Raw genomic sequence first — 57,671 nt, 5'->3', positions numbered from 1 at the left:
CCGCGTGCTGATGGTCGCCGCCAAACACGACGAAGTCATCCCCCCCAAATGTGCGGACCTGTTGCATCAAGCGATCGGCTCGCATGCGGAACTCGTGTGGCTGGAGTCGGGACACATCTCAGCCGCTCTCTTCCTCTACAGCGAACTTGAGCGTCTAGTGAATTTCTTTAACGCCGACAAACAAGTCGAGCGATGAACCAGAGCAAGTCATCATGAGTAGTATTCGAGATTTTGGTGCTGTCGGTGATGGAAATGCCGACGATACAGAGGCCATTCAGCACGCCCTTCAAGCTGGTGACGGCGTACTGGAATTTCCTCCCGGTATCTATACCATCAGCCGCTCCATCGAAGTTCCGCTCGCGAAACAGGGATCGCTGGGAATCGTAGGAGTCGGCGGCACCGCCAAAGTTCGAATGACTGGCCCCGGACCGGCCTTTCGGATCGTCGGCACGCATGGTGGAACCGGTGACCCGAAGAGTGTGAAGCCAGAGATCACTCGGTCACAGCGAACACCGACTATTAGTGGGATCGAGATTGAAGGCGCTCACGAGGAAGCCGACGGCATCCAGTTGATTGGCACCTTTCAGCCAATCATTGATGGCGTCTTGATCCAAGGTGTTCGTCACGGCATTCACTTGTACCGTCGCAACCGCAACGTCCGGATCTCCGGCTGCAACATCTACCATAATACCGGAGTGGGGATTTACCTCGATCAGCTCAATCTGCACCAAATTAACATTGTGGGCAACCACATCAGTTACAATCGGCTTGGTGGAATCCGAATTGAGAAATCCGAGATTCGCAACCTCCAAATCACCGGCAACGACATCGAATACAACAACCACCGCGTGTTCAACACTGCACCGGAACCGACAGCAGAAATCTACGTCGACACAACCGCCGAAGGAGCAAGTGTCGCGGAAGTCACCGTTTGCTCCAACACCATTCAAGCAACCAATTCCGAAGGGGGATGTAACATCCGCATTCTCGGCGATCCAGAACAAAAGCATCGACCCGGCATTTGGGCGATCAGTGGCAACATCATCGGTAGCCAAGAAAACAATGTGCACATTACTGGCGGGCATGGTATCTCGTTGAGTGGGAATGTCATTTATTCCGCGACCAATCGCAATTTGCTGGTCGAGCAGTCTCAGCAAATCCAATCGACGGGCAACACATTTCGTCGTCACACCCCCTCGTATGGAATGGGGGTTCGGTTCGTTGACTCCACCGATTGCGTGTTGAGCGGTTGCAACCTGCGAGACGAAAGCGACACCGGCCAAGTGAGCGGGGCGTCACTGTTGGAATTGGTGCGGTGCCAGCGAATTGATGTCAACGGCTGCCAACTGCTTGATGGCGTACCGCTGGGAGTGGATGCAGTAGACTGCCAACAAATCAGCATTCTGAACTGCACGATTGCCGATACGCGGGCGGAAGTTCTTTCCAACCATGCGGTTCGGTTTCGAGGTGAAGGTCGAAACAACAGGATTTCCGGTTGTCGGGTGCACTCGCGGGAGCAAGAAATTGTCGCCGATAAGCAAGCAGGCTTGACGACCGGCGATAATTGGACTGAACAGTAACTTTTCTTTTCGGTCTTGCTTCGGTCCCGAGATGGACACGTCTTCCACGACACAGCCCCGCCGTACCGCCAGTGGTTTCGCGGTCCGCTTGTTCCAGACGATTGTGGTCGTCTACCTCCTCGTTTTTTCGTTGACTTGGGGTTTGACAAAAATCTTCCCCATTGATGCGAAGACCGTTGTCAACGCCGACCAAAGAATCCATCTACCACTGGCGTTCTGGATTAGCACCGCACTGCTAGTTTGGACGAGTGTGCTGCTCATCCAGGCGCAAGGGTTCGTGCAGCGAGAGAAACAACGTCCCTTTCGCAAACGAATGCTCGGCGCGGTCTGTGCCGGTGCACTTTTCGTAAGCATCCAGAGCTATGCGTTATGGTGGCTGTTGGCACAACAGGAGCGGACCGCCGAAGCCGTCACAACGGGCTCCCGAGCGTTCGTGTTCGTGCTAGCATTCCTGCACGCGATGCACGTGAGCGTCGCGCTTTTGTTCCTACTCTATGTCACTCTCAAGAGCTTGGACGATCGTTACGACCACGAATACTATTGGGGCGTAACGGCGTGTGGCGGATTTTGGCACGTTTTGGGAGCCGCTTGGATGGCAATCCTTATGGTGTTCTTGATCGCACTCTGATCACTTCAATAAACCGGCGAGCAGTCAACGTTGCAAGCGGACCAGTCCGGGAGTGACGTCAACATCGAGTGGTGCAAACCGACCGGCTTCAAAGAGTTCCCAAGCGATCGCTCCCATCGCCGCGTTATCCGTGCACAAATTGAGCGGGGCAAAGAATACCTCGCTCCCCAAGTCCTCGGCCATTCGAGTCGATTTCTCACGCAACGCACGATTGGCAGCGACACCGCCGCCGATACATAACTTGCGATGGCCGGTCTTTTGCAGGGCAAGTTTACATTTGGCAACCAACACGTCGACCACAGCCGCTTGAAACGATGCCGCCATATCGGCGACTCGTTGCGGAGTCATCGGCGGCGGTGGCGGTTGACGGGAGCCGGGAACACCAGTCACTTGGTATCGGACAGCCGTTTTGATGCCACTGAAGCTGAACTCCAAGCGGTCGTTCGCGATGAACGTCCGTGGAAAGTCAAAAGCTGTTTCGTCACCGTCGCGAGAAGCTGCTTCGATCGACGGTCCGCCGGGATAGGATAGTCCGAGCTGAATTGCCACCTTGTCGAACGCTTCACCAGCGGCATCGTCGATGGTGGAACCAAGCAGTTGGAACTCCAAGGCGGATCGGCAATCGTAAAGGTTCGTATGCCCACCGCTGACGACCAAGCCAACCGCCGGAAACACCTCGCGATTGGCAGCCATTCGGCATGCATACAGATGTGCCTCGATATGATTGACCGCCACCAATGGAACTCGCAGCACCGACGATAGCGTTTTTGCCGCTGTGAGTCCCACAAGCAAGGAACCAACCAGTCCCGGTTCTGTCGTGACCGCGATCGCAGCGAGATCGGTCAATGCAATTCCGGCTGACTTCACGGCTTCATCAATGACCGGCAAGATTCGCTGGACATGAGCCCGCGATGCAATTTCCGGGACAACACCGCCGTACCGCTCATGGAGTTCGGCTTGCGACGCGACGATGCTGGACAACACACGGCGATCTCGCGCAATCACCGCAGCGGCGGTTTCATCGCACGAGGTTTCCAACGCAAGCAAGTATTCCATGCCGAGACCAGAACAGAGGTTTCACGAACCAACCCACATCCAAAACGAAGCAAATCGCGGAGAATCATTTTAGAGTGTCCGGACTGTGGCATCGAGAGTCGGTGACGGTTATGTTCGTTGCGTGACCAAATTGGTCATTCTGGGAGTTTCACTATCAATCGAGGAGAGCAATGTCATGCTGAATCTGAGGAGTATTTTCGGTGTTGTTGTGGGAATGGGACTGCTAAACATGACGGGATTCGCCGCTGATTTTCCGGAAGTTGGGGACAACGAGCGAATCGTGTTCCTGGGGGATTCGATCACCCAAGCGGGGGCCGGGCCGAACGGATATGTCACGCTGGTTCGCAAAGCGATTCAAAAACACCGTCCGAACGCAAATATCGAAGTGATCGGTGCTGGGATTAGTGGAAATCGTGTCCCTGATTTGCAAGCCCGCCTCAAACGAGACGTTCTCGATCGAAAACCGACGTTGGTCGTGATCTACATCGGTATCAACGATGTCTGGCATTCGATTCGCAATCGTGGCACGAGCCAGGAAGACTTTCGTGCCGGTCTTGAAGACATCATCTCACAGATTCAGGATGCCGGTGCGAAAGTGATCCTGAGTTCTCCCAGCGTCATCGGCGAGCGTGTGAAGGGCGAAAACCCACTCAAGCTAGACAAAATGCTGGACGAGTATCGAAAAATCGGCCAGGAAGTCGCCAAGAAAAATGACGTCGCGTATCTGGATCTGCGAGGCGAATTCCAAGAGAAACTCAAGGAAATCAACGCTGAGGATGCCGAAAAGAATGTTCTCACAACCGATGGCGTACACCTCAACGCTGCTGGCAACGAATTCGTCGCCAATGTGATGCTAAACGCGTTGGGAGTGAATTCGGATTCCAAGTCTGGCAAACTGCTTCGTCATTTCGTGCTGTTCCAATTCAAGGACGAATCCAGCGAAGAAGAGATTCAAGAAGTTGTTGACGCATTCGCCGCCCTGCCGAAGAAGATCAAGACAATCAAAGATTTCGAGATGGGGACGAACATCAGCCCTGAAAACAAGGCTGCGGGCTTCACCCATGGTTTCCTGGTGACTTTCGAGAGTGAATCCGACCGAGACGGCTATCTGCCCCACCCGGCTCACCAGGATTTCGTGAAAGTTCTTCGACCGCACCTCAAAGAAGTGCTCGTTTTCGATTATTGGGCGGAAAAATAGGGCGGGTTGCGGGCAGTCCGGTTTGCGTGAAGCATCCGAATCGGTTATAGTTCAGTATCGCGGATACGGATTGGCCCGTATTTTGCTCTCTTGAATTTGATATCAAAACGGTCGAAAGGAGCTTGTGAGTGGTTAAGTTGCGTCTACGTGAGAATGAGTCGGTTCAAGACGCCGTGAAACGATTCCGGAAGCTTGTTGAGCACGCTGGAGTCAAAAAAGAAATGCGTCGACGTGAATACTACGAGAAGCCGAGCGATCAAAAACGCCGCGCTCGCCGCCGAGCCGAACGGCGTGCTCGTATCAACCGCTTGCAAGGTATTTCCTAAACCCTGACCGGGTTTGGCGTGTCGTGACAGAGCACGAGAGGTTGCACTCATCAACATCTCGGCTTTTTGGATACGCAGCGGAAGCCGTTAGCTGCTATTGATTTAGCTACGATCAAAGCCCGGAGATTTTCTTCTCCGGGCTTTTTGTTTTGCCAGTTGGCAGCGGTATGACAACCGTTCGTCGACTTCCAATGAAAATGGTTCCTGTCACGTAGCAACAGGAACCAGAGCACTTATCACGTCCACCGCAATGGTCAAAGACTGTGTTCCAGTCTAGTCGTCGTCATCAGAGTCGTCGATGTCGTCATCGTCATCCTCTGGAATTTCGTCGACGGCATCCTCATCTTCGACGTCGTCATCGTCGTCCAGATCGTCTTGCGTAGCATCGTCCTCAACTGGAGCGACTTCGTCCTCGACGACGGTCGGCTCAGTTTCCGGTGTTGCGGCGACAGCGGCGTCTGACAGTGGTTCTTTGACCGGCTGAAGGAAATACAGCTTCTTGGTGGCTTTGGCTCGCAGTTGATCCAGTTTTTCCTCGGCTGCTTCCTTCTGGTCATAAGGAAACCGAGCTTCTTCTTTCATGCTACCGTTGAAAACACACCAAACGATGCGACGTCGGGCTGGTGTTTTGTCTTTCGTCCGCCGCGTGGTGGTCGATTTGGCTCGTTTGGTCTTGGCTTTCGACTTCCGGGTCGCTCGTTTTCGTTCTGGGGCATCGACTTCGATGCGCTCCGCCGCTTCGGCAATCCGGCGTTGTTCGAGACGTCTCTTACTCATGAAATTGCGGGTCCTGGGTAATCGGCACCGTTGTTTTTGATCTCACAATCGGCATTCTCGTCAAGCCACCTAAGATAGCAATTCCGATTCCGGTTGGCTAGCATCACCAACGATTTCGACCCAGCAATTCGACATTCGACTCTGGACGATGCAGCTGCAATGACCTACGTTTGTCCCAGAAAAGTCGTGTTCCACCCTGATCACTAGATCGCAACAACAGGTGTTGATATGAAAATCGCGGGTGTTCAGACCGATGTATTGTTCGGCGATGTCTCCGGTAATTTGGATCGGGTGGACTCAAAAACACGTGAAGCTCGCCGAAACGGAGCGGAGCTGGTCATCTTTCCTGAGTGTTCACTCACCGGATACTGCTACGAATCGCTCGAAGAAGCCGAGGAAATTGCCCAGACGGTACCTGGTCCGGCGACGGAAACCCTGGCATCGCTGTGTCGGGAGTTGGGGTGCTCAGTGATTGTCGGTTTGATTGAGCGGGCCCCACAAGGCGTGTGGAATACGGCCGTGTTGATCGGCCCGGATGGCCAGATCGTTTCGTATCGAAAAACGCATCTTCCGTTCATCGGTGTGGACAAAGTCGCGAATTATGGCGACGAATTGGTCAAGATTGGGACGGTTGGTGATTTTCGCGTCGGTTTGAATATCTGTTACGACGCCACACTCCCAGAACCTCCACGTTGCTTGGCGTTGGCGGGAGCCGACCTGATCGCCTTGCCGACGAATTGGCCGCAGGGGGCGGAATGTTTGCCCGCTCATGTCGCAAATATCCGCGCGATGGAAAACGGTGTGTATTTCGCTGCTGTGAACCGGGTCGGCGTGGAACGCGGATGCCCCTTCATCGGCGGTAGCCGAATTTGCAATCCTTATGGCAAGACATTGGCATCAGCGGACGAAACAGAAGAGACGATCCTGTATGCGGATATCGATTTGGATTTGGCTCGTCGTAAAACCGCTTCACGGGAACCAGGTGTGATTTCACTTCATCGGAAAGCGGATCGCCGTCCGGAACTCTACGACGCTCTCACTCTGCCGCACGGCATGACGCCTCCCGGACGAACCGCGAACAACTAGACAGCACCCATACGAGCAATCCTTTCACGGTCGACTGCCCCACCTCAAGGCAGATCGTCCAGGAAGCCGTTGAGTGCGTCGATGTGTTTTCGCCCGGCTGCCGACAGAATGTCATTGTGTCCGACGCCCTCGAGTGTCAAGAATCGTTTTTTGAATCCCGAGGTCGATTGCTCAGGCGCGGCGGCAAAAAGTTTCTGCCCGAGCCGATAGGAAATCGTTCGGTCTTGATCACCGTGGATCATGAAGATTGGACACGTGACGTCTGCAATATAGGTGTCGGACGGAAATCGGTCTCTGAGGAGCATTCTCACTGGCAGCCAGGGAAAACGTTCGCCGGCTGCATCTGCGATTGACGAAAACGCACTCCGCAGGATGAGGCCCCCGGGTTCTTGATTGTCTTGACAACACTCGGCTGCCAGTCGAGTGGCGACTCCGGTTCCCAGTGACTCACCAAAGATCAAAATTCGATCAGGTGGCATTTCCCGTGTGTCCGTGAGATATTTCCACGCCGCCTTGGCGTCCATCGCCAAGCCTTCGGCCGTCGGTTGTCCAGGATTGTCACCGTAGCCACGGTAGTCGATGAGTAGGACATCCAAACCATGTTCCCGAAAATTGCGGACATCGCTCAGCCGATGCCGCCGATCGCCTGCGTTGCCGTGAAAGAAAATGATGACACGATTCGGCGATTCGTCAGCGGCTTCGGAACTCGTCTTTTTGACCACAGCCTTGAAATACCAACCGCGAATCATCAAACCATCGGATGTGGCAACCTCGATGTCCTCAACAAACTCCGGGTCAATTTGAGCATCTTTCGCTGTTATGCGATCGACGCGGCTGGGGTGAAAGATCATTTGTCGTTGAATCAGAAAGACGACAAGACAAACTCCGAGATAGATCACGGCCCCGCGGGACAGGGCAAAATACATCACTCGTCGCCAAATGGGTTTCGGATCTGTCGGTGAATCCGATCCTGAATCGTGCGTCTGATTCGAATCATCCATTCTTCCGAGTACTCCTAATGCAAATACTGCCGGTTCTCGATCTGCTTCGTGGTCAAGTTGTGCGGGGGATCGCCGGACAACGGCAGGAATACCGGCCGATCCGAAGCCAACTTACCAACTCATCCGTTCCAATCGACGTTGCGAAGGCGTTTCGCGATACCTTCGGGCTAAACCGATTGTACGTTGCTGACCTGGATGCAATCGAGGGTCATTCGCCCCAGATTTCGATTTGGAGCGAGTTGGCCGCAAATGGATTTGACGTGGAGATCGATGCCGGTCTGCGATCGGTTGACGATCTCAACACAGCGATGGAGTCTGGAGCAGATTCGGTGATTTTAGGTAGCGAGTCACTGCCATCGGCGGATCTTCTTGCGGACTCGCTCGACGTTCTGAAGGCCGAGCGACTTGTCTTTAGTTTGGATTTGATCGCTGGTGAACCCCGGACCGTCGTAGACGACTGGGCGGGACTTTCGCCAATCGAGATCGTGGACTGCGTGGTTTCGATGGGCGTGGTCCGGTTGATCGTCCTTGATGTGCGTCGAGTGGGGATGGGGAGCGGAACCGGGACCGATACGCTCTGCCAATCAATTCGTAAACGTTTCCCTCGTATCGAGTTAACCACCGGTGGCGGCGTTAAAAGCAATGCAGACATCCGTCAGCAAGCGGCGATCGGAATCGATCGGTTACTGGTCGCATCAGCCTTGCACGACGGAAGTTTTACCAAGGGGGAAGAATTTGGTTCTCGGAGCGGAAATTGGGAGAATCCCGGTGCCTACTGAGAGGCTAGGTAAGATGTTCTAGCATGTTGCGTTTGAGAAACAGGATTCTCCGTTGAAGTGGGGTGAGTTCGTCTTGTCATTGGTCTGAAGTCGGGGCAGCATAGTGTGGGTGGAATGATTGAACGATCGCACAGACACTGACTCAACAATCAACTATGCTTCACATCGCCTCTGATATTCTCCCGCCAACGCGTTTGAGCTACACGGCGTTTCGCATTGCCTTTTGCGAAACGTGGGAACGGCTCACGTTGTCCGAGCAACTCTCTGATGATCCGCAGGCCGACGAGTCTTTCGGGTTCCTCACGGAAGTTCCGTTTCTGAAAGCCGTACCGGCGTGGGTTCAACTCGATTTGCTCGCAGAAACTTGGCAAAAACACCTGATGGATGGACCGATCCGGGCATCTCTCGTGGATGAAAGTATTTTGTATTCGGCTTGCGAAACAACGGCCCGACTCGTCGATGAACAACCGGAAATCGCGGCGGAATTTCTTCGCCAAGGTCCTGAAGAGATCGATCTGCCGATCGATCACGATTTGGCGACGGAACTGCGGTCCTTACACCTCAGTTTGCCGAATCACGGTGAATTCCTGATGATTAGTCACTTCGAAGACTTGCACCCCGATCAGGCGAACCAGCTCAAGCAAGACTTTGGCTTGGACAACAATCGACTTGATGAGTTGTTCCACATTCTCGGTCTTTGGCACACATCGCCAGGCTTTCTGGAGAATCTCGAAGGACTGCTGACTCCCAAAGAAATGCAGCGAATGCAATCGCATCGGCGTTTCAACTAGATGCTATTCGGTTGGACCATTCAATCAGATTCTCTTTCGGGAATTTTCAGCCAACTGGCCCAACTCGACCAACTGACTTCGTCGTCACCAAAATACTCACGCACTGAACGCCGCGTCAGAAAATAGAGAATCCCGGCGGCGATCAACGCGTCAATGGTTAGCTTGGCCGGCGAACCCAAACTCATGGGACTCACAAACGACACGAGTGCCATGAGGATTGGGGTCACATATGTGATTAGAGCAATCCGCCGAGCCCACCATTGGTGTGTGAATAGACCGTAACAGACAGCCGCTTGAAAGACGATCAGCGGGACCGTCAACGCTGCAAGAACGCTGGCGAACCAGCCGACTCCATTCGACAACGACGTGGCGATTTGCGGTGTTGAAGTCCCTGGGGATGGCAGGCCCGCTTCGCTCATTGCGTTGCCAAACAACCCGCCCAACATACCCGTGACAGAGCCCAATTGGGACCCAAGATCGGCTGTCGAACTCGTTTGACTCGATTGAAGCAAAGTCACCGCCGCCGTGACCCCGGCGTGTAAGCCGATCAACAGAATTGGAAGCGGAACCCCTGCAGGCTGTGATTGCGAGTGATCGGCATGCTGATCAGCGGAATTCATCTCCCCGTGAGACGGTGTTTCCGCGGAATCTGTAGTTGACGGAGTTCCCGTAGCCGGTTCGGTTTCCGACGGCCTACGTTTCTTTTTGCTTCGATCGCGATGGGACGACTGCGGCTGAAATAGTCCGCGAACCTTTCTGGCGGGAATCCAATCTTCGGTTCCTTTTCTCCAGACCAGGTCCTCTGGGGTGATCACGCCCGCGTCGGCCAACTCACGGAGTTGATCACGAGACACCGGCCCTTCAGCTTCGTCATCAAGTAGATAGTGCCAGACGTCAGCCACTAAGGTCCCCGCAATTGTGAGTCGATCTTGCAAGCGTTGGACGAGATCGTCGCGATTGATGTTCAGTCCACTGATTCTGGTCTCTGACTGGCATGAACGCAAGCTGTGACAACTGTGCACGTTTGGTCAACTGTTTGATTGGTGAACATCTTGCGATTCTCCGAGTGATTGTAGGGACAATCGTTAGCATAGGTACCAGCACTATGAACGGCCCGAACGAATTCGGTTTCTGAGTGGTCCTCTCCAGTGCCGGGCTGTTATTGACCTACATTCGTACTAGGTCTTCGTTGCCATTCTCGGTTCAACGAGCATGAAGGGGCTTCTATGCAATCCAATCGTCTCAACATCGCCAACAATCCTTTTCCTGAGAATTCGCTCGGAGTTGCTCTCGACTCTGGAAGATCAGCAGGGAGCCTCTCTGATGCTTCCAACGGGGCTACACAGCCCGAGACTGACACGGGATGGTCGATCCAAGGGCGATTGCATGCCAACGGACCACTCGCAGAGCTGACGATTAACGCGAGTCCGTTTCGCGTTGGCCGACGCCCTGAGAACCAACTCTACCTGCCTGATCGCACGGTTTCCGGGAACCACGCCGTGTTCACGATGATCCTGGATGATCTCTTCGTTCGCGATCTCGGTAGCACCAACGGGACGTTTGTGAACGGCACGCGACTCGATGAGCGTCTCCACAAACTACAGGATGGAGACAACGTTCAATTTGGCATGGTGCAGTTTCGGGTTCGGCATGCCAATTCTCGATCGAATGGCGCAACCATCGAAGTCGACGCGAACGACCAAGCTCTCACGGTGCTTCGATTCGGCCAAGTGTTAACGCAACGGATGGTCGTGCCCTTTTTTCAACCGCTGGTCAACCTTGCCGACGGTAGTCTCCTCGGGTACGAAGCGTTGCTACGATGTCGCGTCGAGGGGTTGGAGTCGCCGGCTCGGCTGTTCAAAGCGGCGGCCGACGTTGACGAAGAAGAGACGTTGAGCAGTATCGCCCGCGAACAGAGTCTCCACTTCGCCGAACGATTTGCCGCCTCGAATCTCATTTTTCTCAACACGCACCCCGTCGAGATTACCAGTCCCAACTTGATCCCATCGCTTCACCATCTCCGAGATCGGTTTCCAAAAGCCGAGATTTGCTTGGAAATCCATGAAGCGGCCGTGCCGTCGTTGGATTTCCTTCGCGAGTTGTCCGTGGTCCTTACAGAGTTAGACATGCAATTGGCCTACGACGACTTCGGGGCGGGACAGGCGCGTTTGGTGGAACTGAGTGAATTGCCGCCCGACTACTTGAAATTCGACATCCAATTTGTGCGAAGTCTGCCCAATGCCAGTCGTGAACATCGGCGACTGGTGGCTTCCCTTGTGCGAATGGCTCAGGAACTGGGCGTTATCACCATCGCAGAAGGTATCGAAACGGCCGCAGAGTTGGAGGCGTGTCGAGAAGTCAACTTTGAAGTGGCTCAGGGTTACTTCTTTGGTCGGCCAGCGCCGATTGAACACTGGCTCGCCAGTCAATCCGCGTCTGACGAAACCGTTTTCCGCCGTTGATCGGCCCCCAAATTTATCTGGTTTTGTGTGATACTATTCCCTCGATTCTGAAGGCCACTCGCCCTATGATGTCGGCATGTTGGCCATCGACGTACGGAACCTGACGAAAACCTACACCGTTTATCAGAAACGCGAGGGACTCATCGCGTCCGTCGCGAGCTTGTTCCGTCGTGAATTCAAGAAGGTGCATGCGGTTGAGGACGTCAGTTTTCAGATTGAACGCGGGGAGATGCTCGCGTTCCTCGGCCCAAACGGTGCGGGCAAAACGACAACGCTGAAACTCCTCGCCGGGCTGATTCACCCGACTTCGGGAACCGCGAAAGTTCTTGATCATGTGCCGTGGCATCGGGAAAACGCTTACCGCCGTCGATTTTCTCTTGTGATGGGGCAGAAAAATCAACTTTGGTGGGACTTGCCCGCTCAAGAGTCGTTTCGATTGCACCAAGAAATTTATCGAATACCGGCGGACGATTTCCGTCGCCGTGTGGACGAGCTAACGAGTCTTCTAGAAGTCAAACGGTTGATCGGCCAACCGGTGCGGGAATTGTCGCTCGGCGAACGCATGCGAATGGAACTGATCGCCGCCCTGCTTCACTCGCCCGACGTGTTACTCCTCGATGAACCAACTATCGGGCTTGATGTCGTCTCGCAACGACGTGTGCAGGAGTTCCTGCGAAAGTACCAAACAGAACGAAAGCTGACCGTTGTTCTGACGAGTCACTACATGAAGGATGTGGAAGCGCTCTGCGAACGTGCGTTGATCATCAATCATGGGGAAATCAAACACGACGGCCCGATCGCGGAAATTGTCGATCGTTTTAGTCAACACAAGATCGTCGATGTGCAGTTCGGCGGCAGTGATTGGCCGACCAACTTGGAACGCTATGGAACCGTCGTGAACGCGACACGTCCCCGAGCAAAAATTGCCGTTCCGCGTCAGAAGATTCCTCAGATCCTATCCGAACTGTTGGAGAACTTCCGCGTCGAAGACGTTGGTGTGCAAGACCGGCCACTTGAGGAAGTCATCGCCGAGGTTTTTGAGAGTGAATCCAATTCCTCGCGTGAGGCCGATCCGGCAATCACCGAGGCTTGAGAAACGGCGGCAAGCCTCACAGAACTTGCCGCAACGCGACTGTCCCCCATTGTGACGAAACCATGCTCGCAAGTTTACGAATCAATTGGTTTATCCTGCGAACATGCATCGAAGAGCGACTGGTCTATCGCGGCGACTTCGTGTTTGCGACGCTCGTGCGTTTCCTACCCATCGTCACGCAAGTCTTTCTTTGGGGAGCGATTTACCAGAGTGCTCCTTCCGAAACCCTGAATGGCTACACGTATGGCGATATGGTGGCCTACTATTTGATGGCGATGGTCGGCCGTGCGTTTTCGAGTATGCCCGGTCTTTCCTCGGGGATCGCTCAGTCCGTGCGAGATGGCAGCGTCAAGAAGTACCTGACGCAACCGATCGACATGCTGGGATACCTGTTTTGGCATCGCATTGCCCATAAACTCGTTTACTTTGCGATGGCGACGGGACCATTTGTATTTGTGTTTTGGTTGTGTCGTGATTACCTCCCCGGTTGGCCGGATGGTTGGACAATCGCCGGGTGGGTGCTTTCCTTGCTGATGGCATTCTTAGTCGGATTTCTGCTGGAATCACTGATCGGACTCGTCGCGTTTTGGTGGCTGGAGGTCAGTTCGCTGGTCTTCATCTACATGATGATCAACTACTTTCTGTCCGGTCACATGATCCCGCTCGACTGGCTGGGCGGGTTCGGCGAGTGGATCAGCTATTTGCCATTCAAGTATTTGGCCTACGTGCCCGCGACAATTTTGCTCGGCCGATACTCTCACGCGGAATTGGCTCAAGAATTGGCCATCGAGTTTGCGTGGATCATTGTGCTGCTAATCGCCAACCGGATAGCGTTCAATCGCGGAGTCCGACGTTACGGTGCTTTCGGCGGCTGAAATCGGCAGCGAGAGACGGTGCGAACCGCAATGATTCTCCGTGTCGACCACGGAAGAAGTTCTCACAGCGAATTACAGGATTTTGCACGTACCAAACAAAGCAACCCCGCTGGTATGGGTTAACCAACGGGGTATTGATGTGTGCAAGGGGGAAATGAATTCGTCTCGATAAACACCCGGATTCCGCACACGAATGAATTAATCGCAGTATAGCGGAGTCTTCGCGGTTGGCAACAATAATTAATCCATGTTCGTGGATTTTTTGGAAATTATTCCAGTTGCGTGAGATCGGGGGCGGGATCCGTGTGTTTTTCCTGCCATTCTTTCTGGAAACGCCGATCGTTGAACCGAGCGTAGCAAACAAATCCAATGATGAGCAGCAAGATCCCGCCGCCGACAATCAAGATCCATTCGTCTGCGGAACCGGCACTCACAACCGGAACCGGTTCGATTTTTCGAGCCAGAAACAACGGCGCAACGCGTAAGACATCCGCCTGATCGGCGTATCCGTACATTTTGAAGAAATAGCCAGTGAATTGCACGGGTTCGTTGAGGTCATCGCTAATCGGTATTTGAGTCGGCTTCTCCAAGAAGTTGACGATCACTGGATTGGATTGGCCATCCTCGGGGAAGATGCGAGCCTCATATACGGAGTCGATTTCAAACCCATTGACGTTGGAATTTGGCCACTTCGCGAGGGATCGCAGGGTTCCGCTCAGTGTCACAGGCTTCCCGCGATAGAGATCGGGGTTTTTAAATAGATCAACAAACAGGATGTCCGACCGTTGCCGATTGGCCGGCTCGGAATCTTCGGTCTGCTCTTTCTGAATCTCGGACTGCATTTCCTCCCAAACCTTGGTCGCCAGCTGCTTCTGATCGGCGTAGTCGATCAGCCGAGTATGGGCGAGCGTTTTCATCATCGGACTCCGCTCGGCCGGTTCAATTCCCACGGTTCGATCCCGAACCTCGGCGAACAACTGCGGGTCCAACGCCGCGTGATGTGCTTCCAACCAAGGGGCAATCACGATTCCTTCGACACTTGATTGCGGGGCAGTTTGGTCATCTCCCACGTTCACCGGCACGAAGAAACCGGTTAGCGACACGGGGTGATTCAATTCATCGCCGGTCGGGAAATCGGTAGGCACATTTTGCACGAGGAATCGGATGCGTTGCTCGTCCGTTCCAACGAAATTCATTTCTCCGAGTTTGAGCGTTGGTTCGTCATCATCGTTGGATGATGTCAGAGGGCTGAGACTCTGAAGTCTGCCGTAAATGGTGATTGGACGAAATTTGTACTCCGCCAAGTTCTTTCGCATATCATTCGCTAAGCGGAACTCTTCGTCTTTGGGACGTGTGTCGTTCGTCAAACGGACCCGTGCACGCTGAAAAGCGGCTGCGGCTTCTTCGATGAGATCACTCGGCATTTCGGAAATGTGATCGATCACCGGTTGGAACGTCTGCGACAAAAACGCATCGGCTTCGGTGGTATTCGATGGAATGGACAATTCCGTATTGGCGAGATCGGGAAACTGAACTTCCAACTGACTGGCTTCACGGATTTCCAGATTCGTGTAGTCCTCGGCATTCGATGGCTCAAACTGGATGCAGAAAAGAAATCCTGCGAAGAACAGCGACGCAAACTGATTCGGCCAGAAGACAGATTTCGTCAGTTTCATGACAGATCTCACTCAAATGTTGGCATCGACCATGCGGCGGCTTCCGTTCGACTCACAATTGAACAACCAAACCGTCAATTTCCGCAATTGCCTGATGAATGGAAAGCACTTGGGTCGCCGATTCGACCACCGGTTCCACTGTGATTGCGACATGTCGACCACCCGAAGTTTCTCGCAACGAGTGAGGCGGGTCTTCTTCGGCATCGAGATGCTGCCGAACCGCCGACAATACCCTCGCTGTGAATGCAGCATCTGACCGTCCAATCGCTTTGAAAGTAAACGCGCAGGGGAAATCGTGCCGCTCTTGCAGCAACTCGATCATTGATTGATCAAACACAGTCATCTCCGGTCAGAAAATCAGAATCGAAATAAACGGAAGAATCGGCAGCTTGCCACATTGGCAACGCAATACCAACCCAAATTGTGGTAGGTTCCATATCGGTTTGACCAATATTGTTGGGGGCACACCGTTCATGTAGTTCAATTTGCGAACATTTCGTTGTTTTTTTTATTATACCATCCAGCAAAATCCGAACGAGTAAAGGGCGGTAGGCTATGATTCACGAGACTTCGCGGCTTGCCCCCAACTCATGGATGAACCGTTTTGCTGCCACCCTGGTGAATTCACTCGGAGTCCGACGCATTGACTCTGGGATTCATTCGCAAACTCGTTGGTCATTCACGAGCCAGATTTCTCGACAGGTAATTTGACATGCCGGATTGCCAAGGAAACCTAATCTTTGTCGATTGCTCTCGACAGCGAGTCGAGTTCATCGATTCCTTGGCCACCACGAAGATCCGTGTCACGACCGTTCCCGATGGAACTGACATCGAACGCCGGATCGCCCGTCACCATACAGACGCTGTCATTCTCGACCATCAGCAACTTGCGGACGACACGCTGGATGTCATCCACCTCATCCGACGGAGCCGCAACGTCGCTGAGCTATCAGTGATTGTGATCACGGAGAATACGCAGCCGGAAACTCAAGTTAGCCTGTTTGATGCCGGCGCCAATGACGTTATTGTTCTGCCAGTGGCGACTTCGGTTTTCGTGTCGCGTGTGCGTCAACAGCTGAACTGTGTGAAACACGCGAACTCCATCAAGGTGAGTGAAGCCCGGTATGCGTTGGCCAACTTCGGTTCCAACGATGGTTTGTGGGACTGGAATCTGCAGTCGAATACCGTCTATTTCTTCCCGCGTTGGAAAGAAATGCTGGGTTATAGCGGCGACGAAATCGGCGATTCGCCTCAAGAGTGGTTTTCCAGGATTCATCCGGAAGACCTGCCATACGTGCAAGATGCGTTGTCCCGCCATCTTGCGGGAGAGATGCAGCGTTTTGAATGTGAGCATCGGATCTCGCATCAGGACGATGTTTACCACTGGATGCTCGCACGCGGGGTCGCCGTACATGACGAAGCGGGATCGCCCGTCCGCATTGCCGGTTCGCTAACAGACATCACCCGTGGGAAAGCCGCTGATCCAGTCACCGGCTTGCCGAACCGAATTCTCTTCACCGATCGGTTGGAAACAGCCTGGAAGGCATCCAAAGAAGACGGCGGCAAGCAGTTCGCGATTCTCTTTCTTGACCTGGATCGCTTCAAATTCGTGAACGATAGTCTTGGGCACCATGCGGGCGATGAATTGCTGGTTGCGGTTGCGAATCGTCTTGAGATGGCGTTGCGGGCATTTTCGCGGAAAAGCGGTGCAAATTGCGGTGTTCGCTCGATGTTAGCCCGTTTTGGTGGTGATGAGTTTGTGATCCTACTGAGCGACATCCAAGATACGAACATTCCAGCCCAAGTCGCTGATACGGTTCTTGAAAAGCTGGCCAAACCGGTTTGGTTAGAGGGTCACGAGGTAGAAATCTCGGCGAGTGTCGGAGTGTCTTTGGGAAGCGAACGCACCAAATGTCTCGAATCGCTTCTTCGCGATGCCGACTCCGCCATGTACCATGCGAAATCACTTGGGAAAGGACGCAGTTGCATTTTCCATCCATCGATGCGAACTCATTCCCGCGAGCGATTTGCGTTGGAAGTGGATCTTCGGAAAGTGGTCGAGCGGGGAGAGTACGAGCTTCAGTATCAACCGATTGTCGACATGGAGACGGGGGCCATACTTGGCTTCGAAGCCCTGGCACGTTGGTCGCACCCCGTCCATGGGATGATCTCACCCAATGACTTCATTCCGGTCGCCGAGGAAACGGGATCTATCGTCAAACTGGGTTTGTGGACGCTCAACGAGGCATGTCGCCAATTGGCGACATGGCGTCGCGAGTTCCCGGAGATGACAGACTTGTTCATGGCGGTCAATGTCTCGAGTCTCCAATTTGCCGACCCGGCGTTGGTTCGGATTGTTCTGGATAGCCTCGAGGAGCACTCGCTGGAATGTCATGATTTGAAGCTCGAAATTACGGAATCAACAATCATGTTGAATCCGGATGTCGCCGCTCAATCACTGATGATTCTGTACTGGGCTGGTGTGCGAGTTTGCATTGACGACTTTGGCACCGGACACTCGTCACTCAGTTATCTGCAACGATTCCCAATCAACACGGTGAAGATCGACCGCTCATTCGTACGGCGAATGACACAATCGAAGCAAGCGATCGAGATTGTGAAATCGATCATCGACTTGGCGCACAATTTGGATATGGATGTGACCGCCGAGGGGATCGAATTCGTGGAGCAGCACGAAATCCTCCGGGAACTGGGCTGCGAGCTCGGGCAAGGTTTCTACTATTCGCGTCCCCGCTCGGTGGAATTGGTTGCTGATTTGTTGCAGAAGAAAACGCTGCTTCAAGATCCGCTACAGATACCGCTAACGTTGCCGGTCGAGGAAATTGAAGCCCTGAGAGAATCTCAACAGATTGCTAGCAACGCTGTCTGCGACTGAACGGGTGCTTCGTCGCCGTTTCTTGCAGTGTCATCCACTGTCGTTTTGCGTGTCGACTCTCTGCTAGTCTTCTTCACTCGCCAACTGGGCGAAGATCTCACTTCGATTGGCGGCGAACTGACCGTTCGTCAATACCATCGCACACCCTGCTTCCCGAGCTTGCTCCAACTTCGCTCGGTGGACATGGGGGCCAACAGCGATGACCGATGCCGAGCAATCTGCAAACGCTGACGGATCGATCTGAGGGTGACTAAGGTCGAGAATCACTCGGAACCAACTCTCCTCAACCGCTCGTTGACTTGCTCGCTCAGCGTTCGCCTCGACGACGAGTTCAAAGCCCTGGCGTTTGGCATCACCCATGATGGGCGAACTAAACATCAGGTCCCGGCTGACTAACAGAATTCGTGAGCGTGCCATGAGGTGTTGAATTGCGAGTGAAATTGCAGCGGGGTCACGGAGGCCGGATCGGTTCAGCTCAAGTTCTACTCAAGCTCTTGCCTTAATCGATGCTCTTGAGAAAGTCGCCTAGACTTTCGTCACTATCTTCGGAATCGCTGTCCGCTCCCGATAGGAAATTCGAAATGTCATCCTCGGTGACGTCGCTTTCCTCTTCGGAATCGTCGTCGGCTTGGGTGAGACGTGCCTCTTCCTCGTCATCAGCGAACTGGGTGAATTCCTCGTCTTCGATGTTGGCATCCTCGTCGACGTCCATCACTTCAGCGACGGTTCCAGGATCGTCATCGTCGACAAGCAATTCGTCAGAATCTGCATCCACTGGTAGTGCTGGGTCCGATGACTCTGCGTTGCCGGTGAGATCGTCGAGATCATCATCGATGGGGATCGCAGCATCCGAATCCTGAAGCTCTTCGCCCTCTTCCGTGGACAATGGAATTTCCCCGGAATCTTCGGAGTCCCACTCCTCTTCAACTTGCTCGACCGGCGCTTCGGCAACCGTCTCGTCGGGAACTTTGGAGACCGTTTTGGGACGCGAAGCCTGTTCAGACTCCGCGACCGTGTGGTCTTCTTCACTTGCCTCGTTGGCGGGTGGCGTGAATTGAACGAGGAAGTCGACGCCGCCGACCGTGAGTTCGCTGTCGGGAGCGACCGTATAATCGGTGTCTGCGTCCAGCCGATATCCGTTGATGAACGTTCCGTTCGCGCTGCCCAGATCCCGGATAGAGACGGTATCGTCAGTCACCAAAATTCGGCAGTGTTTTCGGCTGATTTCCTTCGATGCAACACGTAAGTTGCATTCCGCACTACGACCGATCAAGGTTTCTGGCTTCAGCACAACAACCTTGTGATTGGCTTGCCTTCCTGAGACAACAAGTCGAACCTGCATAACAAAACTTTATTCATGAACGGGCGAAACGCCGTATTTTGTAACGACCAGAGAATCATTGGCTTCGAGGCCAAAACAGTCGATTCCGATGACGTATCTCAAGTATAAACCGCAAAACTGCCCAATTCCCAGCGATTCCCCAAAGAAAACTCGGATTTTAGCCTTTGCTACGGATCTTCTTGACACCTTTCTCGGCGTTTTTCTCGATGAATTCGATGATCTTGGAAGCCACATTCACTCCGGTGGCCTGTTCGATTCCCTCAAGTCCCGGAGACGAATTGGCTTCCATCACAACCGGGCCATGATTCGAGCGAAGAATATCCACCCCAGCCACATTCAACGATAACGCTTTCGCCGTGCGGACCGCCGTGCTGCGTTCTTCCGGTGTCAGTTTGATTTTTTCCGCCGATCCGCCGCGATGGATGTTCGAGCGGAACTCACCCGGTTTGGCCTGTCGCTTCATCGCTGCCACAACTCGATCACCCACCACGAAGCAACGAATATCCGAACCGCCGGCTTCTTTGATGTACTCTTGAACAAGGATGTTCGCATCGAGTCCGCGAAAGGCTTCAATGACCGCCTCCGCCGCTTTGCGGGTCTCGGCGAGAATCACTCCGATCCCTTGAGTGCCTTCCAAAAGTTTGATGACAACCGGTGCCCCGCCGACGATGTTCAGCAGTCCGTCGATATCTTTCGTTGCATGCGCAAAACCCGTCACGGGCAATCCAATGCCTTTGCGGGCGAGGAGTTGCATGCAGCGGAGTTTGTCGCGTGATCGGCTAATCGCGAGCGAGTCGTTCGTCGTGAATACATTCATCATCTCAAATTGCCGGACGACGGCCGTTCCGTAGAACGTCCAGGTTGACGCAATCCGCGGGATGACGGCTTCGAAGTCGTCCAATGGTTCGGCTTGGTACATGACCTTCGGTCGGTTCGCGGTGATGTCCATATAACACCGCAGGTAGTCCACAATCTTCACGACATGCCCACGTTCCTCGGCCGCTTCGCGGAGTCGGCGGGTCGAATACAGCGACGCTTTCCGCGACAGTAAAGCAATTTTCATGATGACTTCTTGTCTGAGGGCTTGGGTGATTTTTTCTTCGACGGACTCTTTCGCATGGCCTCCGGGACTCCCCCAAGATGGGAACGTCCGGCATCGATCAAAAACCGATCGCGTATCGATTCCCGACCGAGCAGCATCCGAAAACCCATTGTATCGCGATTGGCCAGCGTTAATTCGATCGGCCAAACTTGATCGAGTAGTCGGACATTCGTGACGATGACCGGTCGTGACGATTGATGACCGTTGGAACTCGTTACACGTCGATATTCCAGTAACTTGGCTTCCGTGCGGATTGTCTCTTTGGTGTTTCGTTGCACGGGGTGGAGTTCGAATCGTACGTACTGCTCGCCGTCGCGTTCAAATGGTTCAATCTCGTAAGCGTGAATGGAGGATGTTCGGGCACCGGTATCAATTTTAGCCTTGATAAAGTCAACGCCAAGGTCCGGCAGGGAAACCCACTCTCGCCAACCGATATGCGGGAACTCGCGGAACTTTCGCCGAGACCGTGGCTTGTCGGGGGATGGCGTCATAACGGCTCTCACGGTGTTGATTGGTGACCAATCCGTTTCAGATTGTTCGAGGGGATATCAGAACGAAACACAACTTCCCATGCAACGCATACGATGAACGCTCGAAACGGACTTTATTTTTGAAGTCGCAATCCCGGTGGAAGTGACTCGCCAAAAATCTGCCCTTCCTCAGTTTGATCGAACTCACCACCTTCGCGAACCAATTGCACCCAGTGCGGCGGTGCGTCTTCGGTTTCCAACCAAACGGAGACCCGATCTCGCAGGGCTGCTGGCAAATCGCGAAACCGATCATCGGTCCGTCGGGCGAGCAACATGACCGCCAGTAATCCTAAGGAACCCGGTTTCGGCTTGTCCAAGAGTTTCTCAACCCAGCCCGCCACAATTTCCGGCGGCAGGACCGAATTCAATGGCCCGTACAACGGCACACGCTGTCCCACGCGTCCCAACGCCCACAACAACGCATCTTGCACCGGTTGCATTTTTGGACGGTCGTAAAGATCAAGCAGAATGCGACCAAGTTCGATTCGGACCGGAACCTTCAACAATTCGAAGGAACCCAACATTCGCCAGATTTCCGATTGCTCGTGCGAGTTGTCCGTTAGACCGGCTCCACCTTTGCCGCGTCCACTCGTCATTTGTTTGTGCAGGGGACGAATGGAACTTAGCAGCGGCGTCGCAAGTGCCGTTTGCTGACCGGCGGATAATCCGCCGCCCAATCGTCTCCACAAGACCCACCACTCCGCCCGGCATTGAGGATCGGCGTGCACGAGTTTGCCTTGCAATGTCTTCCACGTTTCCAAGACTCGCCAATCGTCGAGTGCAAACCCGTATCCAGGACGTAAACAGAAACCGATCGCGTTGAGCCAACGAGCCTCGTGTTGCGGACTCCGACGCCGACCACTTTCATGATCCATCAGGGTTTCCCACATCGACCGCAGCAGGGAACTCGGGAATTCGGATCGACTCAACGACATGCGACGGGCAATGTCTTTCATCATCCGAGACGGTTTGACTGTGGAACTCTTACCGAATGTGCCTTCGATGACTTCGTCGGCATCCTTCCGATCAGTTTCAGAAAGGATTCCCTCAGCTTCGGCGGCGGACTCATGAGCCGCAATATCCGTTTGGGTGGCAGTACGGACATCGAATTGCAATTGCCAACTTCGTGAGCCGTTCGTCTGCCGACACCATAGTTCCATCGTGCCGACTTCGGTCAACTTCCCGACGAGTTCCACCGGAATCGGTTCGCTCGTGGCTTGCCCACGTGATTTGAGTACAGTTCGAATCGGCGGCAACGCCCGCATTTGTTCCGGGTCGATCGGAACGATCTCACCGGGCCGATCGGTCAGGCGGGTGCTGGAGACGAATAATGGGAACTCGATGGGCTCAGAGAGTTGCAATAGAAACGACGGTTCTGCGATTTCGACATCTTCACCAGCCTCGATTCCCGCGGGAAGCAGACACATTGCCTGCTGATTGCCGTGTGCGTCTTCGATACCGACGTAGTAAGTTCGTGCGAGCCCCGCCGCAATCCGCACTCCTTCGCCACGTCGAACCATCCCATAATAAGCAGCCCCGTGAGCGACGGCGAGATCGAGCCGATCGTTCTGTAGCACGATTGGCGACCAATCCGCGTCATCGGTGGAGAACCAGTTCGTCACCTGATCGATCAATCGCTGCCGCAGCACGGTCGACGCGAAGAATCCACCGTTGAACAAAATGATGTCGGGACGGGCGGGATCGTGGTCGGTGGGGATGTCACTGTCATCGATCGACACATCGCGGTGAGCCGTCAAAAATGCGGCCAGATACCGTGTGATGGCCGCGTCTTGTGCGTACGGCAAACCGAATTCCTGAAACCCCGATTGCCGAGATTGTGGCTGTGTTTCCAGCTCAACTGTGGGAAGAAAACCGCTTTGTAGGATCTCCAGGGCTTCATCCCGTGTGATTTCCGCCTGGAGTCCACTGCCAATTAGACGCGATCCGCTTCCCGGCAACGTGACCGTGACTTTCTCCGGGGCATCGTCTTTGAGCAGGTCTTCTTTGACCTGCCGACATTGCCGGACCAAGACCGACCACTGTCGCGGTTCGAGTTTTCCGTTCGGCGTCAGTTTCTGTTCCAAATGGTGAGCCAACGCCAAATCGAGGTTGTCACCCCCGAGAATCAAATGCTCTCCCACGGCAATCCGGTGAAACGCAACCTGGGCGTCCTGTTGGTCGTCCGCGGAAGCCCGGCGAACTTGGATCAATGTAAAGTCGCTCGTGCCGCCACCGATGTCACACACCAAAATTCGCTGACCAGGTGTGACGAGTTGATCCCAATCGGCCCGGTGCCGATTGATCCAAGAATAAAACGCCGCCTGCGGTTCTTCGATGAGCACGAGTCGCGGCAGACCCGCTTGCCGACCGGCTTGGACGGTTAACTCCCGTGCAACTTCATCGAACGAGGCCGGCAACGTCAGCACGATTTCTTGTTCCGCAAGCGGATGTTCGGGGAACCTTCGATCCCAGGCGGAGCGAATGTGTTGCAGGAATCGAGCACTGACAGCGACGGGGGATAGTTTCTCGACATCGGTCGCACCGTGCCAAGGCAAAAGGTCAGCCGTGCGGTCCACTCCGGAGTGACACAACCAACTCTTGGCCGACGCAATCGCACGTCCGGGAACCATGCGGCCTTGCTCGCGGGCGAACACTCCCACAAACCATCGGGAATCGGTTTCTTGGTTCCAGGGGAGTCTCAACGATTCAGAAGAAAGCTCCTCAGCGGTCGCCTCGTAGTGGAAGCTTGGCAGTGTGCCGTGCGACTCGACTTCACCAGCGGCGACGAGTTGCGGGATCTCAAAAGTTTGGATGGACCAATTGGACTCTTCGACGTCGACATAGGCCACCGCCGAATTCGTGGTGCCCAAGTCAATCCCGACAACGAATCGCGGGCCAGTTGGTTGATCTTCGGTTGGACTCATATAGTTTGTTGCGTTGTTCGTTCAATGACTGACGGCGGTTGCAAAACCGAAGTATATCCCGTTCGCAGTTCGGATCGAACCTTCAGCGACGGACTGATTTCGCTGGTCTTACTCGTGCGAATGCGAACGATTGTTCCGGTGACAACGGTCACTTTCCGGACGAAGAATGTTTCCGATACGCGACGTCACGTTTTCTTTTGACATCATCCCCGCCCGGTGTAGGTTTCACTGGACAGTTTCGTGAGAGAACCGAATTCCTTGTCGAAATTGCCCCGCCCTGCTTGCCACGCATCATCTCGCCAGTTTTCTCGGAAGGATTCACCGTATGTCATTGGTTCCTTCTCGTCGACATCGTGGATTTACCTTGGTTGAAGTCCTGATGTTCACCGCGATTCTGGGCGTCTTGGCGGTTGGGATTTTGCCGCAGGTTGCAATCCAAACCCCGGACGACTTGGAAAAAATCGCGCGAACGCGATTGCGTGTCTTTCGGCAACAAATTCAGTTGTACGCGCAAGAACACAACGGAAAATACCCAGCCCAAGATTCTCGCGATTCACGGGACTTCGAGGATGCGTTGTTGTACTCCAGTGACGAGGATGGAAAAGTCGGCTCCGTAGGCACAAAACCGTTTGGGCCGTATTTCATTCAGCACTTGCCGGCGAATCCGTACACGAATTCCACGCGGGTCAAGGTTGTCTCGGATGTCGATGCCGTTCGCTCCGATGACAACCCTCTCTACGGCTGGTTCTACGACCCGACCACTGGGCGAATCAAAGCCAACACCACCGCAACGGCTGAGAACGGCACCCCGATCGACGAATACTAACCTTCGTCGTCAGATACGTCTGAACGGGTAGCAACGGTGGGTTAGTCGAATGCTTCATCGGCAGTGACGATTCCCAATGCGATTTCCGCCAATCGCTGACGCTTGCTGCTTGCAAGTTTTTGCAAGCGACGGTAAGCGTCTTCCTCCGAAAGCTGGTTCCGCCGCATCAGGATTCCCTTAGCCCGTTCGACTAATTTTCGATCGTTGAGGGCTTGTTTGAGATCTTTGACTTGGTCTTTGAGTTCCTGGAATTCCCGGAACCGCTGAATGACCAAGTGGATTGTCGGCTTCAACTCTTCCTTGCAAACCGGTTCAATCAGGTAGGCCATCACGTGATCTTGCAACGCGTGTTCCACCTCACTGAGATCGGTCTTCGGTGTGACGATAATTGCCGGGAATTGTTGCTGCGCAACTTCGTTGCATTCCACCAATGCATCGACTCCGTCCATGTCGTCGAGTTTTAGTCCGGACACGATGACGTCCGGAACTTGCATTTGGTCTTGGCACATGGCAATTAAGTCGCAGCCGCGTGTCACAATCGCGAGACAGGAATGCCCCAATTCACGTAAGGCGTCTTCCAAGACCTCCCGGGTTTCAATGTTTGCATGGGCGACGACGATCTTGAGTGTCTGACTGGTCGAAGCTGAATGATTCTGCGAAAGAGTTGTCATCGCGTTTCAATATTGGAGTGAATGACCGAGCCATGGGACGGCGGGCGCTCCCAGTGGCAGTAATCGCGGTCCGTCTGCCGATGGAAGATCGAAACCAGTAATTTTGATTGCAGGTAACGTTATTGTTGAGGCGGCTTATGTTACCATGCGTAGAATCCGCGTAGCAATATTGTCAGAAGAAGTTCTTCGCCGGAATAACGTCGTTTTGGGCTGGACGTTTTACGTTAACTAGCGTTCAATCCGTATTTCGACATCGCTTGGGCAGGATCAAAAAGACATGTGGGCCATTTTGTATTACGGCTTGTCTGAAGCCGATGCAAACGCGATTGAAAGAAATGTCGTGGCGCCGGATGGCCAGCGGATCCGCATGGAGTTTTGTCGGCATTGGGAGTCTGCCGAAGAGCACTGTGCGGGGCACACTGGGTTTGATGTCATCATTCTCGATAGCCGCGTTTCCGAAGCCACGTCGATCTTGGAGCGGTTGAAACACTTGCAGCCTGATTCCTCGTTGGTGGTGATGAGTCACTATTCGGATCGGAATCAGTCGGCTGAGTTTCTGAGAATGGGGGCCCATGAAGTCGTTCATCAGGCGGATCAAACGAGCGCGTACCTACAACGTGCCATTAACCATGCGATCGAACGCGGACAGTTGCAGCGAGATTTGCAGCACCTGTCGTCGATAGTCGGAGCCAGTTCCGACTTCATCGGCACATGCGATCGCGAGGGACGCATGATTAGCTTGAACGCAGCCGCTCGGCAGATGTGCGGAATTGACGGGCAATGGAACGTCGCGCGAATGCGAATCGAAGATTTCCATCCCCGTTGGGCCGTGGAGAAAATTCGGAGTGTGGCGATTCCCACCGCTGAAAAAACAGGACATTGGCAAGGGGAAACCGCGTTGATCCGCTCGAACGGATCGGAACTGCCGGTCTCGCAGCAGATCATCGCTCACCGCTCGTCCAACGGTACGGTCAAATATTATTCCACGGTCATGCGAGATGTCAGTCATTTCAAGGCCGTCGAAGCTGACTTGATTCGAGCGAGATCCCAGGCGGAAGAAGCGGACCAGGTCAAAAGTCGATTTCTGGCCCACATGAGTCACGAACTCCGTTCGCCGCTCACTGCGATTCTTGGGTTCTGTGACATGTTGCAGTCCCAGACCGACCTGAGCCGATTACAGGAAATCGCCGACACGATTCACCGAAATGGCAGCCATCTTCTCGAAATCATCAACGACATTCTCGATCTGTCGCGAATCGAAGCCCAAATGCTGACGATTCGGTCCGAAGAATTTTTGTTGGCCGAAGTCGTTAGAGAACTTCGCAGCCTCTTTGAGTTGCCCGACGAAGATGATAACAATGCCTTCGAGACGATCCTCGAAACGCCCGTCTCCAAGACGTTGAAGACCGATCCGCTGCGACTCAAGCAGATTTTGAGCAACTTGCTGAGCAATGCATTCAAATACGCGCCGGACGGGATCAAGGAACTTCGTATCAGGACCACACCCGACGGCGAAATTGCGTTCGCTGTTCGCGACACGGGACCGGGGATTGCGGAAACCGAACTCCAGCAGATTTTCGCGCCATTTTCGCGACTTGTTCACGACGAGGACACCGGAGTCGCCGGCACCGGGCTTGGTCTTGCGATTGGCCGGCGGTTAGCGGAATTGTTAGGTGGGAAATTGAGCGTCGAGAGCCAACTCGGTCAGGGAACGACGTTCACCCTGACCCTGCCCCGTTCGTGTATGATTGCCGGCGAGACCATTGATTCCATCGCCAACGAAGTGCGAAAACCGACCCGGTCGCTTCCAGTCGAGGACACTGCTCCAACGAGTCGCCCACCGGGTCGTGTCCTGGTTGCCGACGATCGGCGAGACGTCTGGCGAGTGGTCGAACACTTTCTCAAAAAGGCCGGCTATGAGGCTGTCATCGCCAAGAACGGACGGGAGGCCATCGACGAAATCGAATCCGCAGCGACCGAAGGCCAGGAGTTCGAGGCCGTGTTGATGGACATGCAGATGCCGGTTTTGTCCGGCTACGAAGCGGTTCGGGAATTGCGTGCGAACGGATTTCGCCAGCCGATCATCGCACTCACCGCCAGTGCCATGAAAGGAGACCGTGCCAAGTGTTTGGAGGCCGGGTGTGACGACTACCTCCCAAAACCGATCGATGGAAAAGCTCTGCTCGATAAGGTTCGGAAACTTCTTGATGATGCCAATCGCGAATGATTGGAGATTCGTCGTCGTCTCCGATCGCTAATTCACATCGTTTCGATTCCGAGCAGTCGGCAGCAAATCGGAGCCACATCGACGGACCGTGGTTGCTCTGGAAACTCAAAACCCGCGGGAGCACCGGCGACGATCAACGGCGATATGGAGTCCTCTGCGGAGAGGGTTCCATGCGAACCGCTCGCGTTTGGCTTGACCCCTGCCACTACAAATTCCCAACCGGGACTTGCAGTGACCCAAACGTCGCCGGTTTCTTCGAAAAACGCTTCCGCAATCCGTTCGAACGCATTCGGATAGTCCCGGAAGCGGACTACGCCATCATCGGCTACGCGGCCATCGAGGCCACTCAGGTCGCCGGTCCAACTCCAACTGTTCCCGAATTCGTCATGAGCGGACTGCGAAAACCGAGACGGGTCTCGCGAGAAGATCAACGGGTCACAGTGTGGACTATGGACGTGATATGTCCAAGCGTCTTGATCGCCAGACCGCCAAAGGATTTGGTCGATTCGCGGGCATTGTTTCAGTGATGTCACGACCTGCTTCAGGTGTTCGTCGTCGTCATGGTGCGGTTTGCGAAAGTAGATCTGTGCGGAGCGAAGATTTGTGCAAACCATCAAATCTTCATGGGATTGCCAAGTACTTCCCGCCGGCACCAACGAAAAATTCGACAAGACGTCATCGAGATTAATGCCAGTATTGTCGTTTGCAAGTGGTGATTGCGAATGGTCGCCGGTTACGACAATGGCAACCTCCTCTAACATCGCGTCAATGCCTCCGTGCAGTTCAAACACTTGGCCGAGAACTCGGTCCACTTTTTCGATGACGGTCAATGCCTCCGCTGGTCCTTCGGAATGACTCTGGAAATCGTTCTCCGGGAAATACGCCACCGTCAAATCGGGCAAGCCAACCTCGCAGAGCTGTAAAAGAAACGCGGCTGTTGTTTCGTCACTCATGCCGAACTTGTGCAGCGGTCCGCCGGGACCGGTCATTGTCTCGCCAGTGGATGGCAACGGGGTCTTGGCGAAGTCGCCGAGGTAGCAAATCTTCGGGCCATGCACGCGTTCAGCCGGCGATAGATCAGGAATCAATTTGAAGAGCCAAGGCGTCTGGAACTCATGAGGGACATCACCGTGGAACCACATGAAGTTGAGACAAGCCGCTGTCAAACCGGCACGTTCGGCTTGCTGGTACAGTGTTGGCGATTGCAGATGGTCATGGTTCAGTCGCATCTGAAAATCACGGAGATACTTCGCAATTCCTTCCCGCAAGACGACTTCCAAATCCGTACCAAAGTAGTTGACGACTTCGGCTTCGCGGTCATACCAGTAGGCACCGGAAATCCTGTGGGCGGATGGGAAGCACCCTGTGATCAAGCTAGCGGTTGCGGCGGGAGTAATTGACGGAAAAATTGAGATGGAAGGCTGGTGCCAGCCTTTCTTCGCCAACGTATGGAGGTTCGGCAACCGCGTGTCGCTCCACGCGTTGTCAACGATTGTCTGACTCAATGCGTCGATTACGACAAACAACACTTTTTTGGGCATCGCACCTGACTAGGTAAAAGGAGATTGACGGCAACTCAAGCTCTTCGTTATCGGCTGCGGTCTCGCCATGGCTACTCAATGAAACAGGGAAAGACGATTCGAAAATCGTCTTTCCCTGATGATGTCATATTCGGCGAACAATTGCGATGCGATTTACTGCAGATCCCGAACCACGTCGGCCACATCTTCCGGATGGACGATACCGATACACTCGATCTCAAGATCATCCTGGCCGGAACTCGAGATGGCGATGTCACCCACGCCCACAATTCGTTCATACATGTTTTGATCGACCTGGATATTCCGCACATCATCATGTTGGACTTCGCTGGTCTCACGAGAAATGATGCCTTTACGGAGAATGGTTCGTTTGCTTGTCACAATCAAGGTGGTGTATTTAATCTCTAGCCACCATTTCAGGAACAACACGAGTCCCGCGACTGTAATAGCCCCGCTGATCGCCCATTGAATCCAGTTCGTGAAGGTCAACCAACCCCCAGCGGCGACGAGTTCCCCGTTGGCGATGGTGTTCACGATGCCCAACAGCCCCGTCAAAATGATCGCGACGTAGAAGACGTATCGAATCGGGTGCTTGCGGAACATCGACGGGTGCAACTCTCGAAGCACGTTCTCTTCCCGCTCGGCGTAGTCAACTCTCGGAGCTTCCGGAGTGGGAGAGTGATCGACTTGGTGGGCCACCGGGACTTCAATCTGAATCGGGCTGTCGCAACTCGGACAGTCCACGACTGTGCCGATCACGTTGTCCGCGACCGTGATGTCATGGTGACAAACTGGGCATTGGTAGGCGAAATCGGTTTGCATTTTGAAATCCTGATTGCGACTCATTGGAGAGACGCCAATTGACGCTCGCGGCTTGCCCGGCGAACTCAAGACGTGCTCGTGCAGCTAACGTGATCACAATGCGAATTTCGCGCCAAAATGCCTCTTTCGACTGTTGACTTTGACGTTTCTTGTTTCAGCCAAATGGTTTACGGAAAACGATTTATTTCGATTCTCTCTGAATGGGTGAGGGGAATGAGTTAGACACGTCCGTATTGGTCGATCAGCGACCGACCGTCGATCTCAGGGACCGGACATGAGGAATGCCAGCCGAACCAGCGAGGGCGGGCTAAATCGTTGGATCTTGTAGGGGTTCGACGTCTACGGAAACCTTGAGCGTATGCGGTCCGCCACCGATGTAGACACCTTTGACCGGTGTGATGTCGCTGTAATCTCGGCCGTACGCGATCGTCACGTGGTCATTGCCAACGTACACATCGTTGGTTGGGTCGGTATCGATCCAGCCCAACTCTTGACCACACCAAATGGAAACCCAAGCGTGCGAAACATCGGCTCCGACCATGCGTTGCTCGCCGGGGGGAGGACATGTTCGGAGATATCCACTTACGTAACGCGACGGCAATCCGAAAGAACGCAAGATCGCCAACATAACATGAGCAAAATCTTGGCACACGCCACGGCGATTGGCAAAGACCTCGTCGATCGTCGTGCTGACATGCGTGGCCTTTGCATCGAATGTGAAGTCCTCGAACACGCGATTCGTCAATTCCCGAATCGCATCACAAATCGGGCGTTGGGGAGAAAATGTTTGTGCACCGTAGTCTCGGAACTTATCCGCCATTGTGACGCGCGGGGACTCAAACGCAAATTGAAACGCATCCATGGCCGATGGCGAATTCCCGGTGCTGGTTTCGCGGACGACGTCTTCCCACGCCGGTGAAACCATCGAAGCGTCGACATTCGGTCGCTGCACGCGGACTCGACTCTGAGCCCGAATCGTCAATTCCTGAAATCCATCATGGAACGAAAAATGATGAATCTGGTTTCCGAAAAAATCGACGCGCTCGCTCATCGTCGCCGGTGGCGGATAGAGTCGTAAGCGACTCATCTCACAAGTTTGAACCGCCGACGTGCGTGGCGTTAAACACGCCTGATTATGACAGACGGAAACAGATTGCGGATACGAGTACCGCGTAATGTGAGTAATCTGATACAGCACCGAACGACTTCCCAGCAATCACAAGTGAATCAAGACGTGGACCGAGCGAACTCTTGCAAGTGACGCGGCGGACCGGAATGGACGAGGTACCGCCGAGTCAGTGATGTGGAAAGATTCATCAATTCCTGCTCAACGCGTAGCAACAATTGGTTCAGCGAACGCGATTGACTATCCCGTGGATCACACAACTCATGGACATCGGCCATCCGAATTTGATGTAACGCCGACAGAATCGACTTTTGCTCCGCCGATCGCGTTGCCTGTTCCGGATTCTTCGGCAAATGGTTGATGTGTTCGTCAAGCATCATCAGTTGAAAACCCAAACTACGCGGATTGGATTCATCCGTCATCAGGAGATCTAACACCGGTACCCGGCGGATTCTCGACAGGTATCGTGTCCGATAGGTGACCGAGCTATCGGCAACATCCAATACCGATTGCAGCAACGGCACATGCTCTTCGGTATGGTGGGCGAGGGTTTCTTGGAGCAACGTCACCATTTGCAATCCGCGTTCGATTCGCCGACCGATATCGAGGAATCTCCAGGCTTGCCCGCGTGTCATGCTGTCGGTCGTGAGACCGTAAAACGATGCGATATCGAAGACGAGTTGATTGAGGTGGCTCAGAACATCCCCCAAGTCACGCTCGGAATCCTCCGGCACGCGTCGGAAGCGGTGTTCCATCCTGTTGACCATCCGCCAGGTATCCAGAGACACCCGATCCCGCACGAGTGAGGCGAGCCGGAGTGTTTCCCGCACGGTCTGTCGCAGGCTGAGCCGCTCCTCATCTTCGTAAACCGCGTTTAAAAGGATTTTCTCCAATGAGGGCAGAGTGTGACTGAGTTCCTCGACGGCATAGCCGGGTTCGATGAGTCCTCGACTGGCCAACACGCGAACCCAGGCGGCTATCTCGAGATCGATTTCAAAGCTCGGTTCGACGGTCAAACGATCGACAAGGAATCGCACGATTCGGGCCGAGCTGTCGACTTGTTCGAGGTGTCGTCCCAACCAATACAGATTGTCCGCAACACGACTGGGAAGTGCCGCCCCAATTCGTTCGAGAGGTACTTCGGAATCATGCTTGGCGAACAGTGACTCATGTTTGACAGATCGGCTCGAAAGAACCCAAGCGTCCTTACTTTCGTCTCCCGCGGCGATCGAGAGTTCGATGGGGTCCGGTGTGGATGACACCCGAATCAATCCCCCCGGCATGACGGAAAAGGTATCCTCCGACCGAACACTGAATGATCGCAACGCAATATGTCCTTTGCGAAGCTGACCATCACGCCACGTCGGAGCGGTAGAACGAACGATTGTCTCTTGAGCCACAAATTTTGCGGGGTCGGCGTTGATTCGATCTCGCAACTGGGATCGTTCCGCCTCGCTGAGACGCTCGACAATAATTTCTTCGCCACCGCTGGGATCGAAAGCCGGTTTGATCACCAGATTGTTGAAGTGATCCATCACATATTGTCGCTCTTTAGCACCGTAGCACCACCAGGTGGCGATGGACGGGAGTTGGAGTTCTTCTCCTAACAGCTCGCGACACAGCTGCGGGAGAAACGCCATAAACACGGGCGATTCGACCAATTCGCTACCGATCGGATTCGCAATAGAGACGGTGCCTTTCCGAACGCACTGTAGAAGCCCGGGAACTCCGATTGTCGATGTTCCGTCGAGTTCCAACGGATCGAGTTGGCGTTCATAGACCCGGCGGAAGATGACATCGACGGGCATTAATCCGCCAAGCGTTTTCAACCAAACTTTGTCATCTCGCACAGCGAGATCGCCACCTTCGACCAAAGTGTAGCCCAGGTATCGCGCAAGGAAAGCATCCTCAAAATAATAGGGGTCGCCTGGTCCCGGGCTCAGTAACACAACATGCGGGTTTTCCAGGTTCCGCGGCGAAAGATGCAACAGCGTGTCACGCATCTTTCGGAAGAACGAGGCTAACCGTTGCACGTGGCAATCTTGAATGAGTTGTGGCCAAGTTTGTGAGATCACGGTGCGGTTTTCGAGGGCATAACCGCACCCGGTAGCGGATGCCGTCCGATCTGCCATCACCCACCAATTGCCGCCGGAACTTCGTGCGAGATCCGCAGAATACAATGGCAACATCCACGCCTGAGCTTCCGGAAGCATTCCCACGGCCGGACGCAGAAAATTCCGATTGGCATACACAATCGCTGGCGGAAGTAGGCGACGTTTCAAAAGTGTCCGTGGGCCGTACAGGTCGGCAAGAATCAGCTGGAGCAGTCGCCCTCGTTGGGCCAACCCGTCTTGAAGCTTTGTCCAATCGTCCTCTGCGAAGACGACGGGCAAGACGTTCAGTGCCCATGGTCGAATTCGATCGTCGGAATCGGGATGGACGTTGAAGGTGACGCCATTCTCGTAGACCAGTTGGTCGACCAACACCTGGCGGCGATCCAGCTCTCGTAGCGGCTTGCCTTGCAGCGAGTCAAGTAACGGCTTCCACTGGGGGCGTATTGCGGCTTCGGGGGTGATGAAATCATCAAACACCCCTGGGGCCGACTTGTAATCACGAGACAGGAGGTCTCCGACAGCCAGTTGATCTGCCAGAAACGGCGAGTTCATCGTGGTCTCATTTGCTCTGCGATTCATGCTGGCCAATTCTTCGCGAGCGATTCATGCCGTCGAGACCGGAGTCACACCGTTCGGCGAAGATCGAGCGTCAGCGGGAAATCCGGTGTCCGTTCCACCGGCGGAACGGACAGTATACCCGGTGTGTGGCCCGTGCGGAAGAATCGGCCACCACGTCGGCTTTCGGCTTCCAATGCATTGACTGGAAACGTCGTGGGATTCAGCCCACCGGGATGATCAACATGATAACGACAGCCGCCAAGTGAACGTCCATTACGTTGATCCACAATGTCGAACGCCAACGGCGTATGGACAGGGATTGTCGGATGGAGGCAACTCGGGGGTTGCCAAGCCCGATACCGGACACCAGCAACCGCCTCACCGGGTTCGCCTGTCGGATGTAACGGCACGCGACGACCATTGCACAGGATGGCGTGTCGAGATTCCACCAACCCCGTCGCCTTGACTTGCAACCGCTCGACGGAGGAATCGACATAGCGAGCCGTACCGCCGCCACCAGGTTCTTCGCCAAGGACGTACCATGGTTCGATCGCCTGCCGCAATTCGACATGAACACCTTCATACTCGACATGTCCGAGCACGGGGCATCGGAATTCGAAATGAGGCACAAACCATTCGGGACGCATATCGATTCCGACGGTCTGCAACTCGCGGATCACATCGGTAAAATCTTCTTTCAAGAAGTGCGGAAGCATAAACCGATCATGCAGCGCCGTTCCCCACCGGATCAGTTTCTCGTTTGACGGAACTTCCCAGAACCGAGCGACAAGGGCTCTGACCAGCAGTTGCTGCACTAGACTCATCCGCGAATGTGGCGGCATCTCAAATGCTCGGAATTCGAGCAACCCTAGTCGGCCTGTGCTGGAATCGGGTGAGTAGAGCTTGTCGATGCAGAATTCCGCTCGGTGCGTGTTCCCCGTGAGGTCTGTCAAAAGATGACGGAAGACACGGTCAACCAGCCAGGGCGGACAGGCTCCGAACGAGCGATCGGGGATTTGGGCAAACGCCAATTCCAACTCGTAGATGGAATCTCGTCGACCTTCATCCACACGCGGGGCCTGACTCGTCGGCCCAATGAACATACCGGAAAACAAGTAGGACAGTGCAGGATGGTTATTCCAATATCCCAATAAACTCCGCAGCAAATCGGGACGACGGAGAAACGGGCTGTCGGCAGGCGTTGATCCCCCGAGAACAATGTGGTTCCCGCCACCCGTCCCCGTATGTCGCCCGTCGAGCTGAAATTTCTCGGTGCCCAATCGCGTTTGCCGAGCATCCTCGTAGATGTTGGTCGTGATTTCAACCAGTTCTTCCCAGTCGTGAGCCGGTTGAACGTTCACCTCGATCACACCCGGATCCGGCGTGACTTTGATCACTTTGATTCGTGGGTCATCGGGAGGAAGATAGCCTTCAATGATGACCGGAAGCCCCAATGCTTCGGCTGTGCTTTCAACCGAAGCGAGCAATTCCAGATAGTCTTCCAATCGTTCAGCCGGTGGCATGAAAACGTAGAGCCGTCCGTCACGGGGTTCAACGCACAATGCCGTGCGAATCGTGCCTTCCGGTGGAGCCGCCGGTTGCAATTTCTGACGGCGTTCCATGCGTTCTTCTTCGGACAACATTGGTTCCGCGTCCCGCATTTGCACACGCGGACCATCGACGCCAGTACGTTCGTCGGCTGTTGGCGGTTGCGAGTGGAACATCTCCTCGTGTCGCGGTAACGGTTCGCGGTCCTCAAACGGATCGCGTTCGAAGAAGGTCGGCGGGGCCGAGCTTGGAACGACGGGCAAGGTATCCAATGGGAGTCGCAGACCGACGGGCGAATCCCCGGGGATCAGGAACATTCGCTCCGAACGTAATGGCCACGGACCACTGACCCAACGACCAACTGCTTTCGCTTGCCACCATTGTCGACGCAAAGGCAAAACGAACCCGGTCGGTTTGCCAATCCCTCGGTTGAGAACACGCGCCAACCGCCGGCGTTCCTCGGGATCGTCCACATCGGTTTTCAACGGATCGACATTGACCGGCACGCGATGCTCTTGCCGAATGGTCTCCCAGATGTCTTCATACGCGGATACCACCCAACACGAATCGACTCCAAGATTCTCCGCAAGCGTTTCGGTGAAGTGCTCTGCCTGTTCCGGAGTGGTCGTTTGCGGCGATTGATCATCCGCGAGCAAATCGACGTTCTTCCAAAGCGGTTCGCCGTCGGTTCGCCAAAAACACGACAACGCCCATCGTGGCAGCGATTCACCGGGATACCACTTTCCTTGACCGTAATGCAACATGCCCCCGGGCGCGAACCGGCGACGCAAACGGCGGATCAATTCCTCGGCCAATTGCCGTTTCATCGGCCCGACGGCGGCTATGTTCCACTCGTCGCCTTCCATGTCATCGATCGAGACAAACGTGGGCTCACCGCCCATCGTTAACCGAACGTCACCAGTCTTGAGACGCTCGTCGACCGATTGACCAACCTTGAGGACGTCTTCCCATTGCTCTTCGGTGTATGGTTTCGTGACACGGGGATCTTCGTGCACCCGTTGAATTTCCATTGCGAAATCGAATTCAGTTTCGCATTCTTCGAGTCCACCCTCGATCGGCGCCGCCGAACTCGGTGCGGGCGTGCATGCCAGCGGAATGTGTCCTTCGCCAGCAAACAATCCCGATGTCGGGTCGAGCCCCACCCAACCAGCGCCCGGCAAATACACCTCAGCCCAGGCATGCAAGTCGGTGAAATCCGCAGTCGGACCCGCCGGCCCTTCCAGCGGTTTTTCATCCGCCGTCAACTGAATCAAATACCCCGACACAAATCGTGCGGCTAAGCCACAATGTCGAAGCACTTGAACGAGTAGCCAACTCGTATCGCGACACGAGCCCGACTTCTTGGTGAGTGTTTCCTCAGGTGTTTGAACACCCGGCTCCATGCGGATCGTGTAATTAATCAGTTTTTCAAGTTGCTGGTTCAGATCGACCAAGAAGATCGCGGTCCTGCGTGGCGTCCGGTCGATGGTCTCTAGAAACTTCGTCAACTCCGGTCCAAGATCCTCAGTGCGGAGAAAGGGACGCAGATCTTCGCGGAGATGTTCGTCGTACTCGAAGGGAAACTCTTCTGCATAATCTTCGACGAAAAAGTCGAATGGATTGATGACGACCATCTCGGCCTTGAGATCAACCTCGACCGAGAATTTGCGTGTTTTCTCGGGGAAAACCAACCGAGCTTGATAATTCCCGAAGGGATCCTGCTGCCAATTAATGAAGTGTGGCTCTGGTTCGATCTTGAGTGAATAATTCAAAATCGGCGTGCGGCAATGCGGAGCCGGTCGCAAACGTACCACATGAGGCGACAACGAAATCAGCCGATCGTACGAGTACGACGTTCGATGGTTCAGAGCAACGTGAATGGGCATGGCCGGAAGAATTTATACTCTCGGAAGGAAGTGAAAACCGTATGAATCGCTGGCGACAATCAACCACGCTCTTGTTGGACGTGGAAGAAATTCGATTCCACCGCAACGCCAATTTCATTCAATCGGTTTTGGAAGCCATCGATGAATTGATGCATCCCGTTTTCGATCACGTCATCGACACTGGTGTAACTGAGTTCGGCCGTTAGGCGACCGAGAAGTTGCTCGGCAGAATTCCGGTAAACACCCTGCGGTGACCCGGTGATGGCATGCATTGACTGCTCCGCCCGCAGCAACGCGTACCCCATCGATCTCGGAAATTCCCGATCCAATATCAAGAAGCGAGCCACCTTCCGCGGACGAATTCGGCCGTACCGTTTTCGATACATCTGCAAGGCACTGGTGGATTCCAACAATGCCGACCATTGAACGACGTCTAACGGCGTGCCGACATCGCTGGGGTCGGGCAACAGCACGTAGTACTTCACGTCTAACATCCGCGATGTCTTATCGGCACGTTCCAACATGCGACCAATGCGATAGAAGTGCCAACCCTCGTTTCGGGACATCGTCGAGTGTGTCACGCCGCCAATCAGATGACTTCGCCGCTTGACTTCATCGAGAAAGTCATAGGGTTGCCGAAGCGTGTGCGGACGGTCCGCCGCTTCACGGACCATGAGATAGAACTTGTTAATTTCTTCCCACGTCAACGCGGGCAGATTGTCTCGCACCCCCCGGGCGTTTTGACGCGCCATGGAAAGACAGGACAAGATCGAATTCGGGTTGCGTTCGTCGAATGTCAGAAAGCGAAGGACGTTTTCTTCGCTGAAGTGTTCTGGTTCGCACTTTCCGTCGCAGTAGAGTTCCGCGAAGATTTCCTCGTCACCGGTTGTATAAACCAGGGGAGCCCACTGCGGAGACAAAGCGCCCTGAGCCCCCAGGGTCAACGTTTGGTTCACGTCAACAAATCGAGCCACATTCTCGGCACGTTCGATGTAGCGGCTCAACCAATAAATGTATCCGGCGGTACGACACAACATGCGTAAACATTTCCGATGAATTGTGCGACGATCCTAAGAACCGATCGTGCAGTGTCACAAAAAATCCGTCGTCTGGCATTTCGAGTGATGAAGTTGCAATGAATACCTGCCGTCTCGACTCAACAAGTAATCGCTTGACCTGAGATTCACGAGAAAACGCCGAGTCTGAGAACTTTGTTCGATCCGTCACTGGGGAGCGACGGCGACTCGAACTCAGAATCGAAGTTCGGGCAACCCACTACGATTGACTCTGAGATTGGCTCATGCCACCCGTAGACTGAGACTGCATGGAGTTCTCAAAACCTGAAGACGACTCGGCTTCCCGCCACGCCGACTTACCAGAGGCAGAGCCGATGACCCACGTATCTTTGCTGCCACCGCCTTGCGACGAGTTCACAATCATCGAACCTTGCCGCAACGCGACACGAGTCAATCCGCCTGGCAGCACATAAGTTTCGTTTCCGGTCAGGATAAATGGTCGAAGATCGACATGTCGCGGCTCGAGTTGATCACCAATCAGCGTTGGGACAGTCGAGAGAGTGAGCATCGGCTGGGCAATGAAGTTCCGCGGATTTTGGCGAATCGCATCGGCACATGTGGCTTGCTCAGACTCCGTCGCTTGCGGTCCCAGCATGATCCCGTATCCGCCGGATTCGTTGGTCGGTTTCACGACCAGTTCGTTCATGTGATCAAGCACATGCTGCCGCTGCTGCGCGTCTGAGCAAAGATAGGTCGGCACATTGTTCAGGATCGCGTCTTCGCCAAGATAGTATTTGATGATTTGCGGAACGTACGCATAAATGGCTTTGTCATCCGCGATTCCCGTTCCCGGGGCATTCGCGAGTGTGACACGCCCCGCCTTGTAGACTTCCATCAACCCAGGCACGCCCAGTGCCGAGTTGGATCGAAAACATTTCGGATCGAGGAAGTCGTCGTCAATCCGGCGGTAGATGACGTCAACACGTTTCATTCCATGCGTTGTCTGCATGAACACGAAACCGTCATCGACGACCAAGTCTTGTCCTTCGACGAGTTCCACCCCCATTTGCTGAGCCAAGAACGAGTGCTCGAAATAGGCGGAGTTGTAGATCCCCGGTGTCAGCACGACGGCGGTCGGTTCGTCCAATCCGGCCGGTGCGGTGTCCAAAAGCGTCGATAGCAATCGCTCGGGATAATCTTCCACGGGTGCGACCGAGGCCCCGCGAAACACCTCCGGTAGCGTTCGCTTCATCAGTTCTCGATTCTCAAGAACGTAGGAAACACCAGACGGGCAGCGGAGGTTGTCTTCAAGAACGTAAATTTGCCCGTCGCGATCGCGGACCAAATCGGTCCCGGTTACATGAACCCAAACGCCATTTGGCGGATGAAACCCCTCGCACTCTTTGCGATAGGTCGTGGCCGTCGCGACGATTTCTTCCGGCAGGACGCCGTCTTTGATGATTTTCTTGTCGTTGTAGATGTCGTCGATGAATAGGTTCAGAGCATGAATTCGTTGCTCCAATCCTTTTTCGATCCCCCCCCACTCCGTGGCGTCCATGATCCGTGGGATCAGGTCGACGGGCCAAACTTTTTCAGTCCCTCGATCGTCGCCATAAACGGCAAACGTAATTCCGAGGTTTAAAAGCAAGGCTTCCGCACGCCGCTGTCGAGTCCGAAGTTCCTCTCCGCTGAACCCTCGGAGATGCTCGACAAGGTCCGGCAGTCGCGGTGGACCGCCCGTTGAAAACACCTCATCGAAGAACCCGTCACAACAGTATGCATCAAACATAATACACGATATCGAATCGAGTAAACCGCCTACATGCGGCGAAGATTTGTGTTTGTTTTCTACCCTTTCAAACGAAGCAAATCCCGCGCCGTCACGACAAGTAAATTTTCCACAAGCGTAGACGGCTCTAAGCGTTTCAGTGGTGCCATGTTATTAAGCAGTTGAGCTTTGTTTGTTGGCATCATGCGACACCGTGATTAGTTTTCGGGGGCCACCCGACACCCCATCGTTAGTAATACGTTCGCCCACAAGGACTGATCTGCTGTTTGAATCGTCAACACGTGATCGGGAGACTCGACGGCTTCGTAGAAATCCCACTTCTCGATCGGCTCCAATTCCAGCGGCGAATTTGCCTCCTGCAGGACTTGCCGATACTCCGCCCATACCGTCGGCTCCCCTTGTTCCGCGTATGGGTCGTCTGGTGGGATCCCCATAGTATTGACGGCATCCAACGGTACCGCGGATAGCAGTGCACGCAGCACCTGCGACACCGTGACCACACCCGGAGACAGATTCAGACTGACCAACGTGGCATTCGGACCACGTTTCGTCGACGCTGGGTAATTGCCGTCGGCGATCAAGATTTTCGAATGATGCCCCGCAGCGCCGAGGACGCCGTTAATTTCGGGATGGACCAGTTGATGCTTCAGCATGATGAAACGCTAATCCCGGAACCATTTTTTGAATTGAGAAATTGTCTGTTCGGCCGCTGCATTCGGATCGGGCCAGGGAAAAGCCTCGGCAGACGCGTAGCCGTCGTAACCGATTTCCTTGAGTGCCGCGGCAATCGGGGCATAGTCCATGTGCCCATTCCCCGTGGGTCGCCGATTGGAATCGACGAAGTGCACATGACCGATGAAACTTCCACCCGCGCGAATCGCGTCGGCCAGATTGACCTCTTCGATGTTCATATGGAACAGGTCGGCGAGCAGTTTCACATTCTCGGATTTCAACGTCTTCAAGAACGCAACACCATCGTCAATCGTGTTGATGAGATTGGTTTCATACCGGTTGAGCGGTTCGTAGATCAGACGCGTGCCATGTTGTTCAGCGTCGGCTCCCAATCGGTCCAACGCATCCCGCAAGAGGTCAAGAGCAGCATCTTTGCTGAGCCGGTTGCCCCACTTGCCCTGCATTGAGCCAATAATCGCTGGTGCTCCGAACTCCGAACCGAATTCGATCATGGATCGCACGAACTCAATCGCGATCTCTCGGCGTGCCCGATCGGTGTCGATCAAACTGAGACCATCGATCACCATCCCCGCACCGGTTCCGACCGCTGCGAGTTTCAATTGATGCTGATCGAGTAAGCTCTTTAGCTCTCCCGAGTCCACGACATTTGGCGACGGAGCAAAAAGCTCGATGGCGTCGTACCCCAATTTCGAGGCTAACTCGCATGCGGCAGGCAAGTCGTCCCACAATACAAATGGACCACCGCGGGCTTCCTCGACCAAACTCACAGTAACGGCAGACTGAATCATAGCAACCAACAGAATGGGAGTGACTGGGCGTAATCGACCAGGAAACGTGGACGAACGCCCATATGAATGCGTATATGAAGAGACAGAGTCGCGGACACAATTCCAGTGCGTCGAGCGATGGTCGTAGTGTAACGACTCTTATGGCGTCTGTCGCGTATCCCGATTCTGTCGGAACAGCTTTTTAGATTCGGTCGAGCAAATCGGCCCAAATTGCTAGGGACTCGACGTCAGCTTTCTCTGGGTAGATCCCACTTTTGAGGCCGTCAATTTCTTGCAAGGTCGCGGGGAATTTTAGTTTCCGCAGAGCTTCAACCGATGCGTTGATCCGTGGCTTCAATGGATCATCCGGCCCGACAATGAATTGAAACTGCTGCCGAAAATCCGGATCGTTCTCCGGCAATTTGCCTCGAAGTGGTGTGCCAACGCCGCTGAAGCCTGCGAACAGATCACGATTCTTAAGCACCAACTGCAAGCCAAATGGCCCCCCTTCGGCCATCGTGTGGACAAACACCCGGTCTTGGTCAATCGAGTAGTCCGCCAGGAATTTTTCGACCAATTGTTTGACAACGGCGGTTTCGGGAAGTGTCCAACGTGTGATGTTCTCCGCCCGTGGCGCGAGCAGAATCAAACCTCTCTGCTCACAGATCACTCGCCATTTGTTGAGGATCGCGGCTTCCATCGTGTCGTCATTCGGATGAATCCAAACCATAAGACCATACGAGGCCGCTGGGTTGTACCCGTCTGGCACGTACGCCCAGTATGTCATCTCGCCATCAGGAATGGTGCCCGAGAAGTGTCCGACTTCGGGGCGTTCGACCGCATCACCGGCGGGCACAATCGCAACGCTTCGCAATTCATCAGGCAGTTGATCGGGAATGGCGGCTAACTCGACTTCTTTTGTATTCGGTTTCCCTTCGCTCGACCAAGTCACGCTCGCTGTATCACCGGGCTGCATTCGGCTCACGAGATCGAGCAGCACTTCCGCATTTGGCGTCTCTGTTTTATCGAACGCTACAATGCGATCTCGGTTCTTTAGCCCCAGCTTCGCGGCTGGACTGTCGAGGAAGACATACCGGACACCAACCCCCTCGGCGTTCTCCGAGGATTGTCGCTCCGGCAGAATCCCGAGGAACCCGGACTCGTAGGGAGCCAGTTCCGCTACCAATTCAATGTCGGCGGAGATGTTTTCCTCACCTCGCTTCACAGTAATCGAGAGCCGATCACCCGCGTAGTACTTACCCATGGCGTGTTTGATTTCGGACTGACTCGCAACGTCCGTATCACCGATTTTCACCAGCACATCACCCGATTCAATTCCCGCCTTGTCCGCCGGGGAATTCACACGGACCCGGTCGATTGTCGGGTCGACGCCGAGAAGTCCTGATGCTCCCGGAAAGCTGACACCTAACAATCCACGATGAAGATCTTCGCCTTTCTTCATCCGATCGAGAACACGGTTGATGTCCGCCAGCGGAATCGCGAACCCGATGCCACCGTCGTACCATTCCACACCAGCCGCTTCGTCAGTCCCCTGTGGCGAGAGCGGCACAACCACCCCCATCACGCGGCCTTGGATATCCACCAACGGACCACCGTAATTCACGGGCGATGTCTTCGCGTCCGTTTGAATGGCCTTCCCCCAAATGCGATCTAACGCACTGACGATGCCGACCGACACGCTCGGGAGATTTTCGTCGAATGTTCGTCCCATGGCCAGTGCCCATTGTCCGACGCGGATTTCCTCTGCCGGAGCGGTGACGGCAGGCGTCAGGTCGTCGGCGTCCACTTTCAGCAGCGTGAGCATCTTCGAGTGATCGGTCGCGACGATCTTCGCCGGTAGCGGTCGCCCATCTGGATGACGCACCACGATTGACGTCGGTTGATTCACAAAATTGAAAGAACTGGTGATGACAAACCCATCCGACGAAACGACGACTCCCGTCGTCGGTCCTTCGGCGGCGAGGATTTGACCAACGCGATCCAGACCGCCCACCGTTTGAATCCGCACGATGGACGGCTCCGCAAGTGCAGCCGCTTCCCGAAACGCCTTTTCTTCGGCTTCCTCGAGATCTTCGGCATGGCATACCGACGTTCCGAGCATGATCAAGGCGACGTGAACGCAAAATAAACTGGCGATCGTCTTCGAAAAATGCAAATGGGTCATTGATCCGACTTCTTTGGTGCAGTCAGTTGGATGGTGATGAGTCGATTCTTCCGACGCACGATCATTTCAAACCGATCACCGGATTCGAGAGCCCCCAATTTTCGCTTCAACTCTCGGGCTGATTGGACAAGCTCATTGTCAACGAACAGCACGAGATCATCGGGCTGAAGTCCCTGACTCGCCGCGGCCGTTCCCGGAAGCACAGATTCAATATAGGCCGGTGTGCGAAAAACCACATCCGGCACCATCACCAAGCCGAAATCGAGCGGTCGATAACGATCCGGTGCGTCTTCATCAGGTTTTTCATCCTCGACGTATGTGCCGGCAATGATGGCATCAATGGTCTTCGTCAACACAGGAAGCGGGATGGCGTAGTTCACCCACGTGTTGCTGCGTGCGTTGCGAACCTCTTTGCCGATCACCCCCACCAGTTCGCCCGTGCGAGTCAGTACAATTCCACCGGCCGCCCCCGGATTGTTCGTAATGGCATCCATGATATAGACCGGCCCGTCATACGGTATTTGAAAGGCACCACGACGGGCTGCGAGATCAGTCTTCGCCGCCACCACACCGTGTAAAACAGAAACCGGTTCATCTCCGGCCGCCACATTGAACATATTGCTAAAGGCGAGAACACGTTGACCGACAGCAACCGTTTTTGCGGTGGATAACTCGAAGTGATCCAGTTCTGTCGTCAGATTTTCAATCTTGAGTACCGCGATGTCGAGTTGTGGCTCAGCACCGATCAGTTTGGCTTCAAATCGGCGACCGTCATCCAGCACAACACTGACTTGGTCCGCATCGAGAATATGACTCCATGCGGTTGCGATGTGTCCGTCTTTCGAGACAAGAAAGCCGGTACCGTAGCCTGCGAGACCGCGGAGCCCTCCCGCTCCAAACAACTTGACGACTCGTGGCAACGCGTATTCAATTGTTTCTCTGGTGGACTTGGCAAAGAGTCCGCTTTGGATTCCAAGATTGACGACGGAGGCCAGCAGCAATATTCGTAACCACCTCATTTCTGCCCCTCCGCTTTTGAGAAGTCCGCTTTCGAGATCTGATACGTCGCGAACGTCTCGCCGATGTGTCGCACAAGCAATTCCGACGGGAACTGTCGGCCATCGACATCTTGACGCTGTTGGATTCGCACCTCACATGGCAGGGCATCTTCCGACAGGTATGTATCGAACCCGAGCAATTGCTGATTCGTCTGATCGAAGTACCATCGAATCTCAGTCGTGATCCATTTTGAGATCAAAACATCAACACGCGGACCATTGCCATCGAGCGGTTCCGCCCCGAGGTAGTAGGTATCGCTAAACGGTTTCTTCCCTTCCGTGAGCAGCAAGCGATACGCCGCCAGACTGGTCAGCAAGCCACCGCTACCGGGCGGCAGATCGGTGGGGGTCCCGTCCAAACCGAGTTTTTGTGAAAACTCCTGGTTTCCCTGCTGCATTTCGACGGATTGGTCATTGATGATTAATTCGAACTCCTGGCCATCACCTGTTTGCCCAGCAATTGTCCAAGACCCATTCAACGACGAAAAGTCGCCGGTCGAATTCAACCCTTCGAAAATCCGGTCTTGTTCCTGCTCATTGAAATAGTAATTGGCGAAGCCAGGTTTCTTCACCAACATATGAGCGTATTCCGCTGGTGGTTTCGGTTTCGAGTGACCCGGAATTTGCGGCATCTTCGGTTTCTTGGGGTCGTCTTTGGGAGCATCTGGTTTCGGTTGCTTGGGCGGTTCGACGGGCTTTTTGTCGAACACCATCTCCGAAGCTCGGTGTAACGCCCGTAATCGTGGATAAATCGTCTGTCGATCTTGCTCCTGCCGATAAGTCAACGGAAGCTTCCATCCCTTGGGGTAGATTCCAAGCACATTTTTGAACTGGTTGACACTACGAATCGGGCGACCGGCAAAAGAAATGAGCTCGTCACCGGAACGTAGCCCGAGTTTATACGCCTCAGAGTTTTCGAGGATGTTGGCCACCATCACGGTCCCATCGGTTCGCGTGGTGACGGTTGCTCCGAGTGTTGCATGGTCGACGATCCGTCCGCTTTTTAGGTGCTCCATGAAATGCTTGATCTGGTTGATCGAAATCGCATAGCCCGCACCGGAATTGACCCGCCCCCGTTTCTCGAACGACCCCCGACCGTTGATACCAATCACCTTGCCGTCGTCACTGAACAACGGCCCGCCCGAGTTTCCGGGATTGATCGACGAGTCGACCTGGATACAGTCGGTGTATTCGAGAAAGTTGTTACTCGCCGGTTCTTGATACCGATGGACCCCGCTCACGATTCCATAAGTGATCGTTGGTCGAAAATCTGTCGCGAGCAGGAATGGGTTGCCCATCGCGTAGGCCCAGTCGCCAACACGGACCTCGTCGCTGTCTCCCAGCGTGGCGGCGGGGAAATCATCTCGGCCAAGGAGCTTGATCATGGCGACGTCGCCAGTCGGGTCGATTCCCACGATCACGGCATCATAAAGCCGGCCATCGTTCAGACCACACTTCATGAAATCGCCGGCACCACTTGTGACATGAAAGTTCGTAAGTGCATAACCGTCGGGCGAGATCAGCACCCCCGATCCACCACCGCCACCACTTGCACCGAAGATCGCGACGACGGTTTTCGATACCCGCTCAATCACCTCGATCCGTCGTTGTTGAGCTTCAAGCACGGCTTTGTCGACGGCGAAGGAAACGGTCGGATCGCTTCCGAAGGTGCCGACCAATGCAGCGAAAAATATCAGAGCGAGTCGGTTCACGTTACAATTCCTCTCAATGGCCTTCGTTCCCAACGTCTCTAAAAGACGGTGTTACTTGATGACGCGGGCTTCAGCCAAGTCGAGATGGTCGGACAAATCAAAGTTGCCGGCTTTCTCGTTGAAGCCGACGAAAATCTCAAGATTGATGACATCACTCACATCAAGATCGACAGCAACTGGGTCATCCGTTCCTGTGACGACCTGCTTCAGCAACTCTTTGCCGTCACCACTGATGATGACCTCGACATTACCTAACCCATTACTGGCAACAGCTTCGTCGATTCCCATCACCGCCTTAAACCGAGTGAAATCTCCACCGATCCGGTAGGTCAGTCGCGTCTGCGAATGAATCCACAGGCCCCGCTCGTAAACTTGGTCTCCGAGTTTCAACGGGTCGCCTTGGAAATTTCGATTGCGAAGGACTTTGTATTCCAAGTCCCAAAACGGAGTGTGTTCGGTTTTTCGCGGTTCCATGTCCGAGAGGTAACGGATTTTTCCGAGACTAAAATCGAGCGTTTTGATCGACTCCATCGAAATCGAGAATTCCGATCCCCCCAGCAATTTGCCGTTCAGTTTTCCGTCGTTCGAGACCAACGATTGGACTTGGAATTTGGCATCGCTGGTCAGGATGACATCGCAAACAGCAGCGGTTTTTGGGACATCACGGTTGGCGTACACGATGCCGAAAACCCGTTCTCGCGGTAGCGGAACCTCGCGACTCCCAAGAAGAAACTTCACTTTGTCGTCGTTGACTTCGCTGACAACACCTTGGACAAAGTCCAGTTTGTCTCCTTTGCGGATGATGAGTAGATCCCGATCGGGATCACGTGTTCGCAAGTCCTGCCACGCCGGGCCAACTTTGGAGTCCAATGCTCCGAAACGAACGGTACTCACCGAGGGCAATTTCAACTCGAGTGTCCCGAGACTCGATGTCTCGACCGTCGCCTGTTGTCCTGTGGTAAGGAAATTCGACGCCGAAAATGAACTCCCGTCCGTTAGTCGAATCGCCAACTCCTCCGGCATGGAGACCGATTCTGGCATGTCCGTTTTCGGACGGACCGTCATCACGCCTTTCAGTTTGACGGTCTTCTCCTGCCCGGACACGTCGATCACAATGTTCGACTCATCTAGGGATTGCAGCACGCCTTCAAATGATTCCCCACTCAACAGCGTGACTTCGACCGGTGCCGCTGACACACCGAGTGAGAGAATCGTTGCGGCAATGAGTGGAATCATCTCAATTTATCCTCGCTCAGGAAGTCCGTTTCCAAAATCTGATTCAACATTCTACCGACCGACGCCCTGCCCAGACAGTCAAAGACAGCCAGGTCACTTGTTGCGGCCAGTCGCAAGATTGTAGGTTGCCTCTTGAATTCGTCGCTGACGATGCGACAACTGCTGCAATTGGTCGACGATATCCGGATCTTCGGCCAACTCACCGTCGGGTGTGTTAACCATTCGACTGAGTCGGCGAGTCATTCGATTGATCCGAAGTTGCAGTGAACGCAGCATTTTCAATTCCGCCAATTGGTCAACAAGCGGTGGATCGGACGGTTGGCCGTCTTTGGGTTTCTGCTGCTGTTTCTTCTTCTCTTTGAGTTTCTCCATCTCTTTCTTCAACGCTTCCAAGACCTCGCCCAAAGCCTCGATGATATCTTTCTCGATCGCTTGAGTCAGTTCGCCAGCCTTGGATTCGTTCAATCGCCGAGCCACATTAAGCATGTCCTCACGGAGCTGTTCGACAGCTTCCGGGAATGCCACTGAAGACCCTTCTTGCTTGAGCAATTCCAACGCTTTCGCAGCTTCCAGAGCAATGTCATTCTCATCGCCCCCAAGTCGTTTTGCCTCGGCACCGTGACGGTTTTCGTCCCACTCAGTCACATTGCCTAATCCCACAGTCCTTTGGTAGACCAACTTCTGCATCGCGAGCATGCGGAGAAAACGCGCTTCCAACGCCGCCAACAACATCTCCCGCTCTTCCTCACGAAGTTGTCGGAGGATTTCTTCTAACTTCTCTTTGGCTTCGATGAGTTTCTTGAGAGCTTCATCCTGCTCTTTCGATGCACCGTCACGATTCTTCTTTTTCAGTTCTTGAATCGCGCGTTCCATTGCGTCTCGGGCTTGCTCAATTTCTTCACGCCCCGGAGTCCGATCGTCCTTGGGTTTGGCATCGTCGGATTTCGAATCGCCGTCTTGCTTTTCACCAGGTTTTTGCTCGCCCGGTTGTCCCGACTGACCAGGTTTCGGCTTTCCTTCTCCCGGTTTCGGTTCGCCTGGTTTCCCCTCTCCCGGTTTGCCTTCGCCGGGTTTTGGTTCACCGGATTTCTGATCTCCCGGTTTGCCCTCGTTTGGCTTTTGATCCCCGGGTTTGCCTTCGTTCGGTTTGCCGTCTCCCGGCTTTTTATCCCCAGGTTTGCCGTCTTTCGGTTCGCCATCACCTGGTTTCTTGTCGCCGTCATTGGAGTCACCGTCTTTCTTGTCGCCCGGTTTGCCCTCGCCTTCGCCTTCTTTCCCATCCTGTTCGGCATTCTTAGCGGCGTCTTGTTGGTCGATTTTCTCGATCAGGTCTTGAGTTTGTTTGGCAATCTTTCCCTGAGCTTCCGCCAATCGCTCGGTATCCTCACCACGTTCTGTTTGACTGCGGATGTGGAATTCCTTGTCAGCGATCACCTTCAAATCTTTCAACAGGTCCTTGATGCGTTCCTGCTCCGCTTTGATTTCCGCACTGCGGTTCTCACTTGTAAGCAGTTTTAGCAATGCCTGCATTTCACTCAGCACTGAATCCTGGCGTTCAATCGCTTCACCAAATTCGGTGCTTTCGAGCAGATCGACGATCGAATCCATCTGATTGGAAATGCGTTGTTCGCGACTCATTCGAATCGCGCGGACCAGCAGTTCCGCACGATCTGGGTCCGTCCGTTGCAAATACTCCGCCATCTTCAGCAGGGTTTTGTCGAACTGCCGATAACGGGCAGCCACAGACCGCTGCTCTTCCAAGGCGGACTGCTCGCTCGCCGCTTTCTCGGTCGCCGCGGCCTTGTCTTCGTCTTCCTGCGACCATGCGAACTGCCACAGTCCGCCCATCAACACCACACCAGCCAGCAAACCAACTTGCCAAATGCGGTTTTGCGGTTGAGGCTTTCTCATGGCTGTACTCCCAAAGTCACTATGACGAAATTTTCTGTCTGGTGAGACGAGTCGGTCAATCGAACAGTTCCAAGACTTTGTTCAAATCATCGATCTGTTGTTCCTCGGCGAGTTCCTTGGCCTTCTTGGTCGCTTCAATCATTTGTTGAAGGTTCCCGACGAGTTCCTGGTAACTCGCCAACTCCTGCATTTCCTTAAGGACGATCCGAAGATCCCGCAACAATGCCTCGGTTTGGCTAACGCTATCCGCGATGGCACTGCGAGGGTCCGCCTTGTTTTCCTGCACATCTTTGAATTTCACGAGTGCTTCGTCGACGGCGGGAAATCGTCGTTCCCCAATGCGGTCTAGGGGGTCGATAATCAACTCACGAAGCGATTGCACCATCTTGGGATTCGCAATGCCATTGTTCCCCAGCTCTTCCAGAATCTCTTCGAAATCTTGCTGGATGCTACGGGTGTCGGCTGCGTCCTTGCTGATTTTCTGCATTGAACGTGTCGCGATCGACGTGAGTTCCAAACGGTTTTCACGTTCGGATTCACTCTCTGACTCAGGATCGGCATTGATCGTGTTCGCCAGTTCGGTCGCCTTTTGCAGTTCCGCAAGCACACCGGTCGCCGGCTTGTTGGCATCGGCCCCACCGACTTCCTCGATGACCTGCTCAAACCTCGCCAACAGCCCCAACTCTTTTTGATAAAGAATAGTCAATAACTCTTCCTGACTGACAACACGGAAAACGTATTCCGGTTTCGGTTGTGCCCGTGTCCCGTGGGGGCCATTGATGTCGTCACCATCCTCCGCGTAGATCGACAGATGCAATACATCCCCGATTTTGAGTGGACGTGGACCGGTCTCATCATTAACGAGGATTTTTGAAACATCGAACCGGGTCGCAGGTTGCTCGTCGGATTGGAATTGATAGACCGAACTAACTCCGTTCGGCGGATTTTCAAACTCGCGAACCTGCCACGCAGGGCCAGTCAAAAATTGCCCTTCCGGTGTGGCGACTCGATATTCAAATCGGGCATCCGCGACGCCATAGTCGTCCCGAATTTCTCCGGTCACGGGGATACTGGCTTTCGCGGTGATAAATTCACCGATGCCTCGAAACTTCGCTTCGATCTCCGGGGAAAGATCGGCAATTCCGTTAATCGTTAGACGAGACGCCTCTTGACTGATAATCCCGTCCGTGTCTTCGAGGAAGACACGCAGCAGCGTGTTCGCTGACAACGGAATCGCAGTGAGCGGCTGTTGCATCCATTTTGCAGATGAGCCGACCCATGCTGCCGAGGAGACCGAACCCGCTACTCCCCCAGTCAGCAGTGGTAGGAAGACGGGCGGCGATAGTTGTAATTCGGCGTCGGCATTCAATGCCATGGGGAGATGAAGTTTGTCGGAACCCGCGGTCAGCACCTTCGTGGCGAACCCGTCTGCAAAGGGTAATTCGACATACGGGAGTCCGTCCTGCGAAAGCAATTCCAGCTTTGCGGTTCCCGGTTCGGTCACATCGCCATTTTCGTCCACGTTTGCCGCACGAACGGTCAAAAAGAATTGATCGGTTTCAATTCGCAGACCATTCAGTGGCTTATTCGCGGTGGCGTGCATCAGGAGTTGCGTTTCCAACGGCAGCGACACCGAAGTGCCTCGCACAAGTTCTTGCAACTCACGTTGTTTCCGCTCGTCGTCATCTTTGGGTGGTTCCGTGTTGTTCAATCTTGTGTAATCGGGGTACCGTCGTTCAAGGCGGACTTCGTCAATCGTTGGCGGATCGACCACCATCACCCGATAACGGAGACGACTACGATAATCCCCACCGAAGACTGTGAAAGTCATGCCATCGAGGAGATTACTGACCGTCTGCCGAAACTCCCGTTCAGAACCCCGAACGGGATTCATCAAGATTTCCGCCCCGCCGCGTCCACCGTCGAGTTCGTAGTCCCAATACACTTCTTCGGGGACCAACCATTTTTTGCCGGTCTCCTCGTCTTCTTCCGGCACGAAAACGGAAAGCGTGAAGTCCGCGCCGCGTGGGTGCTTGTAGATGCGTTCTTCGCCAAATTCGCGGACGTCGTTCACTGCCGCTTCGAACACGCGTGGAACCAGGAGCGTATCGCGATCCCAGTATTCGTCATCCAAACCGACAAACGCCCGGTACCAATAGCCCACCGCTTCAGAATTTAAAACGCCAAAGGTAATCACCGAAGCGAGCACGAAAGTCGCCAAAGTGGCGGCCACTCCCAACGGTCGCCCTTGGAAGACGTCCTTCAATGGCAGACGCTCCGCTTCTTGACGGGCTTCGTCAACGGTGCGTTGTCGCAGAGCCTGTGTAAATTCTGTCTCGTAGTGATCCCGCCGAGCCGGGGCCTCGACGGCTGTGATGAGTCGGTCATCGAGCGTCGGAAACCGTCGTTCCAATACCAGGGCAAGTGCTTTGGTCCGCAGTTGTCGGAATAGTCTCCACGCGAGCAACGCAAGCAAGACGGCCACGACCGACAACACTGCTGCCAGGTCCAAAGCAATCCGGAACCATCGCGGTAGCTCGAGACGACTTAGCTTGAAGTAGCCCCAGTTCAGGCCCAACGTGATCCAAAAAAGAGCCCCGACCACGACCAACACCCAAGCCAAGCCCTCCAAAAACACGTACGTGCGGATTCGCCGTCTCAATCTCGCCAGTACGGATTGAATCTCCGGCGGGGTGGATGCCGTGGCTGATTGATGAATTGTTTCGGATGAAGACATGGTGCAGCGACCGTATGAATCTGACAATCGTGACAAAATCGTTAAGCCAACCGGAGCAGTTTCCGAGTCAACCATTCCATCGACAACAAACCCACCAACAAATAAAGCACCCACTGCCGGTCCCAGAGCGTCTCAATGCGTTGATGACGTGGCACCGTTCGGGATTGATCGGTTAATTGCGGAGGCAACTTTTCAGCCGCTTCCGAGATCGAAAAGTATTCGCCGCCGGTTTGCCGAGCAACTTCGGTGAGCAGCCGAACGTTTTGCTCCGGATTGATGTCCTCCAGCCCCGGGAAAACGACCTCAACCGTTTCCTCACGGAATTGACTTTCCGTTCCTGGCACTGGCAGTTTCAACGTGTATCGTCCCGGCGTGGTGGCCCGAAAATCACCGACGAACTCGCCTGGCTGGACCCCGCTTGGATACAACACCGGTTCGGGAAAGACTTCTTCCCCGTTGGGAGCGATCAGTCGCAATGTGACCGACTCAGCAGTTGATGGCACCAAATCGCCGCTGCGGTTATCCAATAAGATCGCCCGAACGACGACCGTCTCGCCGAGCATCACTTCGCGTTTTTCCGGCAGCAACGTGACTGGCGAACTTCCACGACTTCGCCGCCCTTGCCCGACTTCGCGAATCATCTTCGTCCATAGTCGTTCGTGATAGTCGACTGACATCTCCCGTAGCCGCCACGTTTCCGCACTTCCCAGATACATAGTGCGTCCGGTTCCGTAGATTTGCGATGCCAGCAAAATCGGTCGGCCGTTCTCGTCCATCATGCGAGAATCGCCAAACAGGGAATAAACAGTGGCTCCCGCCTTGGCACCGGCTGTCGGATAACAGCGGTAGAACCCTGGGAAATCGGTGGTCCAAAGTTCGATCGATTCTTGCGGTGAATCTGCGACTTGCAAAAAGCCCGCAGTCGCTCCAGCCGGCTCAAGCAGAAGCGGCCACGCTTGTGTAGACGAGTTGTTCAATTCCAAGTCGAGAAACAAACTGGGACTCAAGAACACCGGGTACAACGCTTGAATTGGTTCGAGATTGTCGCCCGCTGTCGCGAGATCCGGCGTAAAGACATCGCCCGCGACGAAAATGATCCCGCCGGAAAATTCGCTGACCCACCGCTGAAGCAGTTCGACGGTATCCGGTCTCGTCGCAACCAGCTCTTTCCAATCTGGATCGAAGAACACGATGACATCGTAACCCGTTTCGTCATCTTCCCGCGTCGGGTCACCGTTCAGCTCCTGCATAGTGGTGGGGAAGCCTGGGAGCAATTCATCGACATCTTGGCTGACACTGTCAATCGTGCCTGGATCGATGGATTGAAGATACGCATCGACTTTGATGCCCTGATGCCGCATCAACATCCCCGAAAGGAACCGATAGTCTCGCATCGGCCCACCAGCAACGAGCAGCACTCGCGTCCGCTTTTCACTGATATTGACGGTTGCATCTTTCTGGTTGTCGTCGTCCTTCAACTCAGCGACGACCTGGGTCGGCTGTGCTTCGACCACGTATCGGACGGTTTGCGGATCGTCCCATTTTTCGTCGAACACAACCTTGGTCGGTACCCCATCCTCACCCAAGGTGATTGTCTGCCGACTTCGTTCTTCCGGCGGAAGTTCCTGATCACCGACCATTCGCTGGGCTTTCAGGATCACTTCGACCGTCTCGCCTTCGAAGTTTTGGCCTTGTACGTACGCCGAGATCTCGAACGCGTCCTTGGTGTGAACGAGTGTGGGCGACTCCATGCTGGAGATGGTCACGTTGCGTTGCGGATCCGTGCTGCCGACACCGATCGTGAAGATTTTCACGCCATCTTGTCCACGAGCCGCTTCGATCGCACTACTATAACCGATGCCAGCATTGGACGCTCCATCAGAGACAACGATAATGCCCGACGCGGTTTTGCTACGAAATTCTTGAAGCACCTCAACCAGCGATTCACCGAGTCGGGTATCTTGATCAGTTTCTGTTGGCGTGACGACATTCTTCCAGAAGTCCACGCGTGCCTCTTGGACCTCCGCGGTGTCAGATCGATTCTCGCGGTAGATTTCCGGTCGATCAATCTTTGGGTCCGTCCCGTCTGGTTCAACTTCCTCCGCACTCGGCTGCAAAGCGAGTTTCTTCGGGCCTTCCTGAAGTTGTCGGCTGAATACGTAAAACTGAACCTGATGTGTTTGGGACAGTCGATCCAATAACGGGGTGTTCGCCAGCAGATCAACAACGGCTTCCGTTCGCGTTTGGCGTTGCCGTGCGGGTGGTGAGGAGTCGTCCAGGTTCTCCGCAGGAAAACGCATCGAAAGCGAACGGTCCAACAGAATTGCGACCTGCGACGGCTTGTGAGCGAAGGTTTGTCGACTGTTGTGCGGATTGAGATAGATCACCGCAATGCCAACTAAAACTCCAACACGTAAAAGCAGGAGCCATACGGTCCAGACCGGCGACAGTCGCTTGGTATCACGGAGATACATCCAAACCACGTAGGCGATAAGCAATCCGGCGACGCAAACCAACAGCAAACCATGCTCGAAGGTTTTCGGAAGGTCGTATTGCAGTTTCTCCGTGGTCACAGAGACGCGTTCGTCCGTGGTAGCCGCGAAGATTGATGCGATCCAAAATTGACTCATACCATATCCATCAGGAGATCAGCGTTTGGCCCCTGTCTCCGGGTGATAACTGAAGCGATAGGCCAACGTCTGTTCGATAATGAGCAGGCCAATCAAAAGGTACAGCAGATAATTTCGCATTTCACGCCCGGGGTCGACGCCCTGGCTGATGTAGTCCGTCTCGCCATATTCCCGAACGAAGACGTTATCGGTTTCACCAATCGTCTTTCGAAGTTCTTCCGTGCTCGCAATGGAAGTATGGCCTTCCTGACGAGAGACGTTGTAGGCGAACGCACCGTCTTTCGGCAGGTTCGGCAGTCGCGGCCGGGCCCGATAACCGTAGATACCGGGTGTGTTGGTCGCTAGATACTCCGCTACAAACCGATCGGCATTCGGGTCTGGCTCATCGCTCGACTCTTCCGCTTCCTCCTCGGTTGGTTCCGGCGAGACGCGTTTCATGTCGTATTCGACGGCACGTCCTTCACCACTTCCCGGCAGCAGAAAGTCGATCTTCTGGTCATAGTCGAGCGCTGGAAAATCCAGCCGAATTGGCGTTCCGATCTCTCGTTGTCGAAGGATTTCGTCCGGTTTCGCGACGAATTTTTGAATCTGCTGTATCAACGGAAGAAACGCCAACCGCTCGGCTAAGTTTGTCCAGGGTGGACCGGCGGAAGTGAGCAGCGTCACGACACGGCCGCGACCAAACTGATGCTCAAACAGGACGGGAGCACCATTCTTGAGCCGTCCAATGGTCGTCACTCCATCGAGGCGGACATCATCCGACGGTTCCCAGTCTTCCGCCACGGGAATGTACTGGTCGACCCGCACATCGTTCAGCATTTGACTTTCGCTGTCCGCGATATTCTCGCTGATCGCGTGCGGCTCCAGTAATAAGTCAGGCGAAGTCGAGGTCGGATCATCGTGTGTGAGTACAGATCGAGAATCTGCCAACGGAACCGGAAACAACGATTCACCATCGCGTTCCCATTTTCCTTCGTTGTTTTTCTCCCACTTTCCAACGATGGCGTTAAAGATGTCCGCGTCGGCGTTCATTCCCTTGGCCCAGACCAGTCCGCCACCGTCACGCACGTAGGCCTCAAGTTGCTCGATCGCATCGGGAGGCAACGTGATTGGGGTTCCGTTCTCGGGTGGCTCTTTGTCGTGATCGAGAATGTAAATTGAGCGGAACGACGACAGCGGGTTTGTTCGCAGGAAATCGACCGACTCCACACGCGGCGAAATCCCTGTCAGTGCGGGATCGGGAGCCAACGCGAATCGTAGCACATCCTCCGCTTCGCCATTGATATCATTACTGACAATCAGAACATTGTTCTGGAGCGGAACATTGATCGTTAGAAAACGGTCGTTATCGACGGACAGGGAATCACTGGCAATATCAACCCGAATCCGGTGTAACCCGCCCTCTTGAAAAGTGATGTCCTTAACCTGCGTGATGGTTTCACCGGCTTCGATTTTGTCGAAAGCGACCGCCAGTGGCAGTTTCTCGCCGTCGACACTCAATGAGAGACGAACATCTTCCGCCACTTGGTTCCCGTAGTTCTGCACACCGATCGAAAACCGAACGGGAACACCGACCGCGGCCGCCTGGACGTCGGCATCGAGTTGCACGATCCCCAGGTTTGGCGACGATTCGCCACTCGCGCGGATAAGATTCACAGTCACGCCGTCATCGCTCAAACTCTGAACTGCCTTGCCGAGTGACGGATCACCTTGCCAATCGTTCGAGCGGAAGTCTGATAGCACGTGTAGATGCTTGATAATCGCCCGGTCGCTTTTCAATTTTTGACCAGCGATTTCAATTCCCTCTTCGATATCCAGCCTTTGGAAACTGCATTCCAGCGAGTCCAATTTGTCTTCTAAGTCGCTAAGCAAATTTTCGTCGACGTCTTGCTGTGCGATGTAAAGAGCATCGAGTTCGGAGAGCAAAATCATCGAGAATTGTTGCGTTCCCGGTCGGCGAGAACCTTCCTCGACAAGTTGCCGAATCACCTTCTTCGCGTCTTCGAACGCCGTCGTGTTACCGACACGGGTTTGCATCGAAGCGCTATCGTCCAGCAGGACCAAATGATGAGCTTTGCCATTCCCGCTGAACACGGAGAGACGGGCATCGAGCACCAATCGCCCCAACAATGCGGCCAACGCCAGAACAATCAGAATCCGTAACAGCAGCAGCAACAGTTGCTCCATCAGCAGTCGCCGACGGTTTCGCTGTTGCGCTTCGAGAAGGAACTCCATCGCGGCGAACTTCACCCGGCGATAGCGGACCCGATTGATCAAATGGATGATGATCGGCGCAAGAACCAACACTCCGCCGATTGCGGCGATGGTCGGGTTCAAGAAGAATTGAGCGAGAGACGTCATCGTGATGTCTAGCTTAAGTGGAGAGGTCGTCGCGACCGACGTTCAGTTCCGTACGGTTTGCCGCATCCCAATTCGATGATTCAAATAGTGAGCCAGCACCGCATCCAGATGTTCGCTGGTCCGAATGACTTGGTA

The 57,671-nt window shown here is 54.3% G+C and carries 45 protein-coding genes (2 of these 45 cut by a window edge); 14 read left to right on the top strand and 31 right to left on the bottom strand.

Going from position 1 to position 57,671, the window contains the following annotated elements; genetic code table 11:
- The 3 genes in view from G6R38_RS14030 to G6R38_RS14020 are tightly spaced (at most 31 nt apart) and all read left to right on the top strand, a layout consistent with a single transcriptional unit that may run on beyond the window.
- A protein-coding gene (locus tag G6R38_RS14030; RefSeq protein ID WP_166826392.1) for an alpha/beta hydrolase family protein crosses the window boundary here: on the top strand, positions 1 to 196 show its 3' portion. 824 nt of this gene lie to the left of the window's left edge; 196 of the gene's 1,020 nt are visible here — the last part of the coding sequence; its start codon lies off the left edge, out of view; its stop codon occupies positions 194 to 196.
- 16 nt (positions 197 to 212) lie between these two features.
- Positions 213 to 1,580, top strand: coding sequence for a right-handed parallel beta-helix repeat-containing protein (locus G6R38_RS14025; protein ID WP_166826390.1), 1,368 nt, complete (start codon positions 213 to 215; stop codon positions 1,578 to 1,580).
- Positions 1,581 to 1,611: 31 nt separating this feature from the next.
- Positions 1,612 to 2,208, top strand: coding sequence for a cytochrome c oxidase subunit 3 family protein (locus G6R38_RS14020; RefSeq protein WP_166826387.1), 597 nt, complete (start codon positions 1,612 to 1,614; stop codon positions 2,206 to 2,208).
- 24 nt (positions 2,209 to 2,232) lie between these two features.
- Here the strand turns inward: G6R38_RS14020 and tsaD are convergent, their stop codons facing one another.
- Positions 2,233 to 3,264: a tRNA (adenosine(37)-N6)-threonylcarbamoyltransferase complex transferase subunit TsaD gene (gene tsaD / locus G6R38_RS14015; RefSeq protein WP_166826382.1), complete on the bottom strand. Its 1,032-nt coding sequence runs from the start codon at positions 3,262 to 3,264 to the stop codon at positions 2,233 to 2,235.
- A 175-nt stretch (positions 3,265 to 3,439) separates the two neighbouring features.
- On the opposite strand from tsaD, the gene G6R38_RS14010 reads away from it, so the two are divergent.
- Both G6R38_RS14010 and rpsU read left to right on the top strand, forming a co-directional pair.
- Positions 3,440 to 4,462, top strand: a complete 1,023-nt coding sequence (locus G6R38_RS14010; protein WP_206028578.1) for a DUF459 domain-containing protein — start codon at positions 3,440 to 3,442, stop codon at positions 4,460 to 4,462.
- A 128-nt stretch (positions 4,463 to 4,590) separates the two neighbouring features.
- On the top strand, positions 4,591 to 4,788 hold the full coding sequence (gene rpsU / locus G6R38_RS14005) for a 30S ribosomal protein S21 (RefSeq protein WP_166826377.1): 198 nt from the start codon (positions 4,591 to 4,593) through the stop codon (positions 4,786 to 4,788).
- Positions 4,789 to 5,061: 273 nt separating this feature from the next.
- On the opposite strand, the gene G6R38_RS14000 is transcribed toward rpsU, so the two are convergent.
- Positions 5,062 to 5,565 (bottom strand): hypothetical protein, encoded by a 504-nt coding sequence (locus G6R38_RS14000; RefSeq protein ID WP_166826374.1) that lies wholly within the window; start codon positions 5,563 to 5,565, stop codon positions 5,062 to 5,064.
- A 228-nt stretch (positions 5,566 to 5,793) separates the two neighbouring features.
- On the opposite strand from G6R38_RS14000, the gene G6R38_RS13995 reads away from it, so the two are divergent.
- Complete coding sequence (locus G6R38_RS13995) at positions 5,794 to 6,651, top strand: carbon-nitrogen hydrolase family protein (protein WP_166826371.1); 858 nt, start codon at positions 5,794 to 5,796, stop codon at positions 6,649 to 6,651.
- A gap of 44 nt (positions 6,652 to 6,695) precedes the next feature.
- On the opposite strand, the gene G6R38_RS13990 is transcribed toward G6R38_RS13995, so the two are convergent.
- Positions 6,696 to 7,652 (bottom strand): alpha/beta hydrolase, encoded by a 957-nt coding sequence (locus G6R38_RS13990; RefSeq protein ID WP_166826368.1) that lies wholly within the window; start codon positions 7,650 to 7,652, stop codon positions 6,696 to 6,698.
- A 17-nt stretch (positions 7,653 to 7,669) separates the two neighbouring features.
- Here G6R38_RS13990 and G6R38_RS13985 point away from each other — a divergent pair, with 17 nt between their 5' ends.
- Both G6R38_RS13985 and G6R38_RS13980 read left to right on the top strand, forming a co-directional pair.
- Positions 7,670 to 8,431: a HisA/HisF-related TIM barrel protein gene (locus tag G6R38_RS13985; RefSeq protein ID WP_166826365.1), complete on the top strand. Its 762-nt coding sequence runs from the start codon at positions 7,670 to 7,672 to the stop codon at positions 8,429 to 8,431.
- 155 nt (positions 8,432 to 8,586) lie between these two features.
- Positions 8,587 to 9,222 (top strand): hypothetical protein, encoded by a 636-nt coding sequence (locus G6R38_RS13980; RefSeq protein ID WP_166826362.1) that lies wholly within the window; start codon positions 8,587 to 8,589, stop codon positions 9,220 to 9,222.
- Positions 9,223 to 9,242: 20 nt separating this feature from the next.
- Here G6R38_RS13980 and G6R38_RS13975 read toward each other — a convergent pair whose 3' ends face one another.
- A complete protein-coding gene (locus tag G6R38_RS13975; protein ID WP_166826359.1) occupies positions 9,243 to 10,124 on the bottom strand; it encodes a DUF4339 domain-containing protein in 882 nt (293 codons plus the stop codon).
- 324 nt (positions 10,125 to 10,448) lie between these two features.
- On the opposite strand from G6R38_RS13975, the gene G6R38_RS13970 reads away from it, so the two are divergent.
- From G6R38_RS13970 to G6R38_RS13960, 3 genes are all read left to right on the top strand, one after another.
- Positions 10,449 to 11,684 carry an EAL domain-containing protein gene (locus G6R38_RS13970; RefSeq protein WP_166826356.1) on the top strand — a complete coding sequence of 412 codons (1,236 nt, stop codon included), beginning with the start codon at positions 10,449 to 10,451 and terminating at the stop codon, positions 11,682 to 11,684.
- Positions 11,685 to 11,760: 76 nt separating this feature from the next.
- Positions 11,761 to 12,777 (top strand): ABC transporter ATP-binding protein, encoded by a 1,017-nt coding sequence (locus G6R38_RS13965; protein ID WP_166826351.1) that lies wholly within the window; start codon positions 11,761 to 11,763, stop codon positions 12,775 to 12,777.
- A gap of 62 nt (positions 12,778 to 12,839) precedes the next feature.
- Positions 12,840 to 13,652, top strand: a complete 813-nt coding sequence (locus tag G6R38_RS13960; RefSeq protein WP_166826348.1) for an ABC transporter permease — start codon at positions 12,840 to 12,842, stop codon at positions 13,650 to 13,652.
- A 269-nt stretch (positions 13,653 to 13,921) separates the two neighbouring features.
- Here the strand turns inward: G6R38_RS13960 and G6R38_RS13955 are convergent, their stop codons facing one another.
- Entirely contained in the window at positions 13,922 to 15,328 is a 1,407-nt protein-coding gene (locus G6R38_RS13955) for a hypothetical protein (protein ID WP_166826345.1), read from the bottom strand.
- Between the two features lie 52 nt (positions 15,329 to 15,380).
- Positions 15,381 to 15,665 carry a YbeD family protein gene (locus G6R38_RS13950; protein WP_240928193.1) on the bottom strand — a complete coding sequence of 95 codons (285 nt, stop codon included), beginning with the start codon at positions 15,663 to 15,665 and terminating at the stop codon, positions 15,381 to 15,383.
- A gap of 375 nt (positions 15,666 to 16,040) precedes the next feature.
- On the opposite strand from G6R38_RS13950, the gene G6R38_RS13945 reads away from it, so the two are divergent.
- Positions 16,041 to 18,224, top strand: a complete 2,184-nt coding sequence (locus G6R38_RS13945) for a putative bifunctional diguanylate cyclase/phosphodiesterase (RefSeq protein WP_166826340.1) — start codon at positions 16,041 to 16,043, stop codon at positions 18,222 to 18,224.
- A 63-nt stretch (positions 18,225 to 18,287) separates the two neighbouring features.
- Here the strand turns inward: G6R38_RS13945 and G6R38_RS13940 are convergent, their stop codons facing one another.
- The 6 genes from G6R38_RS13940 to G6R38_RS28255 form a co-directional block, all read right to left on the bottom strand.
- Positions 18,288 to 18,641 (bottom strand): hypothetical protein, encoded by a 354-nt coding sequence (locus G6R38_RS13940; protein WP_166826335.1) that lies wholly within the window; start codon positions 18,639 to 18,641, stop codon positions 18,288 to 18,290.
- An 82-nt stretch (positions 18,642 to 18,723) separates the two neighbouring features.
- Positions 18,724 to 19,566, bottom strand: a complete 843-nt coding sequence (locus G6R38_RS13935) for an FHA domain-containing protein (protein ID WP_166826332.1) — start codon at positions 19,564 to 19,566, stop codon at positions 18,724 to 18,726.
- Between the two features lie 157 nt (positions 19,567 to 19,723).
- Positions 19,724 to 20,629, bottom strand: coding sequence for a 30S ribosomal protein S6--L-glutamate ligase (rimK, locus tag G6R38_RS13930; protein ID WP_166826329.1), 906 nt, complete (start codon positions 20,627 to 20,629; stop codon positions 19,724 to 19,726).
- A complete protein-coding gene (locus G6R38_RS13925; RefSeq protein WP_166826326.1) occupies positions 20,626 to 21,159 on the bottom strand; it encodes an ATP-dependent zinc protease family protein in 534 nt (177 codons plus the stop codon). The genes rimK and G6R38_RS13925 overlap by 4 nt, the downstream gene beginning before the upstream one ends.
- Before the next feature lie 113 nt (positions 21,160 to 21,272).
- On the bottom strand, positions 21,273 to 24,122 hold the full coding sequence (locus G6R38_RS13920) for an Hsp70 family protein (RefSeq protein ID WP_166826323.1): 2,850 nt from the start codon (positions 24,120 to 24,122) through the stop codon (positions 21,273 to 21,275).
- Positions 24,123 to 24,325: 203 nt separating this feature from the next.
- Entirely contained in the window at positions 24,326 to 24,454 is a 129-nt protein-coding gene (locus G6R38_RS28255; RefSeq protein ID WP_261345385.1) for a hypothetical protein, read from the bottom strand.
- Between G6R38_RS28255 and G6R38_RS13915 the strand changes: the two genes are divergently transcribed.
- Complete coding sequence (locus G6R38_RS13915) at positions 24,448 to 24,948, top strand: type II secretion system protein (RefSeq protein ID WP_166826320.1); 501 nt, start codon at positions 24,448 to 24,450, stop codon at positions 24,946 to 24,948. The genes G6R38_RS28255 and G6R38_RS13915 overlap by 7 nt on opposite strands.
- 41 nt (positions 24,949 to 24,989) lie before the next feature.
- Here G6R38_RS13915 and G6R38_RS13910 read toward each other — a convergent pair whose 3' ends face one another.
- Entirely contained in the window at positions 24,990 to 25,619 is a 630-nt protein-coding gene (locus G6R38_RS13910; protein ID WP_166826317.1) for an ANTAR domain-containing response regulator, read from the bottom strand.
- Positions 25,620 to 25,896: 277 nt separating this feature from the next.
- Between G6R38_RS13910 and G6R38_RS13905 the strand changes: the two genes are divergently transcribed.
- Positions 25,897 to 27,846, top strand: coding sequence for an ATP-binding protein (locus G6R38_RS13905; RefSeq protein WP_166826311.1), 1,950 nt, complete (start codon positions 25,897 to 25,899; stop codon positions 27,844 to 27,846).
- A 32-nt stretch (positions 27,847 to 27,878) separates the two neighbouring features.
- On the opposite strand, the gene G6R38_RS13900 is transcribed toward G6R38_RS13905, so the two are convergent.
- The 18 genes from G6R38_RS13900 to G6R38_RS13815 all read right to left on the bottom strand — a co-directional run.
- Complete coding sequence (locus G6R38_RS13900) at positions 27,879 to 29,387, bottom strand: alkaline phosphatase family protein (protein WP_166826304.1); 1,509 nt, start codon at positions 29,385 to 29,387, stop codon at positions 27,879 to 27,881.
- Between the two features lie 153 nt (positions 29,388 to 29,540).
- Complete coding sequence (locus G6R38_RS13895; RefSeq protein WP_166826299.1) at positions 29,541 to 30,209, bottom strand: PH domain-containing protein; 669 nt, start codon at positions 30,207 to 30,209, stop codon at positions 29,541 to 29,543.
- Between the two features lie 307 nt (positions 30,210 to 30,516).
- Positions 30,517 to 31,407 carry a transglutaminase family protein gene (locus tag G6R38_RS13890; protein WP_166826295.1) on the bottom strand — a complete coding sequence of 297 codons (891 nt, stop codon included), beginning with the start codon at positions 31,405 to 31,407 and terminating at the stop codon, positions 30,517 to 30,519.
- Positions 31,408 to 31,436: 29 nt separating this feature from the next.
- Positions 31,437 to 34,001 carry a circularly permuted type 2 ATP-grasp protein gene (locus G6R38_RS13885; protein WP_166826292.1) on the bottom strand — a complete coding sequence of 855 codons (2,565 nt, stop codon included), beginning with the start codon at positions 33,999 to 34,001 and terminating at the stop codon, positions 31,437 to 31,439.
- A 71-nt stretch (positions 34,002 to 34,072) separates the two neighbouring features.
- Positions 34,073 to 37,441 (bottom strand): transglutaminase family protein, encoded by a 3,369-nt coding sequence (locus tag G6R38_RS13880; RefSeq protein ID WP_166826289.1) that lies wholly within the window; start codon positions 37,439 to 37,441, stop codon positions 34,073 to 34,075.
- A 59-nt stretch (positions 37,442 to 37,500) separates the two neighbouring features.
- The gene (locus tag G6R38_RS13875; protein ID WP_166826287.1) at positions 37,501 to 38,478 is read right to left on the bottom strand and encodes an alpha-E domain-containing protein; all 978 of its coding nucleotides are present in this window, start codon (positions 38,476 to 38,478) and stop codon (positions 37,501 to 37,503) included.
- Between the two features lie 238 nt (positions 38,479 to 38,716).
- Positions 38,717 to 40,246 carry a circularly permuted type 2 ATP-grasp protein gene (locus G6R38_RS13870; protein WP_206028577.1) on the bottom strand — a complete coding sequence of 510 codons (1,530 nt, stop codon included), beginning with the start codon at positions 40,244 to 40,246 and terminating at the stop codon, positions 38,717 to 38,719.
- Positions 40,247 to 40,443: 197 nt separating this feature from the next.
- Positions 40,444 to 40,899: an RbsD/FucU family protein gene (locus G6R38_RS13865; protein ID WP_166826285.1), complete on the bottom strand. Its 456-nt coding sequence runs from the start codon at positions 40,897 to 40,899 to the stop codon at positions 40,444 to 40,446.
- A 9-nt stretch (positions 40,900 to 40,908) separates the two neighbouring features.
- Complete coding sequence (locus G6R38_RS13860; protein WP_166826283.1) at positions 40,909 to 41,727, bottom strand: sugar phosphate isomerase/epimerase family protein; 819 nt, start codon at positions 41,725 to 41,727, stop codon at positions 40,909 to 40,911.
- Between the two features lie 181 nt (positions 41,728 to 41,908).
- On the bottom strand, positions 41,909 to 43,891 hold the full coding sequence (locus G6R38_RS13855; RefSeq protein WP_166826281.1) for a trypsin-like peptidase domain-containing protein: 1,983 nt from the start codon (positions 43,889 to 43,891) through the stop codon (positions 41,909 to 41,911).
- Positions 43,888 to 44,910, bottom strand: coding sequence for a S1C family serine protease (locus tag G6R38_RS13850; RefSeq protein WP_166826279.1), 1,023 nt, complete (start codon positions 44,908 to 44,910; stop codon positions 43,888 to 43,890). The genes G6R38_RS13855 and G6R38_RS13850 overlap by 4 nt, the downstream gene beginning before the upstream one ends.
- A complete protein-coding gene (locus G6R38_RS13845) occupies positions 44,907 to 46,661 on the bottom strand; it encodes a S1C family serine protease (RefSeq protein ID WP_166826276.1) in 1,755 nt (584 codons plus the stop codon). Before G6R38_RS13845 ends, G6R38_RS13850 begins: the two co-directional genes overlap by 4 nt.
- 51 nt (positions 46,662 to 46,712) lie before the next feature.
- A complete protein-coding gene (locus G6R38_RS13840; protein ID WP_166826273.1) occupies positions 46,713 to 47,897 on the bottom strand; it encodes an NPCBM/NEW2 domain-containing protein in 1,185 nt (394 codons plus the stop codon).
- Between the two features lie 93 nt (positions 47,898 to 47,990).
- Positions 47,991 to 49,808 carry a hypothetical protein gene (locus G6R38_RS28040; protein WP_240928192.1) on the bottom strand — a complete coding sequence of 606 codons (1,818 nt, stop codon included), beginning with the start codon at positions 49,806 to 49,808 and terminating at the stop codon, positions 47,991 to 47,993.
- 55 nt (positions 49,809 to 49,863) lie between these two features.
- Positions 49,864 to 52,545 (bottom strand): hypothetical protein, encoded by a 2,682-nt coding sequence (locus tag G6R38_RS13830; RefSeq protein ID WP_166826268.1) that lies wholly within the window; start codon positions 52,543 to 52,545, stop codon positions 49,864 to 49,866.
- Between the two features lie 41 nt (positions 52,546 to 52,586).
- Positions 52,587 to 55,175 carry a VWA domain-containing protein gene (locus G6R38_RS13825; RefSeq protein ID WP_166826263.1) on the bottom strand — a complete coding sequence of 863 codons (2,589 nt, stop codon included), beginning with the start codon at positions 55,173 to 55,175 and terminating at the stop codon, positions 52,587 to 52,589.
- A gap of 18 nt (positions 55,176 to 55,193) precedes the next feature.
- On the bottom strand, positions 55,194 to 57,536 hold the full coding sequence (locus G6R38_RS13820; RefSeq protein WP_166826259.1) for a BatA domain-containing protein: 2,343 nt from the start codon (positions 57,534 to 57,536) through the stop codon (positions 55,194 to 55,196).
- A gap of 42 nt (positions 57,537 to 57,578) precedes the next feature.
- Positions 57,579 to 57,671, bottom strand: the 3' end of a protein-coding gene (locus G6R38_RS13815; RefSeq protein ID WP_206028576.1) for a DUF58 domain-containing protein. The gene runs 819 nt beyond the window's last position; only the last 93 of its 912 coding nucleotides appear in the window; its start codon lies beyond the right edge, outside the window; it ends in the stop codon at positions 57,579 to 57,581.

Origin of the sequence: Thalassoroseus pseudoceratinae (assembly GCF_011634775.1) — a bacterium.
Classification (GTDB): domain Bacteria; phylum Planctomycetota; class Planctomycetia; order Planctomycetales; family Planctomycetaceae; genus Thalassoroseus; species Thalassoroseus pseudoceratinae.
The sequence above is the reverse complement of the archived record's forward strand: the minus strand, read 5'-3'. Positions and strand labels throughout refer to the sequence as shown.

What these genes read in the sequence shown, in the direction of transcription:
- G6R38_RS13875 (WP_166826287.1), bottom strand. Translation starts at nt 38,478, where the DNA reads ATGTTGTGTCGTACCGCCGGATACATTTATTGGTTGAGCCGCTACATC.
- G6R38_RS14020 (WP_166826387.1), top strand. Translation starts at nt 1,612, where the DNA reads ATGGACACGTCTTCCACGACACAGCCCCGCCGTACCGCCAGTGGTTTC.
- G6R38_RS13965 (WP_166826351.1), top strand. Translation starts at nt 11,761, where the DNA reads ATGTTGGCCATCGACGTACGGAACCTGACGAAAACCTACACCGTTTAT.
- G6R38_RS13840 (WP_166826273.1), bottom strand. Translation starts at nt 47,897, where the DNA reads ATGATTCCACTCATTGCCGCAACGATTCTCTCACTCGGTGTGTCAGCG.
- tsaD (WP_166826382.1), bottom strand. Translation starts at nt 3,264, where the DNA reads ATGGAATACTTGCTTGCGTTGGAAACCTCGTGCGATGAAACCGCCGCT.
- G6R38_RS13870 (WP_206028577.1), bottom strand. Translation starts at nt 40,246, where the DNA reads ATGTTTGATGCATACTGTTGTGACGGGTTCTTCGATGAGGTGTTTTCA.
- G6R38_RS13860 (WP_166826283.1), bottom strand. Translation starts at nt 41,727, where the DNA reads ATGATTCAGTCTGCCGTTACTGTGAGTTTGGTCGAGGAAGCCCGCGGT.
- G6R38_RS13925 (WP_166826326.1), bottom strand. Translation starts at nt 21,159, where the DNA reads ATGACGCCATCCCCCGACAAGCCACGGTCTCGGCGAAAGTTCCGCGAG.
- G6R38_RS13880 (WP_166826289.1), bottom strand. Translation starts at nt 37,441, where the DNA reads ATGCCCATTCACGTTGCTCTGAACCATCGAACGTCGTACTCGTACGAT.
- G6R38_RS13820 (WP_166826259.1), bottom strand. Translation starts at nt 57,536, where the DNA reads ATGACGTCTCTCGCTCAATTCTTCTTGAACCCGACCATCGCCGCAATC.
- G6R38_RS13920 (WP_166826323.1), bottom strand. Translation starts at nt 24,122, where the DNA reads ATGAGTCCAACCGAAGATCAACCAACTGGCCCGCGATTCGTTGTCGGG.
- rimK (WP_166826329.1), bottom strand. Translation starts at nt 20,629, where the DNA reads ATGAAAATTGCTTTACTGTCGCGGAAAGCGTCGCTGTATTCGACCCGC.
- G6R38_RS13960 (WP_166826348.1), top strand. Translation starts at nt 12,840, where the DNA reads ATGCTCGCAAGTTTACGAATCAATTGGTTTATCCTGCGAACATGCATC.
- G6R38_RS14025 (WP_166826390.1), top strand. Translation starts at nt 213, where the DNA reads ATGAGTAGTATTCGAGATTTTGGTGCTGTCGGTGATGGAAATGCCGAC.
- G6R38_RS13945 (WP_166826340.1), top strand. Translation starts at nt 16,041, where the DNA reads ATGCCGGATTGCCAAGGAAACCTAATCTTTGTCGATTGCTCTCGACAG.
- G6R38_RS13895 (WP_166826299.1), bottom strand. Translation starts at nt 30,209, where the DNA reads ATGCAAACCGATTTCGCCTACCAATGCCCAGTTTGTCACCATGACATC.
- G6R38_RS13825 (WP_166826263.1), bottom strand. Translation starts at nt 55,175, where the DNA reads ATGAGTCAATTTTGGATCGCATCAATCTTCGCGGCTACCACGGACGAA.
- G6R38_RS13910 (WP_166826317.1), bottom strand. Translation starts at nt 25,619, where the DNA reads ATGACAACTCTTTCGCAGAATCATTCAGCTTCGACCAGTCAGACACTC.
- G6R38_RS13990 (WP_166826368.1), bottom strand. Translation starts at nt 7,652, where the DNA reads ATGGATGATTCGAATCAGACGCACGATTCAGGATCGGATTCACCGACA.
- G6R38_RS13900 (WP_166826304.1), bottom strand. Translation starts at nt 29,387, where the DNA reads ATGCCCAAAAAAGTGTTGTTTGTCGTAATCGACGCATTGAGTCAGACA.
- G6R38_RS13855 (WP_166826281.1), bottom strand. Translation starts at nt 43,891, where the DNA reads ATGACCCATTTGCATTTTTCGAAGACGATCGCCAGTTTATTTTGCGTT.
- G6R38_RS13985 (WP_166826365.1), top strand. Translation starts at nt 7,670, where the DNA reads ATGCAAATACTGCCGGTTCTCGATCTGCTTCGTGGTCAAGTTGTGCGG.
- G6R38_RS13980 (WP_166826362.1), top strand. Translation starts at nt 8,587, where the DNA reads ATGCTTCACATCGCCTCTGATATTCTCCCGCCAACGCGTTTGAGCTAC.
- G6R38_RS14010 (WP_206028578.1), top strand. Translation starts at nt 3,440, where the DNA reads ATGCTGAATCTGAGGAGTATTTTCGGTGTTGTTGTGGGAATGGGACTG.
- G6R38_RS28040 (WP_240928192.1), bottom strand. Translation starts at nt 49,808, where the DNA reads ATGAGAAAGCCTCAACCGCAAAACCGCATTTGGCAAGTTGGTTTGCTG.
- G6R38_RS28255 (WP_261345385.1), bottom strand. Translation starts at nt 24,454, where the DNA reads ATGACATACGGTGAATCCTTCCGAGAAAACTGGCGAGATGATGCGTGG.
- G6R38_RS13970 (WP_166826356.1), top strand. Translation starts at nt 10,449, where the DNA reads ATGCAATCCAATCGTCTCAACATCGCCAACAATCCTTTTCCTGAGAAT.
- G6R38_RS13885 (WP_166826292.1), bottom strand. Translation starts at nt 34,001, where the DNA reads ATGAACTCGCCGTTTCTGGCAGATCAACTGGCTGTCGGAGACCTCCTG.
- G6R38_RS13865 (WP_166826285.1), bottom strand. Translation starts at nt 40,899, where the DNA reads ATGCTGAAGCATCAACTGGTCCATCCCGAAATTAACGGCGTCCTCGGC.
- G6R38_RS13915 (WP_166826320.1), top strand. Translation starts at nt 24,448, where the DNA reads ATGTCATTGGTTCCTTCTCGTCGACATCGTGGATTTACCTTGGTTGAA.
- G6R38_RS13955 (WP_166826345.1), bottom strand. Translation starts at nt 15,328, where the DNA reads ATGAAACTGACGAAATCTGTCTTCTGGCCGAATCAGTTTGCGTCGCTG.
- G6R38_RS13850 (WP_166826279.1), bottom strand. Translation starts at nt 44,910, where the DNA reads ATGAGGTGGTTACGAATATTGCTGCTGGCCTCCGTCGTCAATCTTGGA.
- G6R38_RS13830 (WP_166826268.1), bottom strand. Translation starts at nt 52,545, where the DNA reads ATGTCTTCATCCGAAACAATTCATCAATCAGCCACGGCATCCACCCCG.
- G6R38_RS13940 (WP_166826335.1), bottom strand. Translation starts at nt 18,641, where the DNA reads ATGGCACGCTCACGAATTCTGTTAGTCAGCCGGGACCTGATGTTTAGT.
- G6R38_RS13935 (WP_166826332.1), bottom strand. Translation starts at nt 19,566, where the DNA reads ATGCAGGTTCGACTTGTTGTCTCAGGAAGGCAAGCCAATCACAAGGTT.
- G6R38_RS13995 (WP_166826371.1), top strand. Translation starts at nt 5,794, where the DNA reads ATGAAAATCGCGGGTGTTCAGACCGATGTATTGTTCGGCGATGTCTCC.
- G6R38_RS14000 (WP_166826374.1), bottom strand. Translation starts at nt 5,565, where the DNA reads ATGAGTAAGAGACGTCTCGAACAACGCCGGATTGCCGAAGCGGCGGAG.
- G6R38_RS13905 (WP_166826311.1), top strand. Translation starts at nt 25,897, where the DNA reads ATGTGGGCCATTTTGTATTACGGCTTGTCTGAAGCCGATGCAAACGCG.